Origin of the sequence: Xanthomonas sp. NCPPB 1128 (genome assembly GCF_001043115.1) — a bacterium.
GTDB lineage: Bacteria > Pseudomonadota > Gammaproteobacteria > Xanthomonadales > Xanthomonadaceae > Xanthomonas_A.
This window is the reverse complement of record NZ_LFME01000035.1, coordinates 1-50701: the sequence shown is the minus strand read 5'-3', so window position 1 is coordinate 50701 and position 50701 is coordinate 1. Positions and strand designations below refer to the sequence as shown.

General features: G+C 69.1%; 43 protein-coding genes and 1 pseudogene. 21 read left to right on the top strand and 23 right to left on the bottom strand.

Annotated features, from left to right (window positions below):
• Nucleotides 1–110: 110 nt before the first annotated feature.
• Nucleotides 111–1241: a pyridoxal phosphate-dependent aminotransferase gene (locus ACP93_RS17975; protein ID WP_048492027.1), complete on the top strand. Its 1131-nt coding sequence runs from the start codon at nt 111–113 to the stop codon at nt 1239–1241.
• Nucleotides 1242–1671: 430 nt separating this feature from the next.
• Here the strand turns inward: ACP93_RS17975 and zipA are convergent, their stop codons facing one another.
• The 7 genes from zipA to ACP93_RS17940 all read right to left on the bottom strand — a co-directional run bounded on the left by zipA (nt 1672) and on the right by ACP93_RS17940 (nt 8827).
• On the bottom strand, nt 1672–2409 hold the full coding sequence (zipA, locus tag ACP93_RS17970; protein WP_048492026.1) for a cell division protein ZipA: 738 nt from the start codon (nt 2407–2409) through the stop codon (nt 1672–1674).
• Between the two features lie 114 nt (nt 2410–2523).
• Complete coding sequence (gene smc / locus ACP93_RS17965) at nt 2524–6027, bottom strand: chromosome segregation protein SMC (protein WP_048492025.1); 3504 nt, start codon at nt 6025–6027, stop codon at nt 2524–2526.
• A gap of 328 nt (nt 6028–6355) precedes the next feature.
• A complete protein-coding gene (gene rplI, locus ACP93_RS17960; protein ID WP_048492024.1) occupies nt 6356–6805 on the bottom strand; it encodes a 50S ribosomal protein L9 in 450 nt (149 codons plus the stop codon).
• Between the two features lie 194 nt (nt 6806–6999).
• Entirely contained in the window at nt 7000–7230 is a 231-nt protein-coding gene (gene rpsR, locus ACP93_RS17955) for a 30S ribosomal protein S18 (RefSeq protein WP_002804494.1), read from the bottom strand.
• An 11-nt stretch (nt 7231–7241) separates the two neighbouring features.
• Nucleotides 7242–7676, bottom strand: coding sequence for a 30S ribosomal protein S6 (rpsF, locus tag ACP93_RS17950; protein WP_010342529.1), 435 nt, complete (start codon nt 7674–7676; stop codon nt 7242–7244).
• A gap of 194 nt (nt 7677–7870) precedes the next feature.
• The gene (locus ACP93_RS17945; RefSeq protein ID WP_048492023.1) at nt 7871–8416 is read right to left on the bottom strand and encodes a CbrC family protein; all 546 of its coding nucleotides are present in this window, start codon (nt 8414–8416) and stop codon (nt 7871–7873) included.
• A gap of 63 nt (nt 8417–8479) precedes the next feature.
• On the bottom strand, nt 8480–8827 hold the full coding sequence (locus tag ACP93_RS17940) for a HesB/IscA family protein (RefSeq protein WP_048492022.1): 348 nt from the start codon (nt 8825–8827) through the stop codon (nt 8480–8482).
• Nucleotides 8828–8963: 136 nt separating this feature from the next.
• Here ACP93_RS17940 and asnS point away from each other — a divergent pair, with 136 nt between their 5' ends.
• Genes asnS through ACP93_RS17920 form a run of 4 tightly spaced genes read left to right on the top strand, consistent with a single transcriptional unit; the run spans nt 8964 to nt 11628 of the window.
• Nucleotides 8964–10358 (top strand): asparagine--tRNA ligase, encoded by a 1395-nt coding sequence (asnS, locus tag ACP93_RS17935; RefSeq protein ID WP_048492021.1) that lies wholly within the window; start codon nt 8964–8966, stop codon nt 10356–10358.
• 22 nt (nt 10359–10380) lie between these two features.
• Nucleotides 10381–10686 (top strand): hypothetical protein, encoded by a 306-nt coding sequence (locus ACP93_RS17930; RefSeq protein ID WP_010342526.1) that lies wholly within the window; start codon nt 10381–10383, stop codon nt 10684–10686.
• Nucleotides 10683–10997, top strand: a complete 315-nt coding sequence (locus ACP93_RS17925) for a hypothetical protein (protein WP_048492020.1) — start codon at nt 10683–10685, stop codon at nt 10995–10997. The genes ACP93_RS17930 and ACP93_RS17925 overlap by 4 nt, the downstream gene beginning before the upstream one ends.
• A gap of 10 nt (nt 10998–11007) precedes the next feature.
• Entirely contained in the window at nt 11008–11628 is a 621-nt protein-coding gene (locus ACP93_RS17920; RefSeq protein WP_048492019.1) for an FMN-binding negative transcriptional regulator, read from the top strand.
• A 73-nt stretch (nt 11629–11701) separates the two neighbouring features.
• On the opposite strand, the gene ACP93_RS17915 is transcribed toward ACP93_RS17920, so the two are convergent.
• The 9 genes and pseudogenes from ACP93_RS17915 to ACP93_RS17875 all read right to left on the bottom strand — a co-directional run bounded on the left by ACP93_RS17915 (nt 11702) and on the right by ACP93_RS17875 (nt 17430).
• A complete protein-coding gene (locus tag ACP93_RS17915; RefSeq protein ID WP_048492018.1) occupies nt 11702–12412 on the bottom strand; it encodes a response regulator in 711 nt (236 codons plus the stop codon).
• Nucleotides 12413–12734: 322 nt separating this feature from the next.
• A complete protein-coding gene (locus ACP93_RS17910; RefSeq protein ID WP_048492017.1) occupies nt 12735–13781 on the bottom strand; it encodes a hypothetical protein in 1047 nt (348 codons plus the stop codon).
• 48 nt (nt 13782–13829) lie between these two features.
• Nucleotides 13830–14612: a hypothetical protein gene (locus ACP93_RS17905; RefSeq protein WP_048492016.1), complete on the bottom strand. Its 783-nt coding sequence runs from the start codon at nt 14610–14612 to the stop codon at nt 13830–13832.
• Between the two features lie 41 nt (nt 14613–14653).
• Nucleotides 14654–14842 carry a hypothetical protein gene (locus ACP93_RS17900; protein WP_048492015.1) on the bottom strand — a complete coding sequence of 63 codons (189 nt, stop codon included), beginning with the start codon at nt 14840–14842 and terminating at the stop codon, nt 14654–14656.
• Nucleotides 14835–15293, bottom strand: coding sequence for a hypothetical protein (locus tag ACP93_RS17895; protein WP_048492014.1), 459 nt, complete (start codon nt 15291–15293; stop codon nt 14835–14837). The genes ACP93_RS17900 and ACP93_RS17895 overlap by 8 nt, the downstream gene beginning before the upstream one ends.
• Nucleotides 15293–15553, bottom strand: a complete 261-nt coding sequence (locus tag ACP93_RS17890) for a hypothetical protein (protein WP_048492013.1) — start codon at nt 15551–15553, stop codon at nt 15293–15295. Before ACP93_RS17890 ends, ACP93_RS17895 begins: the two co-directional genes overlap by 1 nt.
• Before the next feature lie 46 nt (nt 15554–15599).
• Nucleotides 15600–16229, bottom strand: a complete 630-nt coding sequence (locus ACP93_RS17885; RefSeq protein ID WP_048492012.1) for a DUF2589 domain-containing protein — start codon at nt 16227–16229, stop codon at nt 15600–15602.
• 12 nt (nt 16230–16241) lie between these two features.
• Nucleotides 16242–16820 (bottom strand): DUF2589 domain-containing protein, encoded by a 579-nt coding sequence (locus ACP93_RS17880; protein ID WP_184452035.1) that lies wholly within the window; start codon nt 16818–16820, stop codon nt 16242–16244.
• Nucleotides 16799–17430, bottom strand: a pseudogene (locus ACP93_RS17875) (glycosyl hydrolase 108 family protein). Before ACP93_RS17875 ends, ACP93_RS17880 begins: the two are co-directional and overlap by 22 nt.
• A 168-nt stretch (nt 17431–17598) precedes the next feature.
• On the opposite strand from ACP93_RS17875, the gene can reads away from it, so the two are divergent.
• The 8 genes from can to ACP93_RS17835 all read left to right on the top strand — a co-directional run bounded on the left by can (nt 17599) and on the right by ACP93_RS17835 (nt 26730).
• Complete coding sequence (gene can, locus ACP93_RS17870; RefSeq protein ID WP_048492009.1) at nt 17599–18261, top strand: carbonate dehydratase; 663 nt, start codon at nt 17599–17601, stop codon at nt 18259–18261.
• A gap of 38 nt (nt 18262–18299) precedes the next feature.
• The gene (locus ACP93_RS17865; RefSeq protein ID WP_048492008.1) at nt 18300–18824 is read left to right on the top strand and encodes a 3-hydroxyanthranilate 3,4-dioxygenase; all 525 of its coding nucleotides are present in this window, start codon (nt 18300–18302) and stop codon (nt 18822–18824) included.
• 31 nt (nt 18825–18855) lie between these two features.
• Nucleotides 18856–21000 (top strand): FUSC family protein, encoded by a 2145-nt coding sequence (locus ACP93_RS17860; protein ID WP_048492007.1) that lies wholly within the window; start codon nt 18856–18858, stop codon nt 20998–21000.
• 130 nt (nt 21001–21130) lie between these two features.
• Complete coding sequence (kynU, locus tag ACP93_RS17855) at nt 21131–22402, top strand: kynureninase (RefSeq protein ID WP_048492006.1); 1272 nt, start codon at nt 21131–21133, stop codon at nt 22400–22402.
• Nucleotides 22403–22448: 46 nt separating this feature from the next.
• Nucleotides 22449–23813, top strand: coding sequence for an FAD-dependent oxidoreductase (locus tag ACP93_RS17850; protein WP_048492005.1), 1365 nt, complete (start codon nt 22449–22451; stop codon nt 23811–23813).
• Between the two features lie 156 nt (nt 23814–23969).
• On the top strand, nt 23970–25409 hold the full coding sequence (gene sbcB / locus ACP93_RS17845; RefSeq protein WP_048492004.1) for an exodeoxyribonuclease I: 1440 nt from the start codon (nt 23970–23972) through the stop codon (nt 25407–25409).
• The gene (locus ACP93_RS17840) at nt 25406–26092 is read left to right on the top strand and encodes a DUF2461 domain-containing protein (RefSeq protein WP_017912071.1); all 687 of its coding nucleotides are present in this window, start codon (nt 25406–25408) and stop codon (nt 26090–26092) included. The genes sbcB and ACP93_RS17840 overlap by 4 nt, the downstream gene beginning before the upstream one ends.
• A gap of 101 nt (nt 26093–26193) precedes the next feature.
• Nucleotides 26194–26730 (top strand): DUF2939 domain-containing protein, encoded by a 537-nt coding sequence (locus ACP93_RS17835; protein WP_048492003.1) that lies wholly within the window; start codon nt 26194–26196, stop codon nt 26728–26730.
• 236 nt (nt 26731–26966) lie between these two features.
• Here the strand turns inward: ACP93_RS17835 and ACP93_RS17830 are convergent, their stop codons facing one another.
• On the bottom strand, nt 26967–27899 hold the full coding sequence (locus tag ACP93_RS17830; RefSeq protein WP_048492002.1) for a YncE family protein: 933 nt from the start codon (nt 27897–27899) through the stop codon (nt 26967–26969).
• Between the two features lie 133 nt (nt 27900–28032).
• On the opposite strand from ACP93_RS17830, the gene ACP93_RS17825 reads away from it, so the two are divergent.
• Nucleotides 28033–28389, top strand: coding sequence for a hypothetical protein (locus ACP93_RS17825; RefSeq protein WP_048492001.1), 357 nt, complete (start codon nt 28033–28035; stop codon nt 28387–28389).
• 75 nt (nt 28390–28464) lie between these two features.
• On the opposite strand, the gene ACP93_RS17820 is transcribed toward ACP93_RS17825, so the two are convergent.
• From ACP93_RS17820 to ACP93_RS17800, 5 genes are all read right to left on the bottom strand, one after another.
• Nucleotides 28465–29271: a fused MFS/spermidine synthase gene (locus ACP93_RS17820; protein ID WP_228136083.1), complete on the bottom strand. Its 807-nt coding sequence runs from the start codon at nt 29269–29271 to the stop codon at nt 28465–28467.
• A 2-nt stretch (nt 29272–29273) separates the two neighbouring features.
• Complete coding sequence (locus ACP93_RS17815; RefSeq protein ID WP_048492000.1) at nt 29274–30239, bottom strand: 5'-nucleotidase; 966 nt, start codon at nt 30237–30239, stop codon at nt 29274–29276.
• Nucleotides 30240–30372: 133 nt separating this feature from the next.
• Nucleotides 30373–31143: an NAD kinase gene (locus ACP93_RS17810; protein ID WP_048492029.1), complete on the bottom strand. Its 771-nt coding sequence runs from the start codon at nt 31141–31143 to the stop codon at nt 30373–30375.
• A gap of 234 nt (nt 31144–31377) precedes the next feature.
• A complete protein-coding gene (locus tag ACP93_RS17805; protein WP_048491999.1) occupies nt 31378–32004 on the bottom strand; it encodes a hypothetical protein in 627 nt (208 codons plus the stop codon).
• 270 nt (nt 32005–32274) lie between these two features.
• Nucleotides 32275–37392, bottom strand: a complete 5118-nt coding sequence (locus ACP93_RS17800; RefSeq protein ID WP_048491998.1) for an NAD-glutamate dehydrogenase — start codon at nt 37390–37392, stop codon at nt 32275–32277.
• A 241-nt stretch (nt 37393–37633) separates the two neighbouring features.
• Between ACP93_RS17800 and ACP93_RS17795 the strand changes: the two genes are divergently transcribed.
• Genes ACP93_RS17795 through ACP93_RS17785 form a run of 3 tightly spaced genes read left to right on the top strand, consistent with a single transcriptional unit; the run spans nt 37634 to nt 42753 of the window.
• Nucleotides 37634–38287 carry a TetR/AcrR family transcriptional regulator gene (locus ACP93_RS17795; RefSeq protein WP_048491997.1) on the top strand — a complete coding sequence of 218 codons (654 nt, stop codon included), beginning with the start codon at nt 37634–37636 and terminating at the stop codon, nt 38285–38287.
• A complete protein-coding gene (locus ACP93_RS17790; RefSeq protein WP_048491996.1) occupies nt 38284–39567 on the top strand; it encodes an efflux RND transporter periplasmic adaptor subunit in 1284 nt (427 codons plus the stop codon). Before ACP93_RS17795 ends, ACP93_RS17790 begins: the two co-directional genes overlap by 4 nt.
• A 12-nt stretch (nt 39568–39579) precedes the next feature.
• The gene (locus ACP93_RS17785; protein ID WP_048491995.1) at nt 39580–42753 is read left to right on the top strand and encodes a multidrug efflux RND transporter permease subunit; all 3174 of its coding nucleotides are present in this window, start codon (nt 39580–39582) and stop codon (nt 42751–42753) included.
• Nucleotides 42754–43218: 465 nt separating this feature from the next.
• On the opposite strand, the gene ACP93_RS17780 is transcribed toward ACP93_RS17785, so the two are convergent.
• The gene (locus tag ACP93_RS17780) at nt 43219–44367 is read right to left on the bottom strand and encodes an acyl-CoA dehydrogenase family protein (protein WP_048491994.1); all 1149 of its coding nucleotides are present in this window, start codon (nt 44365–44367) and stop codon (nt 43219–43221) included.
• 126 nt (nt 44368–44493) lie between these two features.
• On the opposite strand from ACP93_RS17780, the gene ACP93_RS17775 reads away from it, so the two are divergent.
• The 4 genes from ACP93_RS17775 (at nt 44494) to ACP93_RS17760 (ending at nt 50485) form a co-directional block, all read left to right on the top strand.
• On the top strand, nt 44494–45483 hold the full coding sequence (locus ACP93_RS17775; RefSeq protein ID WP_048491993.1) for an ArsR/SmtB family transcription factor: 990 nt from the start codon (nt 44494–44496) through the stop codon (nt 45481–45483).
• Entirely contained in the window at nt 45480–46625 is a 1146-nt protein-coding gene (locus ACP93_RS17770; RefSeq protein ID WP_048491992.1) for a homocysteine S-methyltransferase family protein, read from the top strand. The genes ACP93_RS17775 and ACP93_RS17770 overlap by 4 nt, the downstream gene beginning before the upstream one ends.
• 103 nt (nt 46626–46728) lie before the next feature.
• The gene (gene metH, locus ACP93_RS17765; protein ID WP_048491991.1) at nt 46729–49494 is read left to right on the top strand and encodes a methionine synthase; all 2766 of its coding nucleotides are present in this window, start codon (nt 46729–46731) and stop codon (nt 49492–49494) included.
• Nucleotides 49495–49573: 79 nt separating this feature from the next.
• Nucleotides 49574–50485 carry an NAD-dependent epimerase/dehydratase family protein gene (locus ACP93_RS17760; RefSeq protein ID WP_106407137.1) on the top strand — a complete coding sequence of 304 codons (912 nt, stop codon included), beginning with the start codon at nt 49574–49576 and terminating at the stop codon, nt 50483–50485.
• Nucleotides 50486–50701 lie beyond the last annotated feature (216 nt).

Sequence of the window (50701 nt, the reverse complement as noted above, 5' to 3'; positions counted from 1 at the left end):
CCCTCAAGCCAACCCCAAATCCCAAATTCCGAATCCCGCCCCCCTCGCTCCCTTGCCCCGCCATTAACACCTCGTTAACGTTGCGATCCCCGCCCGCTCTGGAGAGCTCCGTGTCGCTACCGGTCTCGCGCCGTTCCTTCCTGTCCCTGGCCACCTCCGGTCTGGCGCTCGGCGCCGTGGGCCTGGCGCCCGTCGCCGAGGCGGCGCGGCGCAAGGCGGCCACCGCCGCAACCGCGACACCCAGCGTGGCGCCTGCGGCCGGCACCGTGTACCTGAACTTCAACGAATGCCCGCTGGGTCCTGCGCCTGCGGCATTGGCGGCAGCGCAGGCGATCCTGCCGCGCAGCGGCCGCTATCTGTTCGAGTTGTCGGACGAGCTGATCGCCGCCTTCGTCGGCCAGCAGCGCCTGCCGGCCGACCATGTCGCCGTGTATCCCGGCTCCAGCGAGCCGCTGGCCCGCGCGGCGCGCGCCTTCACCTCGGCGCGCGCCAGCGTGGTGGTAGCCGATCCGACCTTCGAGGCGGTGGCCGATGTGGCCGCCGCGCATGGCGCGCCGGTGCGACGGGTGCCGCTGCGCGCCGACGGCGCGCACGACGTCAAGGCCATGGCCAGCGCCGATCCGAATGCCGGCCTGATCTACCTGTGCAATCCGAACAACCCGACCGGGTCGGTCACCAAGCGCGCCGACATCGAATGGCTGCTGGCCAACAAGCCCGCCTCCAGCGTGCTGCTGGTCGACGAGGCCTACCTGCACTACAGCGAGGAGCCGTCGGTGATCGACCTGATCGGCCAGCGCCAGGACCTGCTGGTGCTGCGCACCTTCTCCAAGCTGTACGGCATGGCCGGGCTGCGCCTGGGCCTGGCGGTGGCCGCGCCGGGGCTGCAGACCAAGCTCGCCGCGTTCGGCCAGAATCCGGTGTCGGTGCCCGCCCTGGCCGCCGGCATCGCCAGCCTGCAGGACCTGCAACTGGTCCCGACCCGTCGCGCCGAGAACGCGCGCATCCGCAACGACACCATCGCCTGGCTGCAGAGCAAGGGCTACAAGTGCCTGCCGTCGCAGGCCAACTGCTTCATGGTCGACGTCAAGCGCGACGGCGCCGCCTTCGCCGCGGCGATGGCCAAGCAGGGCGTGATCGTCGGGCGCAGCTGGCCGATCTGGCCGAAGCTGGTGCGCGTCACCGTCGGCACCGAGGCGGAGATGCTGCGGTTTCGGGAGGCGTTTATGAAGGCGCGCAAATAGCGCGCCTCGGGATTGGGGATTGGGGATTGGGGATTCGTAAAAGCGGGGCTGCGGCGTTGCTGAGGCATGGCTGGTTTTGCTCCAGCGCTTCCTGTTCCCGAGGCACGATTCGCTAGTCCGGGCGCCCGCGCCAGGATGGCGAGCCGATTCGGGAGTGGGGATCAGGGATTCGCGAGAACCAAAGCCAGGGCTTCTGGCCTCGGCGGCGGTCGCACCCTCATCCGCCCCTTTGGGGCACCTTCTCCCGATGGGAGAAGGGAAGAGCGCGTCGGGCGATCAGCACTAGGGACCCGCTTTTACGAATCCCCAATCCCGACTCCCCAATCCCTGCCCTTAAGCGAATCCCCATTCCCGATTCCCCAATCCCGGCCCTTAAGCGAATCCCCAATCCCGACTCCCCAATCCCTGCGCCGCGCCGACGGCGCGGCGCTCACCAGCGCGGGGCCTTCGTCAACGGCGGGGCCTGGTGTTGGCGGTCGTAGGCGCGCAGGTCGTCGCGGATGTGGGCGATGCGCTGGCGACCCAGGGCGTTGCGGCTGTCGTCCAGGACTACGCCGTCGAGCAGTTCGCCCATGCGCTGCACGGTCGGCAGCATCTTCTCCCAGGCGTCGAGCGCGGTCAGCGGCGCCGGCAGGGTCAGGAAGAAGGCGATCGCCGGGGTCTCCATCTCGCGGATGTGCGCCATGTCGAAGCTGCCCGGCTTCATGATGCTGGCCATGCTGAAGATCGGGCCGCGTTCGGGATGCCCTTCCACCAGGCGGTGGAACACGTTCATGTGGCCGAAGGTCAGGCCGGTCTTCTCCGCGGCCACCACGATGTCCTCGCCGCGCAGCACCTGCCCGGCGCGGGCGGCGACGTACAGCGAGACGATCTTGTCGAAATCCTGGCTCGGCCGCTTGCCGAGGTCGGCGCCCGGTGCCTCCGCCGTGGGCAGGCCCAGGTCGGGCTGGTGCGCTTCGCCGTCCGCGCCGGACGCAACCAGCGCGTCATCGCCGGCGGCCGCGGCGGCGTCGCCCAGCGAGGGTTCGCGGCGCGGCGCGGCCGGATCGGCCGCCTCCACGCGCCGGCCCTGGCTCGGTTTCTTGGGGCGGCCGAACAGGAAGATCGCCGCAATCAACAGCAAGCCGGCGGCGAGGATGCCGATGCGTAGCATTGCCATGTCGGACATTCAGGGGTTACTCCGGCAAGGGTACACAGGGGGAAAACAACTGCTGGGTGCGCATCGGGTCCGCCAACACGGAAACCCGGCCTCGACGCGCATCACGTCCTTTAGCATGTCACGTCAGGCCGCGCCCGCCAAACGCGCGGCCTCCTCGAGATCCACGCTGACCAGACGGCTGACGCCGGGCTCGCGCATGGTGACGCCGCTGAGCTGGTGCGCCGCCTCCATCGTCGCCTTGTTGTGGCTGACGAACAGGAACTGCACTTTCTCGCTCATTTCCTTGACCATCGCCGCCAGGCGGCCGACGTTGGCTTCGTCCAGCGGCGCGTCCACCTCGTCGAGCAGGCAGAACGGCGCCGGGTTGAGCTGGAAGATCGCGAACACCAGCGCCACCGCGGTCATCGCCTTCTCGCCGCCGGACAGCAGCGAGATGCTGGACACGCGCTTGCCCGGGGGCCGCGCCATGATCGCCACGCCAGTGTCCAGCAGGTCCTCGCCGGTCAGCTCCAGGTAGGCGTGGCCGCCGCCGAACAGGCGCGGATACAGCGCCTGCACGCCGGAGTTGACCCGGTCGAAGGTGTCCTTGAAGCGGCCGCGGGTCTCGCGGTCGATCTTGCGGATGGCGTCTTCCAGGGTTTCCAGCGCGGTGTTCAGGTCGACGTCCTGCGCTTCCAGGTACTCGGCGCGCTGCGCGGCCTCGCCGTACTCGCTGATCGCCGCCAGGTTGACCGGCTCCAGCCGGCGCATGCGCGCATCGATCTGCTGTACCGCCTGCTCCCACTCCGCCGGATCGGCGTGCTCGGGCAGGCTGTTGATCACGTCCTCGAGCACGAAGCCGGCCTTGACCACCGCCGCCGACAGCTGCTCGGCGCTGAGCACCAGCGCCTGCTGGTCGAGCCGGCGCTGGGCGATGCGCTCGCGCTGCGCCAGCGCCTGTTCGTCGCGCTGCTGACGGGTCTGCTCCAGCGCGCGCAGTTCGTTGTCGATGCCGTCCAGCAGCGCGCGCGCCTCGCCGAGCGCGCGGTCGGTGCGCACGCGCTCGCTCAGCGCGGCCTGGTGCTCGGCCTCCAGGGCCAGCACCGGCGAGTCGCCCTCGTTCAACTGCGCGCTGAGTTCGCCCAGGCGCGCATCCAGTTGCCCGCGCTGGTTGCCCATGCGCTCCAGCGCCTGGCTCAGCGAGGCGATCTGGGTGCGCTGCGACTCCAGGGTCAGGGCCAATGCGTGCGAGGCCTCGCGCACCCGCCGTGCGGCGTCGCGGGCCAGGTCGCGGGCCTCGGTGAGCTGGCGGCGCTCGCTTTCCAGCGCATGCCGCACCGACTCCAGGTCGCCCATGCTGGTGACCGCGTCCTCCAGCTTGGAGCGTGCCTCGCGCGCCTGCTCGCGGCTGCTGTCCAGGGTTTCCAGCAGCTGCGCGACCTCCAGCTCGATGCGCTCGATGCGGCTGCGCGCGGCGTCGACCTTGCCCTGCTGGCTCTGCAACTGCCCGGCCAGTTCGGAGGCGCTGCGGTGCGCCTGGTACAACTGGCGTTGCGCGTCCTCGCGCTGCTGTTCGCCGGCCAGCAACTGCGCGCGCAGCTCGCCCAAGCGGTGTTCGAGGTCGGCCTCGCGTTCCTGCAGCGTCTCGATCTGGCCGCGCAGGCTCTGGATCTCGCGCTCGCGCAGCAGCGCGCCCTGCTTGGCCGCGCCCGAGCGCGACACCCGCAGCCAGCCCTGGCCCAGGCGCGCGCCATCGCGGGTGACGATGGAATCGCCCTCGCCCAACTGCGGCAGCAGCGCCCGCGCTGCGCTCAAATCCTCGGCCGCGTGCAGTCGCGCCAGCAGCCGGCGAATCGCAATCGGGCCCTGCACCTTGGCCGCGAGCGAGGTCGGCGCGAAGGTCTCGGCCGCCTCGGCGCCGCTGACCAGAGCGATGCGGCCTTCGCCGAGTTCGCCAAGGGCGTCGACCAGGGTTTCCGGCGCCTCCACCAGCACACCTTCGATCAACTGCCCGAGCGCACCTTCGACCGCGTTCTCCCAGCCGCTCTCCACGCTGAGCCGCTCGCCGACGCGCGCCGCCGAGTCCAGCCCGCGCGCCTGCAGCCAGGCCACCGCCGCACCCTGCTCCTGGCCGAGCGCGGCCTGCTGCAGGGTTTCCAGCGACGACAGCCGGCCGCGCGCGGCCTGCGCCTGCTTGCGCACGTCGGCCAGTTCGGCCTGCGCGCTGCGCTGCTGGTCCTGCAGCGCCGCCACCGCCTGCTTGCGCGCCTCGACCTGCTCGGTCAGTCCATCCAGCGCGGCGCGCTGGGTCTCGTGCTGCAGTTCCAGTTGCGCGAACGCCTCGGCCAGCGCGTCCAGGTCCAGCCCGGCGCGCTCGGCGACCAGCGCCTCGCGGCGGCGCTCGGCTTCCAGCGACTGCCGGTCCAGGTAATCGACGCGGGTCCGCTCCACTTCGCCGGCGCGCGAGGCTTCGGCAGTGTTGCGCTGATGCGATTCCCAGCGCTGCTGCCAGTCGGCCAGGCGGGCCTCGGCCTCGCGCAGCGCTTCCTGCTTGTATTCGTTGTCTTCCTGCAACTGCTCCAGCTGCGGGCCGGCCACGTCGACCGATTCGCGCAACAGCGCCAGCTTGGCCTCGTCGGTGCCGATATGCTGCCCGAGCTCGGCCAGTGCCAGCTGCGCCTCGTCGCGCGCCTTGTGCAGGCGCTGCGACAGATCGCGCTGGTGCTGGATCTGCTGTTCGATCCGGGCCAGGGTGCTGCCGACCTTGTAGACCTCGGCCTGCGCGGTGCTCAGCGCCTCGGCGGCCTCCTCGCGGCGCACGCGGCCGGTCTCGATGCGCGCCTCGGCATCGCGCTGCTCGGCGATCAGCTGCTGCAGGCGCGTCTCTTCCTGGCCCAGCGCCTCGCGCAGGCCCTGCAGGCGCCCGTCCAGGCCGCGGTACTCCAGCGCCTTCCACTGCGCGTCCTTGATCCGCCGCTCTTCCTGCAGCGCCTGGTACTGCTCGGCCTGGCGCGCCTGCCGCTTGAGGTGCTCGAGCTGCTTGCCGATCTCCTCGCGCAGGTCGCCCAGACGCTCCAGGTTCTCGCGGGTGTGGCGGATGCGGGTCTCGGTCTCCTTGCGCCGCTCCTTGTACTTGGAGATGCCGGCGGCCTCCTCCAGGTACACGCGCAGGTCCTCCGGGCGCGCTTCGATGATCTGGCTGATCATGCCCTGCTCGATGATCGAGTAGCTGCGCGGGCCCAGGCCGGTGCCCAGGAACAGGTCGGTGATGTCGCGGCGCCGGCACTTGGTGCCGTTGAGGTAGTAGCTGCTGCTGCCGTCGCGGCTGACCTGGCGCTTGACCGAGATCTCGTTGAACGAGGCGTACTCGCCGGCGATGGTGTGATCGGAGTTGTCGAAGATCAGTTCCACCGTGGCCTGCGACACCGGCTTGCGCGCCGAGGAGCCGGAGAAGATCACGTCGGTCAGCGAATCGCCGCGCAGCCGGCTGGCCGAACTTTCGCCCATCACCCAGCGCACCGCGTCGATGATGTTCGACTTGCCGCAGCCGTTCGGACCGACGATGCCGGTCATGTTGGTCGGCAGGTGCAGCGTGGTCGGATCGACGAAGGACTTGAAGCCGGACAGCTTGATGGTCGACAGGCGCATGGTGCGGGCAATCCATGGCAGGCGCCGCCGGCATTCCGAGCTGCGCTGCCGCTAATGAAGATCCAGGTGAGGTCCTGCTTCCAACCCATTGATGCGGCTACACCACCGGGTCGACATCGGACACGAGTCGCTGAGTATAGCGGCCCCCGAGTGGCGCCGGGGCTGCCTGCGCCGGGCGGCGGCGATGCGACGGCGGTCGCACATGCAGGCGACCGCCCCCGCCCGCCATGCCAGCCAGGGCCGCACGACCCGCCGATGGCGGCGCCGGTCGGCGAAAACGACACGGGCACCTTGCGGTGCCCGTGTCGGTACAGCGATGACGCAGGGATCAGGCGTCGGCTTCGACCACGACCTTGACCGTGGTTTCCACGTCGGCGTGCAGGCGCACCAGCACCTCGTACTCGCCGATGTTGCGGAACGCGCCCTCGCCCAGCACCACTTCGCCCTTCTCCAGCGGCAGGCCGGCGGCGGTGAAGGCCTCGGCGATGTCGCGCGGGCCGACCGAGCCGTACAGCTTGCCTTCGGTCGACGCGTTGGCCTTGACGGTCACGCTGGCGCCTTCCAGCTTGGCGGCACGGGCTTCGGCGTCGTCATGGATCGACTTGGCCTTGGCTTCGTACTCGGCGCGCTTGGCTTCGAACTCGGCGATGTTGGCGGCGGTGGCCGGCACGGCCTTGCCCTGCGGCACCAGGTAGTTGCGGCCGTAGCCCGGCTTGACGTCGACCTTGTCGCCGAGGCCGCCCAGGTTGGTCACTTTCTGCAGAAGAATCAGTTGCATGGTCTTGCTCCGTTATTCGTTAGCGCACGCCCCGAAGGCGCCCGCAACGCTTGCTGTCCGAATAGGAGAAGCCGGGATTGGGGATGGGGAATCGGGATGTGTCCCGATCGGCACCGCATTCTTTGATCGCCAGACTTCGGTTGAATGCCCGCACCGGGAGGTGCGGGCGGTGTTGCGTTCCGGGAAACCCGGAATCAAACGTCGTGGTTATCCGTGTACGGGATCAGCGCCAGGAAACGCGCGCGCTTGACCGCCGTGGCCAGCTGGCGCTGGTACTTGGACTTGGTGCCGGTCACGCGGCTCGGCACGATCTTGCCGTTCTCGGTGAGGTACTGGCGCAGGGTGTTGAGATCCTTGTAGTCGATCTCCTTGACGCCCTCGGCGGTGAACTTGCAGAACTTGCGACGACGGAAGAACTTGGACATGAGCGTGCTCCTTAGGCGGCTTCGGCGGCGTCGCCGTCGGTTTCGGTGGCGGCGGCGGGCGCATCGCCCTCTTCGTCGTCGCGACGACGGCGCTCACCGCGCTCGGGCTTGTCGGCCTTCTCGTCCTTGCTCTTCATGATCAGCGACTGCTCGGTGTCGGCGCCGTCGCGCTTGATCACCAGGTGGCGCAGCACCGCGTCGTTGAAGCGGAAGCTCTCGACCAGCTCGCTCAGCACGGCCTGGTCCACTTCGATGTTCAGCATGACGTAGTGGGCCTTCACCAGGTTCTGGATCGGATACGCCAGCTGGCGGCGGCCCCAGTCTTCCAGACGGTGGATGGTGCCCTTGCCGTTCTCGACCAGCGACTTGTAGCGCTCGATCATGGCCGGGACCTGCTCGCTCTGGTCCGGGTGGACCAGGAACACGATTTCGTAATGACGACTCATGGTGTTTACCTTTCGGATGTGGCCTTGCGGCCGGACAGCCCCCCGCGGTGGTGACGGCGGTGGGGCAAGGACTCCTGCCGGGAAGGCAGGAAGCCGCACATTATGGCGCAGAAGGGCCGCCGCAGACAAGCTGCCGGGGCGGCCGGCCGGGTGATGTCCTGACTCGATGAAGCCGGGTCCCGCGTCCCGGCTTCTCACCCCATATCGACATGCAGCCGATGCTGACCGCACTGCAGGCAACGGAACAGACAGCCGACCAGCATGCCGTCGCGGGACAGGCGCGCCAGCAGCCAGTCCGTGTCGCGCGGGGTGACCTCGGCGATGTCGGGCATGACCTCGTCCAGGATCGGGTCCAGATCGTCACGCCCGGCATAGCCCAGGAAGGCGCAGGGCCGGTCGCAATGGCTCAGCCACACCGGCTGCTGCCAGGCCGAATAGCCCGGGGTGCGCGTGCAGATCTCCTGCAGCAGCGCTGCATTGATCGCCGGCGGTGGGTCGCCCGGATCGGACGAGACGCCCTCGATCTCGGTCCAGCCGGTGAACTCGCCCTCGAAGCGGGCCGCGGCGCGGCCATCGGCGATGCACCAGGGACACAGGAACTGCGGGCCATCGCCAGCGCAGTAGAACGGCCCCCGGTAGCGCCATGCACGGGTTTCGCCGCAGCAGTCGCACACGCCGTCTTCCTGCGCGAAGCACAGCGCATAGGCGTTGGGGTGATGAAGGAACTGAGGCAGCTGCATGGAAACCGATGCCACGCTGCCCTGCGCCCTCGAGGAAGGCGCCGCCGGGCGGAGCGGCGACGCTCAGGGCGCGCCGGCGTGCGCGGCGTCGGTGGTGAAGCTCTCGCCGCAGCCGCACTCGGCGGTGGCATTCGGGTTGCGGAACACGAAGGTCTCGCCCAGGCCCTGCTTGGCGAAGTCGATCTCGGTGCCGTCCACCAGCGGCAGGCTGGTCGCATCGACATAGATGCGCACGCCGTCCTGCTCGAACACCGCGTCGTCCGGACGCGCCTCGCGCGCCAGGTCGGTGACGTGGCCCCAACCCGAACAGCCGGTGCGCTCGACGCCGAAACGCAAGCCCAGCGCGCCGGGAGTCTGCGCGACGAAGCGCTGCACGCGGGCGTGGGCGACGGGGGTGAGACGGATGGTCATGACGAACGACTCCGGCGACTGCGAGCGGACATTATAGGAAGGACGGCGACCGATCGCCGCATGCCTCGCAAGCGCTGCGCTCCAGCCAGTACACTTGCCCCTTCCATATCGAGTCGCTGCGGCGAGGATTCAAGTCATGACGGTGGTGAGCGTTGCACATGCGCTGGCGGGGAAGATCCCGGAAGGCGGCGAAGTCACGGTGCGGGGATGGGTGCGCACGCTGCGCGGATCTGCCGGACTGGCTTTCATCAATGTGAGCGACGGCTCCTGCTTCGCCCCGATCCAGGTGGTGGCCACCGAGGCACTGCCCAACTTCGACGAGGTCAAGCGGCTCACCGGCAGTTGCTCGCTGATCGCCAAGGGCGTGCTGGTGAAATCGCAGGGCAAGGGCCAGTCGTACGAGATCCAGGCCAGCGCGGTCGAGGTGGTGGGCTGGGTCGAGGATCCGCTGACCTACCCGATCCAGCCCAAGCCGATGTCGCCGGAATTCCTGCGCGAGGTCGCGCACCTGCGCCCGCGCACCAACCTGTTCGGCGCGGTGACGCGCATCCGCAACTGCCTGGCGCAGGCGGTGCACCGCTACTTCCACCAGAACGGCTACAACTGGATCAGCACGCCGATCATCACCACCTCCGACGCCGAAGGCGCCGGACAGATGTTCCGCGTCTCCACCCTGGACATGGCCAACCTGCCGCGCGACGCGCAGGGCCAGGTCGACTTCGGCCGCGACTTCTTCGGCAAGGAGACCTTCCTGACCGTGTCCGGCCAGCTCAACGTCGAGGCCTACTGCCTGGCGCTGAGCAAGGTCTACACCTTCGGCCCCACCTTCCGCGCCGAGAACAGCCACACCACCCGCCACCTGGCCGAGTTCTGGATGATCGAGCCGGAGATCGCCTTCGCCGACCTGGCCGAGGATGCGCGCGTGGCCGAGGACTTCCTCAAGTATCTGTTTCGTGCGGTGCTGGACGAGCGTGCCGACGACCTGGCGTTCATCGCCGAGCGCGTGGACAAGACCGCGATCAGCAAGCTGGAGACCTTCATCAACTCGCCGTTCGAGCGCATCGAGTACAGCGACGCGATCGGCCTGCTGCAGAAGTCGGGGCAGAAGTTCGAGTTCCCGGTGGAATGGGGCCTGGACCTGCAGACCGAGCACGAGCGCTGGCTGACCGAGCAGCACGTGGGCCGCCCGGTGGTGGTGACCAACTACCCCGAGCACATCAAGGCCTTCTACATGCGCCTGAACGACGACGGCAAGACCGTGGCGGCCATGGACGTGCTGGCCCCCGGCATTGGCGAGATCATCGGCGGCAGTCAGCGCGAGGAGCGCCTGGACGTGCTCGACGCGCGCATGCAGCAGTTCGGCCTGGATCCGCAGCACTACGGCTGGTACCGCGATTTCCGCCGCTACGGCACGGTGCCGCACGCCGGCTTCGGCCTGGGCTTCGAGCGGCTGGTGGTGTACGTGTGCGGGCTGAGCAACATCCGCGACGCCATCCCCTACCCGCGCGCGCCAGGCAGCGCCGAGTTCTGAGCATGGTCAGGGAGCGCGCGCCATGATCCTGTTCTTCGCGCTGTGCTTCGTCGGCGTGGCGATCGCCGGGGCCAGCGCGTTCCTGATCTTCTGGCCGCTGACCCTGGTGCACATCCGCGACCGCCATCCGCCGCTGGTGGCGGCGTTCGGGCCGGGCGCCTTCCTCAAGCCGGTCGCGCTCGGCTGGCTGCTGGCGCGGCGCTACCGCCCGCTGGGCGACCGCGGGCTCTCCGGGTTGGCGACGCCGGCCTGGCTGTCGCTGCTGACCATCTTCTTCGGCCTGGGCATGGCCGCCCTGCTCTGGCTGCTTTCCCTGGTGATTCCATGACTTCAGATTCTCCCGCCCACGATCAGTGGTACCTGGCCAGTCTCGGCCGCCTGCTGGTGTGGGCGCGCCTGCGCGTGCGCGCCGCCGGCACCGCCGAGGTGCTGGACAGCGACGGCAACACCCTCAGCTACGACAGCGAGGACACCGCCCGCGCGGCGCTGTTCGATGCCGAGTTCGTCGCCTTCGATGGCCTGGACGAGGACGATGCGCGGGCGCGCGGCTTCGCGTTGGGCGAGGTGTCGCCGCCGCAGGCCGACGACGACGCCGGCCTGCGCGGGCGCATGACCCAGACCCTGGGCGCGCGCGCCTGATCCTGCTGCGATGCATGTTCCGCCCGCCTTCGCCGAACACGACCTGGGCGCGCTCGACGTACTGATCGCAGACAACCCGTTCGCCACCCTGGTCACCGTCGCCGACGGCCTGCCCTGCGCCACGCCGTTGCCGGTGCTGTACCGGCGCGACGGTGAACGCATCCTGGTCGAAGGCCATTGGTCGCGGGCCAACCCGCAGGCGCGGCATGCCGGGCCGGCCTTGCTGATCGTGCACGGCCCGCACGCCTACGTCTCGCCGGGCTGGTATCCGGACAAGGAAGCGATGGCGCGGGTGCCGACCTGGAACTACGCCACCGCGCATCTGCACGGGCAGCTGCAGCCCAGCGACGACGAGGCCATGCTGGCCGATGTGGTGGCGCGGCTGAGCGAACGCCACGAGCGCGCATTGGGCAGCGACTGGCGCTACGAGCCGGACAACGACGCGCACCGGCGCCAGTTGCGCGGCATCGTCGGTTTCCGCTTCCAGGTCGAGCGGATCGAGCTGAAGTTCAAGCTCAGCCAGAACCATCCGCCGGCGAACCAGGCCGCGGTGCGCGAAGCGCTGCAGGCCCAGGCCGACGCAGGCGCGCAGGCCGTCGCGGCGCTGATGCGCGCCCGACGTCCGGACTGAAGCACGCCGCCACGCAACACGGCTGATGCGATGTCGTGCGTGGTCACACGACTGCACGCGGCGTCCCGCCGCCTCACCCGCAACGGCTGGCCGGTCCCTGCCGGTCGTGCTCGGCACGGCGCGCACTGGCTCGTCCCCCTTCCAGCGGCGACAGGCCTTCTCGGATCGCATAGCGGGTCAATTGCGCGATGCTCTGCATGCCCAGCTTGAGCATGATGTGCTCGCGATGGGTGCCGATGGTCTTGACGCTGATGTGCAGGCGCGCGGCGATCTCCTTGGTCGACAACCCCTCGGACAGCAACTGCACGATCTCACGTTCACGCGAGGTCAGCAGGGTGTAGGCGGAGACGGCGTCGCCGGGCGGACAGCGGTACTCGCTGACCAGGGACTGCGACAGTTGCGGGCTGATGTACAGCTGGTCGTTGCCGACCTGCTGGATCGCGCGCAGCAATTCATGGAAGGTGCTGTTGCGCGCCAGGTAGCCCTTGGCGCCGGCGTCGATGGCCGCGCGCACATTGGCCGCGGCATCGGACGCGGCGATGCAGATCGCCTTACTGCGCGGGCTGCGCTGCAGCAGCCGGCGGGTGGCCTCGATGCCGTTGAGGCCAGGCAGCATCACGTCCATCAGCACGACGTCCGGCTGCCGTCGGGTCACCAGTTGCACGCACTCCAGTCCATCGACCGCATGGCCGACCACGTCGATGTCCGGCGTGTTGTTCAACAGGGCCACCATGCCCTCCAGCACGATGCTGCGTTCGGCGGCAATCACGATACGTGTGTTCATTCTCTACCTGTGTTGGCAATGGAACTCCCAACGCGCGACCGCGCGGCAACCCGCGTCCGCTGCAGTGCGACGCGCCCCTTTTTTCAACCGATACGACAGCGCTGAACCTGCGCTTGCGTTACGTCCTCAGCTTGTCACGCCGTGCCATGGCGGCCATCGGCTTCAGGCTGATATGGATGGCGACGACGGCTGAACTTGTGCGGATTGCCGCATTAGTCTCGGTTTGTAGACAGAATCCCGTGCTAGGGCGCACACGCTGTGACGCAGAACGAAGTCCTGCGCCGACGAACGATGGTGGGACGCCGGCGTTGCGCCGGCATGCTCATTCCGCAGCAGCGGTTGGCGGCGGTGGTGGTGGCAACCGGGCGGCCTCCACCTGCAGCATCGCGCGGGCGAACTCGGCGAGCCGCTGCTGGATCGCGGCCGGCGGCGTGCCGGCCTCGATGGACTGTTGCAAGGTCATCAACTGCGCGGCCAGTTCGCCCTGCCAGCGCATGCGCTCGGTGTCGTTGCTGGCGCGCTGCACTTCCAGCGATGCCTGCGCCTGCGCCGAGGTGTCGCCACGCACCAGTGTCTCCATCAAATCGACCAGGCGTTGCAGCAGACGGTACACCGCGGTGGCCGAGAAGCCCCCCAGCATCGCCAGGGTCGGCTTGCCGAAACTGCGCATGCTGCCGCTTTCGAACAGATCCGGCGGCAGCACTTCGACCAGGATCAGCCCGGCGATCAGGCCCAGGATCATGCGCGCGCCGTAGGACGCGTCGTACTTGGGGTCGTAGCTGGCGTCGGCGACATAGCGGTGCACCTGGAACAGCGAGGAGAACGAGGCCCCCAGGCCGGCGCAGAACAGCAGGAACAGCGCGTTCCACAGCAGCACGCTGCCCGAGGAATCCAGGAACCCCAGGCGCACGTTGTCCGCGCTGACCTTGCTGGACAGGGCCGTCGCCACCACCGCGAACAAGAACAGCAGCGAGGTCGTGGTCAGTGCGCGCACCAGCGGCAGCGGGCCGAGCAGTGTCGCCCAGTGCGGGCGGCGACGTTCGGCATCGAGCAGGAACACCGCCTGCGGCGTCGCCGGGCGGATCAGTTGCGCCAGTCGCCGGTGGGTGACCGCCAGTTCGTGCGAGTGCACCTCGATCTCGCCGCCATCGGCGTCCGGCACGCGGGCGCCCAACAGCGCCGACAGGCGGGCGATCAACTCCGGCGGCACTGCCATGCCGTGTTCCAGCGCATAGCGCGCCATCGCTTCGCACTCGGCGCGCAACTGCGGCAGGATGGGCGGCGGCGGCAGCCGCGGCCCGGCCCGGCGGGCCGCGATCAGCCGGCGCCACGCGGCGCCGGCCAGCGTCTTGATCCAGACGAAGTTCATCGCACGACTCCTGGATGGAAACGAGGGCCGGCGCGTCCGCGCGGCGGATTACGGGCTGGCGGGGACGCGTTCCAACAGCGCGCTTTCCCGCCCCTTCCCGCCGCCGTCAACGGTCTGCAGTTCGAGCTCGCCGTCCGGCCTTGCGCGCAGTGTCAGCTGGCCGTCGCTCAAACGCGTGCAGACACCCTGATCGTTCATGTCCAACGCGTACAGCGCGTCTCCTTCGCGCATGCCGAGGTAGCGACCCTGCACCCTGCACTCGCGCGGCGCGCCGTAGCGCAGCTGCACCGTGGCGCTACCGGGGGCCTGAGGGGTCGCCGCGACACTCAGTTGCACAGCGACGCCCCTATTGCTGTAGTCGGGACGCGTCACCCCGCGCCACGTGCCCTGCAGCGGGCTAGGCTGGCCCGGATCGCTGTGCAGCACCACCGGCAAATCCTTGCCGTCGACGTTCAAGCGCAGGTCGTCGCCGCTGCGCTGCACGCGCAGCGGCTTGCCCATCAGCTTGTCGCAGTAGGCGCCGCCATTGATCGACTCCAGTGCGAAACCGGCACCCGGTTGCGGCTTGACCAGCAAGGCGCAGTTCAACGGCGAGCCGAACATCAGCCTGGCCTTGCCGTCGCGCTGGACCAGGCGCACGGCGGCCAGGCGCTGCGCATCCAGCGCCAGGGTGCCGCTCCATTCGCCGGGCGGCAACGCGTCTGCGTTGGCCGCTGCGGCCGGTGCAGCAGGCGTCGGCGCCTGCGGTGCGGCACCGGCGGCGAACGGCGTGGCCAGGCACAGCGCCAGCCAGAACGGGAAACGCGCAACACCACGCGAACGGATACGCATGCGACTCTCCTGTTGGATACGAAGGAAAACGATGTGCACGGTCAGGACAGACCGAACCGGATCAGCGCCAGGACGGCCGCCACCAGGCACAGTACGGCAAGCAGCCACAGCGCCCGGCGTCGACGCCGGCGCAGCCGTTGCGCGCGGGCCAGCGAGCGCAGGTCGATGTGCAGTTCTCGGCACCACAGGTCGGTGTCGTGCCGGGACAGGATGAAGCCGTGTCTACGCATGTGCGGTCTCCTCGGCGGGATCGTGCGGAGCGGGCGCATCGGACAGGTGCCACAGCTTCAGCCGCTGGCCATCGAACAGCACCTCGCCGACCGGGGTGTGGGTGCCGCGGAACAGGATCTGCAAGCGGTGGCCGGGCCGCCGTGGCCGGCGCGGCTGCACCTGCAGCAGCAGGCGCGGCGCCTCGTTCGGTGCGTCCACCACGTCCAGTTCGACGTCGAAGGCCAGGGCCAGTTCGCCGATCTGCGGCAACTGCCATGCACGCAGCTCCCACAACGGGATTTGCAGCGACGGCGGCTCGGCCGCGTCCGTCTCCACCTGCAACGTCTCGCCCGCGCCGAAACACGCGCGCAATGCCTGTGCGTGACGCGCGCGGCAGCGCCGCTGCGCATCCAGCAAGGCCGCCGACAGCCCCTGCAGGAACAGGTCGAACTCGCAACGCAGCCTGGCCATCAGTCGTCCTTCAGCCAGCCGGGCTTGCGCGGGAAGCCCACGTGGTAGCACAGCCACTGCATCACCACCTGGTGCTCGCCGATCTGCAGCACGGCGAAATTCTTTTCGGTGCCGATGATCGCGCCCTTCGGCGAATCGCTCAGGCAGCGGTTGAGCAAGGCCCGTGCCGCCTCGATCTGCTCGGGCGACTGCATCTGCGTCGGGTTGTCGCTACCGACCACGACCCGCTTGACGAACTTGACTTCGGTAAGGTCGAACATCGTTGACGAGTCCCCCGACGAGATGGTTCAACAGGCCGCTACGGACTTACGCGGCGACCGGCACCGGCGCGCCGACCTTGCGCGGCGCCACCGAGCTCTGCAGGATGTCCATCACCCGCGCCAGCCCTTCCGGCATGCCCTTGTCGGCGGCGTGCACGGCGACGTGGTACTTGGCCGAGTTGTCGGAGCTGCGCGTGTTTTCCTTGTGCGTGGCGACCGAACCCTGGATGTGCACCTTGGCCTTGAACATGCCCCAGCCGAATTCCATGTCCGCCGACAGCGACGCCGAGGCATCGGTGGAGGACTTCTCGGAGAAGGACGACTTCACTTCCATGTCGAAGGTGATGTCCACGGTCTGGATGCTCAGGCTGGGCACGTTGACGATGGCCAGCAGCGGCACTTCCAGTTCGACCTCCTCCTCGGCGATGCCGCCGGCGGTGGTCGGGTCGTCGACCGGCCGCTTGAAGCGGAAGCTGGCGGTGCGGGTGGCGCCGGTCGCCTGCGGATCGTTGCCGCCGGCATCGGGCGGCAGGAAGCCGATGACGCGGATGAAATCGGCGGTGGCGCGGGCCAGCTTGACCTGCGCGTCGCAGGCCGCATCCAGCGGGCCGCCGATCAGGTCGCCCATCGGCAGACCCTTGAATTGACTTGACATGTTGACGAGTTCGTCAGCCATTGCAGTGACTCCTTAGTTGGTGGGATTGGTTACATCGTCCGTGCCCGCGACGTCCGGCTTGTCGGCCGTGACCGTCTTGAACACGCCCTGCGTCTGCGCCAGATGGTTGAGCAATCTGGCCGCTCCGTCAGTCGGTTCGGTCCCCTCCACGCGCAGCACGACGTGGACGGCACTCTGGCGCTGGCTCCGCGCGCTGGCGCTGGTATCCACACGCACGCTGGAACGGGTGGCGGTGCGCTTGGCCTGCCAGGCCGCTTTCGGGCCGGGCGGCTCCGGCGCGAAGAAGCCGTCGGCCGACTGCAGGCCGCCGAGGTCGCCGAGCTGCGCATCGAAGCTGATCTCCACATCCTTGATCCGCAGCACGTTGGTCGAGACCAGCGGCAACAGCGGCGCGCGGTAGTAGTCCTCGTCGCCTTCGGCGGCCTGCGGATGCTGCGACGGCAGGCGGATGATCACGCTCTTGGGCCGGTGGAACTCGTCGAAGTAGTCGCCGAGGTTGGCCATCTGGTGCTGCTCGATGCGGTCCTGCGCCTCGATCACCGCGCCGGCCAGCGCCTCGATCAGGTCGTTCAATGCGGTCGGTCCAGCCATGGTCGCTCCTGGGGAAAGAAGGCCGCCGTCGGCGACGGCGGCGGATCGGCGGCATGCGCCGCACGCGCGCTCAGCTCAGGTCGGGAAAGGAATCGGTGCGCGCCAGCCAGCCCTTGAGGAACTTGGCCAGCGGCGGCCTGGCCGCGACCAGGCGCTGGTAGTAATCGCGCCGGCCCTGCTTGTAGCGCGCGTACAGATCGCGCTGGTCCGCCGCCTTCAGCGCGGCCAGGGTGGCCGGGCCGAGCTTGCCCTCCTCCGGCAGCTTCAGCGTCGCGGTCTGCGCGTTGAGCACGCGCTGCAGCAGCTTGATGGCGTTGTTGCCGGCATTGACCTGGAAGTCGAACAGGATGTTGGCCAGCGGCTGCAGCGCGATCTCGTCGCCGTGCACCGCATTCCAGTAGCAGGTCTTGTAGATCACCACCGCCTGCGCGTCGGTGAGCGCACGCAGGTTGTCCAGGGTCGGCTCCAGTTGCAGCAGGCTCTTGGCGTAAATGCGGAACGTCGCCAGGGTGATGCCCTTGTTGGTGGCGCCGCCCGGGTCCACCGGATCGTTGACGAAGCCGCCCTCGTGCTTGAGCAGGGTCGGAAAGAATGCGTTGAAGTCGGCCATGGGATCCTCCGCTGGTGCCCGTGGTGGGCGTGGAGGAAGTCTGCGCAGCGGGCCGCACCGGCGGGATCGGCAAAAGCCCGATCCAGCGGCGCCTGCGCACTGAGCCGCCGCGGTCGTCGTGAGCGCCGGCTGCGCGCGGGCGGCGGGGTTCTGGAATAATGCCGGGCTATGAGCAAAATCGCGCAACTCCTGGACAACAACCGCTCCTGGTCCGAACGCATCAATCGCGAGGATCCCGAGTTCTTCAGCCGCCTGTCCACGCAACAGACCCCCGAATACCTATGGATCGGGTGTTCCGATTCGCGGGTGCCGGCGAACCAGATCATCGACATGGCGCCGGGCGAGGTGTTCGTCCACCGCAACATCGCCAACGTGGTCGTGCACACCGACCTCAACTGCCTGTCGGTGATCCAGTTCGCGGTCGAGGTGCTGAAGGTGCGGCACATCCTGGTGGTCGGCCACTACGGCTGCGGCGGCGTGCACGCCGGCCTGACCCGCGCGCGGCTGGGTCTGGTCGACAACTGGATCCGCCACGTCACCGACGTGGCCGAGAAGCACGAGCACTGCCTGCAGCAGGCCGGCGAGCTCAACGTGCAGCATGCGCGCCTGTGCGAGCTCAACGTCCTCGAGCAGGTGGTCAACGTCAGCCGCACTTCGATCGTGCTCGACGCCTGGGCGCGCGGCCAGGAACTGACCGTGCACGGCTGGGTCTACAGCCTGCGCGACGGCCGCGTGCACGACCTGGGCATGGAACTGGACCGCATCGACGACCTGGCGCCGCGCTACGATGCGGCCCTGGCGCGCATCAGCCAGGACCGCGAGGACCGCTGAGCGGCGCGCCGCCCAGCCCTCTCCGTCAAGGATCGCGCATGCTCCCCGGCCCGCTCAACCTGCACGCCTGGATCGACGCCCACCGGCACCTGCTGAAGCCGCCGGTGGGCAACAAGTGCATCCACGCCGGCGACTTCATCGTGATGGTGGTCGGCGGGCCAAACGCGCGCAGTGACTACCACTACGACGAAGGCCCGGAGTGGTTCTACCAGCTCGAAGGCGAGATGGTGCTGAAGATCCAGGAGGACGGCGCGGTGCGCGAGATCCCGATCCGCGCCGGCGAGACCTTCCTGCTGCCGCCCAAGGTGCCGCACTCGCCGCAGCGCGGTGCCGACTCGGTGGGCCTGGTGATCGAGCGGCGCCGCCTGCCGCACGAACAGGACGGCCTGCTGTGGTTCTGCGAACGCTGCAACCATCTGCTGTACGAAGCCTACTTCCCGCTGCAGAACATCGAGACCGACTTCCCGCCAGTGTTCGCGCACTTCTACGCGTCCGAATCGCTGCGCACCTGCGCGCGCTGCGGCCACGTGCATCCGTTACCGGCGGCTGCCGCCGCGCCGTGACCGCCCTGCGCCCGCGCCGTTCCCCATCGCGATGCTGCGCAGCCTGATCGCGCTCAAACCGCGCGACGTGCCGGTGCGCGTGGCCCTGCGCAACACCGCCGCGGTGGTCGCGCCGCTGGCGCTGGGCGTGGCCACCGGCCATGCCGAACTGGGCCTGGCGGTGTCCACCGGCGCGCTCAACACCATGTTCTCCGACCAGCCCGGCCCGTACCGGGCGCGGATGCAGCGCATGCTGATGGCGGCGCTGGCGGCCGGCGTCGCCGCGCTGCTCGGCATGCTGATCGGCGCGCATACCGTGGCGCTGGCGCTGTGTGCGCTGCTGCTTGGCCTGGGCGGCGGCCTGCTGGTGGCGCTGGGCCCGGTGGCGGCGCGGGTCGGGCTGACCAGCATGATCCTGCTGGTGGTCAGCGCCGACGTGGGCCTGCCGCCGCTGCAGAGCGTGGGCGTCGCCGCGCTGATCTTCGCCGGCGGCGTGCTGCAGATGCTGATGGCGCTGGCAGCGTGGCCGCTGCAGCGTTACCGCCCGGAGCGCTTCGCCCTGGCCGACCTGATGCGGCAACTGGCCGGCCTCGCCCGGCAGCGGCCAAGCGCGACCGCGGCGCCGCCGGCCACCGAGGCGGTGCTGGAGGCCATGGTGATGCTGCACGGCGAACACCGCTCGCGCGGGCGTGCGGTGCAGGCGTTCCGGGTCATCGCCGAACTGTGCGAACGCGCGCGGCTGGAATTGCTGACCCTGGCCGACCTGCACGGGCGCCTGGAGGCCGCATCGCCCGCGCGGCTGCCGATCGAACGCGTGCTCGAACGCAGCGCGGTGGTGCTGGACCAGCTCGCGCATGCGCTGGACAGCGCCGAGGACCCCGATGCCGCCAATGCCTCGATGACCGGGTTCGACGATCTCATCGACGCCCTGGCGCAGGTGCAGGCGCAGGCCGAGGACACCCGCGAACGTCGCCTGCTGCGCATCGCCGTGGCGCGCGCGCAGGGCCTGGGCGGCCAGCTGCGTGCGCTGGTGCGCAACGGCCGCTGGGCCAGCAGCCGCGGCGAGATCCAGGCCGAACTGGCCGAAGCGCGGCTGCCGGCGGCACTGCGCCCCCTGGCCCCGCTGCAGACCTTGCGGGCGAACCTGAACCTGTCTTCGGTCGCGTTCCGCCACGCCTTGCGCTGCGGCGTGTGCCTGGCGCTGGCGGTGCTGTTCGCCCGCTGGCAGGCGATCCCGCACGGCTACTGGATCCCGATGACCACCGCGATCGTGCTCAAGCCGGATTTCGGCGGCACCCTCAGCTTCGGCGCGCTGCGCGTGGCCGGCACCTTGGCCGGGCTGCTGCTGGCCACCGTGCTGGCGCACTTCGTGATGGACGGGGCGGTGGTGCGGCTGCTGTTGCTGACCGTGTTCTGCCTGGGTTTCCGCCTGCTGACCCAGGTCAACTACGGGCTCGGCGTGGCCTGCCTGACCGGCATGCTGGTGCTGTTGCTGTCGTTCGAGGGCATGGCGCCGGGCGAGGCGATCGGCGAGCGCATCCAGGCCACCCTGCTCGGCAGCGCACTGGCACTGGCCGCCTACGCGCTGTGGCCGACCTGGGAACGCAAGCACATCCGCGCCATCCTGGCGCAGTTGCTGCTCGCCCACCGCGACCATCTGGATGCGGTCCTGGCCGGGCGCCTGCAGACGCTGCCGGAGACCCGCGCGGCCTCGCGTACCGCCCGCACCAACGCGCAGGCCTCGATCGAACGCCTGCGTGGCGAGCCGCGGCGCAAGCGCAACCTGCGCGAACTGACCCTGGCCGAATCGGTGCTGGCCAACGGCAACCGGCTGATCCGCGCCTCGCTGGCACTGGAGGCGGTGCTGCGCGATGCGCCGCCGCTGCCGCCACTGCCGGAACTGCAGCAGTTCCGGGAGCAGGCGCATGCCGCGCTGACCGAACTGGCCGAGAGCCTGCGCACCGGCACGGCGCCCCCGCAGGCCAGCCTGCGCGCGGACGAGCGGCGCCTGGCCGAGGCGTTGGCCGCACAGCCGCAGGAGGGCAGCGACGGCGGCGCCCTGGCCGCGCTGGCCGACACCAGCGACCGTGTCGCCGACAGCATCGGCACCCTTGCCCACCTGATCCGTAGTGCACTGGTGCCGGCTGCGGCCGCCGCGAAGGAACAGCCGCCGGTGGGCGTGCAGCGCAGCGGGTGAAGGCGCAAGCATGTACTGCCCGCGGCACCGGAAGCGCCGGCAGTACACGCCAGCGCCACGCCGCCGCACAGTCACCTCACGTCGTCCCACACCCTCTAGACTCTCGCCCTGCTTTCAGGAACCCACGCCGATGAACGAGATCCTGTCCCGCCAGCACGCCATCGCCCTCGACGCCGCCGATCCGCTGCGCGCCCTGCGCCAGGAGTTCCTGTTCCCGCAGCACCAGGGCGCCGACCAAGCCTACTTCGTCGGCAACTCGCTGGGCCTGCAGCCGCGCGGCGCGCGCGCCGCGGTGCAGGAGGTACTGGACAAGTGGTCGTCGCTGGCGGTGGAAGGCCATTTCAACGGCGACACCCAGTGGATGACCTACCACGAGCTGCTGGCCGCGCCGCTGGCGCGGCTGGTCGGCGCGCATCCGCACGAAGTGGTGGCGATGAACACGCTGACGGTGAACCTGCACCTGCTCATGGTCAGCTTCTACCGGCCCACCCGCGAGCGCCCGGCGATCCTGATCGAGGCCGGCGCGTTCCCCTCCGACCAGCACGCGGTGGCCTCGCAGATCCGCTTCCACGGTTTCGACCCGGCCACCGACCTGATCGAAGTGCAGCCCGATGGCGTCGATGGCACCGTGTCGCTGGCGGCGATCGAGCGCGCCATCGCCGAACACGGCCCGCGCCTGGCGCTGGTGCTGTGGCCGGGCGTGCAGTACCGCACCGGCCAGGCCTTCGACCTGGCCGCCGTAGCACGGCTGGCGCGCGCGGCCGGCGCCGCGGTCGGCTTCGACCTGGCCCATGCCATCGGCAACGTGCCACTGCACCTGCACGATGCCGCCCCGGACTTCGCGGTGTGGTGCCACTACAAGTACCTCAACGCCGGCCCCGGCGCGGTCGCAGGCGCCTTCGTGCACGAGCGCCACGGCCACGGCGACACCCCGCGCTTCGCCGGCTGGTGGGGCCACGACAAGCGCACCCGTTTCCGCATGGCGCCCGAGTTCGTCGCCGCGCCCGGCGCCGACGGCTGGCAGCTGAGCAATCCGCCGATCCTGAGCATGGCCCCGCTGCGCGCCTCACTGGACCTGTTCGAGCGGGCGGGGCTGGATGCGCTGCGGCAGAAATCGCAGCAGCTCACCGGCTACCTGGAGACGCTGATCCGCGCTCGCCTGGCCGACACCCTGCAGATCATCACCCCGTCCGACCCGGCGCAACGCGGCTGCCAGCTGTCGCTGCGCGTGGCCGGCGGGCGGGAGCGCGGTCGCGCCCTGTTCGAGTACCTGCAATCGGTCGGCGTGCTCGGCGACTGGCGCGAGCCGGACGTGATCCGGATCAGCCCGGTGCCGCTGTACAACCGCTACCGCGACGTCTACCGCTTCGTCGAGGAAGTGGAAACCTGGGCAGGGGTCTGACCCGCCTTTTTCGCGTGGCGGCCCGCCGCGCTTTCCGGACACCGCATTGAACGCATCCCCCCGCAGCATCACCCTGATCGGCGCCGGCCTGGCCGGCTCCCTGCTCGCCATCCTGCTCTCGCGCCAGGGCTGGGAGGTCACCGTCTACGAGCGTCGTGGCGACCCGCGCGTGCACGATTACGAGCGCGGCCGCTCGATCAACCTGGCCCTGGCCGAACGCGCCCTGCACGTGCTGCGCCAGGCCGGCGCCGATGCCGCGGTGATGGCCAAGGCGGTGATGATGCGCGGGCGCATGGTGCATTTCGCCGACGGCCACCAGCAGTTGCAGCGCTATGGACGCGACGACAGCGAGGTGATCTGGTCGGTACACCGCAACGACCTCAACATCACCCTGCTGCAGCTGGCCGAGCAGGCCGGCGCGCGCATCCACTTCTACCGGCGCCTGCACACCGTGGATTTCGACGCCGGCTACGCGCGCTTCATCGACGACCGCGACGACCAGCCGCACGACATCCGCTTCGACAGCATGATCGGCGCCGACGGCGCCGGCTCGGCGCTGCGCGCGGCGATGCAGCGCAAGGCGCCGATGGCCGAGCACATCGAGTTCCTCGACCATTCCTACAAGGAGCTGGAGATCCCGCCCGGCGCCAACGGCGGCTTCCGCATCGAAGCCAACGCGCTGCACATCTGGCCGCGCGGGCACTACATGTGCATCGCCCTGCCCAACCACGAAGGCACCTTCACCGTCACCCTGTTCCTGCCCAACAAGGGCGAGCCCAGTTTCGCCACCGTGCGCAGCGGCGAAGAGGCGCTGGCGCTGTTCGCGCGCGATTTCGCCGATGCGCTGCCGCTGATGCCGCAACTGGCCGAGCATTGGGAGCAGCACCCGCCGGGCCTGCTCGGCACGCTGCGCCTGGAGCGCTGGCACCTGGACGGCCGCGCGGTGCTGCTGGGCGACGCCGCGCACGCGATGGTGCCGTTCCACGGGCAAGGCATGAACTGCGCGTTCGAGGATTGCGCGGCGCTGGCCGCGCACCTGCAGCGCGAGCCGGACCTGGCGCGCGCCTATGCCGCCTTCGAGGCCGAGCGCAAGCCCAACGCCGGCGCGATCCAGCAGATGGCGCTGGAGAACTACGTGGAAATGCGCGACCGCGTCGGCGACGCCGGCTTCCTGCTGCAACGCGAACTCGGCCAGGCCCTGCAGGCGCGGCACCCCACCCGCTTCGTGCCGCACTACACCATGGTCACCTTCCTGCGCACGCCATACGCGCAGGCGCTGGAACGCAGCGAGGTGCAGCGCGACATCCTGGTCCAGGCCACGCAGGGCCACAGCGATCTGTCGCGGATCGACTGGAACTGGCTGGAGCGCATCGTGCACGCACGGCTGGCGCCGCTGGAGGGGGCGCATTGAACCGGCGTACCCTGTCACGGTGTCTGCATTGTCGTAGGAGCGGCTCTACGTGGCCTAGGGCCATCAGCCGCGACAGCATTACCGGTAACGCCCGTCGCGGCTGAAGCCGCTCCTACAAGCATTCCCACGCTCCGCGCCCCGCGCCATTCGACCCACATGCCCGACAGCTTCCTCTTCTACGACCTGGAAACCTTCGGCGCCGATCCGCGGCGCACGCGCATCGCCCAGTTCGCCGCGGTGCGCACCGATGCCGAACTGAACGTGATCGAGGAGCCGATCAGTTTCTTCGTCAAGCCGGCCGACGACCTGCTGCCCTCGCCGGTCGCCACCCTGATCACCGGCATCACTCCGCAGCAGGCCTTGCGCGAGGGCATCAGCGAAGCCGAGGCGTTCGCGCGCATCGCCGAGCAGATGGCGCGGCCGCAGACCTGCACGCTGGGCTACAACTCGCTGCGCTTCGACGACGAGTTCGTACGCCACGGCCTGTTCCGCAACTTCTACGACCCCTACGAACGCGAGTGGCGCAATGGCAACTCGCGCTGGGACCTGCTGGACATGCTGCGGCTGATGCACGCGCTGCGCCCGGAGGGCATCGTCTGGCCGCAGCGCGAGGACGGCGCCACCTCGTTCAAGCTGGAGCAACTGGCTCTGGCCAACGGCGTGCGCGACGGCGATGCGCACGAGGCGCTGTCGGACGTCTACGCCACCATCGGCATGGCCCGGCACTTCCGCCGCAGCCAACCGCGGCTGTGGGAGTACGCGCTGAAACTGCGCGACAAGCGCTTCTGCGGCGGCCTGCTCGACGCAGTGGCGATGCAGCCGGTGCTGCACGTGTCGATGCGCTATCCGGCCGCGCGCCTGTGCGCGGCGCCGGTGCTGCCGCTGGCGCGGCATCCGCGCATCGACAGCCGGGTGCTGGTGTTCGACCTGGAAGGCGACATCGAGCCGCTGCTGCGCTATTCGCCGGAACAGATCGCCGACCGCCTGTACACCCCGCAGGCCGACCTGCCCGAGGGCGAACAGCGCATTCCGCTCAAGGAAGTGCATCTGAACAAGGCGCCGGCGCTGGTCGCCTGGGCGCACCTGCGCGAGGCGGATTTCGCCCGGCTGCGGCTGGACCCGGCGCAGCTCCTGGCCAAGGCCGCACGCCTGCGCGAGGCCGGCCCGGCGCTGGCGGAGAAAGTGCGGCGGGTGTTCGCCAGCGAGCGCGCCGCGGTACCGGCCGATGTCGACGCCTCGCTCTACGACGGCTTCCTCGCCGATGGCGACAAGCGCGCGATGGCGCAGGTCCGCGCCACCCCGCCGACGCAGCTGGCCGCACTGGAGAGCCAGTTCCGCGACCCGCGCCTGCCCGAGCTGCTGTTCCGCTACCGTGCGCGCAATTGGCCGCAGAGTCTGTCCATCGCCGAGCAGGCGCGCTGGGACGACTACCGGCGGCAACGTCTGCAGCAGGACAGCGGCCTGTCCGAGCTGAACTTCGACGGCTTCCATGCGGAGTTGGCCGGTTTACGCCTGGCTCACCCGCAGGATGCTACCAAGCAAGCCCTGCTCGACCAGTTGGCCGCCTGGGGCCACGACCTGCAACGCAGCCTATGACCAGCTATTTCAGCGACGCCAGCTTCAAGTTCCTGCGTGCCCTGGCGCGGCACAACGACAAGGCCTGGTTCAACGACAACCGGCACAAGTACGAAGAACATGTGCGCCAGCCGTTTCTGCGCCTGATCACCGATCTGCAGCCGGACCTGGCCCAGGTCAGCGAGCACTTCCGCGCCGATCCGCGTGGCGTCGGCGGCTCGCTGTTCCGCATCCATCGCGACGCGCGCTTCTCCCACGACAAATCGCCGTACAAGACTTGGCAGGGGGCACGCCTGTTCCATGAACGGCGCAAGCAGGTGCCGGCGCCCTCGTTCTACATCCACCTGCAGCCAGGCGAGAGCTTCGTCGGCGCCGGGCTGTGGCATCCGGAACCGGACACCCAGCGCAAGGTGCGCCAGTTCATCTTCGACAACCCCGGCAGCTGGAAGGCCGCGGCGCACGCGCCGGCGCTGCGTCGCCGCTTCGACTTCGAGGAAAGCGAGATGCTGGTGCGGCCGCCGCGCGGCTTCCCGGCCGATTTCGACTACATCGACGACCTCAAGCACAAGAACTGGGTGTTCTGGCGCCAGCTCGACGACGCGACCATGACCGGCCCGCGGCTGCGCACGCAGGTCGCCGCGGACCTGCAGACGCTCGGTCCGTTCGTGGACTATCTGTGCGCGGCGCTGGACCTGGAATTCTAGAAAGGCGGTGGTTTTCCGTAGGAGCGGCTTCAGCCGCGACCGGCATTCCCGTTGACGCCCGTCGCGGCTGAAGCCGCTCTTACGCAACCCGAGAACATCCCATGAAGAAATGGCTGGCCTTGCTGTTCCTCGCCTTGCTCGCCCTCGGCGGCTATGTCGTCGCCGGGCCGTACCTGGCGATCCGCGGCATCGACCAGGCGCTGCGCGAGCGCGATGCCGCGGCGCTGGAACGCTACGTCGACTTCCCCACCCTGCGGGTCAACCTCAAGGCCCAGGTGGACGATGCACTGGTGCGCCGCGCCGGCCCCGACCTGCAATCCAGCCTGTTCGGCGGCGCACTGCTGTCGCTGGCCGGCGGCCTCGGCGGGATGAGCGTGGATGCGATGGTCACCCCGGCCGGCATCGGCGCGCTGATGCAGGGCGATGCGTTGTGGAAACGCGCCAGCGGCGACACCATCGGTGGCGACACCTATGCCGCACCGCGTCCGCCACAACCGCTGCGCCAGGCCGAACACCGCTTCGAATCGACCACGCGCTTCGTCGCCACGGTGCACACCGCCGACGGCACCGCGGTGCCCTTCGTGTTCACCCGCGACGGCCTGCACTGGAAGCTCAGCAACATTCTGCTGCCGTTGTAGGCGATGGTGCGCGGGGCAAGGCGTCTCGGCTGAGCACCCAAGGTCACGTCAGGTTGCGAGCAGGCGACGCCTCCTTTAGAAACAACATTCAGAGCACCTCCAACCCCCCGTTTCTGCCAAGCATCGCCCTGTCTCGTAGGAGCGGCTTCAGCCGCGACGAGGCCTTGCCGGGAAAGCTGTCGCGGCTGAAGCCGCTCCTACGGGTGTGCCTTTCCGTGTTCGGCACGGGAGAGTCGCTACAGCTGCAGGCAGATCAGTTCGGACACTTCCGGATCCCCTGCGCTGCGCCACAGGTTTCGGGTGGCGAACGCGCACCCGGCGTCCGGGCACATCAGGACGATCTCGAACTCCGGCGGCGCCTGCACCCAACGGTGTGGTTCGCACTCGTCGGTGCGAAAGGACGCAACACTGGTCTGAACATGCCGCGGCTGCTCGCCCGTCGTCATCGTGGTGGCGGCCACCGACAGCATGCGACCGTCCCGGGTGGCCGCGATGTTCCAGAAGTCTGTGCCGAGATCGATCTCCGTCACCGACACGTACGGCGGGTCCATGAAGCCGGCAGCCGCGGTCGGCGCCGCCCAGGACACGCGGTTGCCGTCGACGATGCGACCGGGTCCCAGCGAGAGCCATAAGCGGCCCTGTGCGTCCATCGCCGATTGGCAGATCGGCGGCGTCCGCGCGATGCGTTTGGGCGGCTGCGCCAGGCCCAGCTCCGCGAGCCAGAGGCTGCCTTCGGCCGCCACCGCCAGGATCTTTCCATCGGGCGTGGCGTGCAGCTGCAATTCCTCCGCCAGCGTTCTGCGCCGCACGGCGCCGTCCGCCAGCGCAATGGCGCTGAGCTGTGCAGAGCGCGCATTGACCGCATGCACATGGCCGCCCAGCGGCAGCAGGCGATCGATATAACGCGGAATGCGTGAGGTCCATTTTTCCAGGACGCGCAGTGTGCCGGCCTCGAGCCGGAACAGCTTGGTATCGGTGGCTACCAGCACGCCGCCCTCGCCGTCGCCGGCGAACGCCCGAGCCTGGTTGCCGAGGGCGACGGATGCCAGTTCGGCGCCCGTCGCCATGGCCAACGCGCGCACCCGCAACGCGCCGAAGCTGACGCCCCATCCATCCGCGACCAGCACCCGCTCGGCCTGGTCGTCCAGCCAGAGCCGGTGGGCGGCCACGCCCGGAACGGTGGTCCGCCAAAGAATCGTCGCAGGCTGGGGATGTGCGCTCGCGTGCGCAGGCGGGGATGCGGCTGAATCATGTTGCGGACGCATCGATGTGCGGCCTCTTCGATCAAACGAGCGGGAATTCTTGCAGATCGCAGCTGAGCGCGACATGTTGCCAACGATGGCGGACGACGGCCGGACCATCGCCGCGCGCCGTTCGATGCAGATGCTGCGCGAGGACCTGTGGACGCGCGCGAGCTGGCACGCGCATCAGGCGCGCGACTCGCAACCGCGCATTCGCTTGCAACGAAGCGCAGCGCGGACCACAGCGACCGTGGGTCAAGGCGCGATAGCGCGTGGGACGGCACGAGGGAGAGCACGCGCGCAGCACATCGTGCCGGCGCACCGCGCATCCATCCCGATGGTTCTGAAAGACGCGTGCCGTTCCTGGCTGCTGCGCCAGAGGAACTCGGTTCTGGCGCGGCTGGTGCTCTCGGCCTAACGGCGCGTCCACTGCGGCTCCTCGGAAAGCGCAGCCAGCGGGTGCCGGCCTGCGGCACGACGACGCAAAGCCCGCCTAGCGCGGCGCGTCCCGTCCGGTTCTGCCCGCCATCGCCTGTTGCAGGCGCCGGAACGGCGTGCGCAGTTGCCAGCGCGCCGACCACGGCAGACGCGCCAGCGCTGCATGCGCGTCCAGCGCCGGCAGCGCGCCGGTCCAGGCGAACACCACGTGGTTGTCCATGGCCGGTTCGTCCAGGCGCAGCACGCGGCCGCCGAATAGCGCGCGCAGATGCGCCAGGTGGCGGCGGGTGTCGGTGTCGTACAGGTTCACCGCCAGCACCCCGCCCGGCACCAGCGCGGCATGGCAGTCCTCGTAGAAGCCGCGGCTGAGCAGCGCCGCCGGGATGCCCTCGGCGTCGTAGGCGTCGAGCAGCAGCAGGTCGTAGCGGTCGCGCCGCTGCGGCAGCAACCGCGCACCGTCGCCGTGCACGGCCTCGAAGCGCGCGTCATCGTCCGGAATGCGGAAGGCCGCGCGCAGGGCCAGCACGTCGGCGTCGGCCTCGATCGCCTCGATCCGCGCCTGCGGCAAGTGCCGGTAGCAGAACTTGGCCTGGGAGCCGCCGCCGAGCCCGACGATCCCGATCCGCCGCGGGTCCGGGCGCAGCAGCAGCGCGCCGAGCATGCTGCGCGTGTAGCCGACCTGCAGCACGTCCGGCCACCAGGTGAACATGCGGCTCTGGGTCACCTCGCCCTTGAACTGCAGGCTGGTGTAGCGCCAGCCATGGCGCACGTAAGGCCGCCCGGGACGCAGGTCGGCGGGCGCGTCCGCTCCCTGCCGCAACAGGCGGCGCAGCGCAGCCCAGCGGCCGCCGCCGGGCGCCATGCTCACGGCGGGGCGATGTCGTTGGCGACCCCGTGCGGCACATGCCCCGCGGCGACGCGCTCGCGGGCGGCGCTGTCGATGTTGTGCTGCGAATCGTCGAAGAAGATGTCCGCGCCGAAGGCCTGCAGGAACGGTCCCTTGTGGCGACCGCCGAGGAACAGCGCCTCGTCCAGGCGCACGCCCCATTCGCGCAGCGTGCGGATCACCCGCTCATGGGCAGGCGCCGAGCGCGCGGTGACCAGCGCGGTGCGGATCGGCGAGGCCTCGCCCGCCGGGAACGCGGACTGCAGCGCGTGCAGCGCCGACAAGAAGTTGCGGAACGGCCCGCCGGTCAGCGGCTCGCGTGCGTTCTCGCGCTCGTAGCGGCCGAACGCTTCCACGCCCTGCTCGCGCGAGAAGCGCTCGCCCTCGTCGCCGAAGATCACCGCATCGCCGTCGAAGGCGATGCGCAGCTGCGTGGACAGACGATCGGCATCGATCGCCGCGGCCGCCGCGGCCGCCTCCTGCGCGTGCTCGCCGGGCGGCTTGGGCAGGATGGTCGCCGCGGCGATGCCGTGGCTGAGCGCACGCCGCACCGACTCCGGGTTGGCGGAGAGGAACAGGTCGGTGCCGAACGGCTTGACGTAGGGCCAGGTCGCCTCGCCGGAGGTGAAGGTGGCACGGACGATGCCCAGGCCGTAGTGCTGGATCGAATTGAAGATGCGCAGGCCGGTGTCGGCGGAATTGCGCGACAGCAGGATCACCTCCACCGGCGGCGTCTCCGGCGGCGTGCCCTGGTTCAGCGCCAGCAGCTTGCGCACCACCGGGAACGCCACCCCGGGCGCCAGCACGTCGTCCTCGCGCTCGCGCTGGTACGCGCTGTACGCCTCCACCCCGTCCCGCTCGAACAGGGCATGGCCCTCTTCCAGATCGAACAAGGCGCGCGAGGTGACCGCGACGGTGAGCAGACGGGGGGAGTTGTCGGACATTGGGCGGGGATTCGGCAGTGGGGATTGGAGATTTGCAGAAGCAGGCAAAGGTGTCGGAACGTAGGTCGGGAATTGGCGGACAAAGCAGATGCGCTGTTACGAATCCCTAATCCCCACTCCCGAATCCCCGCCCCTACACCATAAATTGCTCGCTCAGGATCCGCTCCTCCAGGTTGTGCTCGGGATCGAACAGCAGGGTGACCAGGCGGTCGCGGGATTCGCGGATGGTGACTTCGACCACGTCGCGGGTCTCGTGCGAGTCGGCGGTGACGCTGACCGGGCGCTTGTACGGGTCCAGCACGCGGAAGCGCACCTCGATGTCGGCCTTGAGGATCGCGCCGCGCCAGCGCCGCGGCCGGTACGGCGCGATCGGGGTCAGCGCCAGGGTGTGCGACCCCAGCGGCAGGATCGGGCCGTGCGCGGAGGAGTTGTAGGCGGTACTGCCGGCCGGGGTGGACACCAGCACGCCGTCGCAGATCAGTTCGTCGACGCGGGTCTGGCCGTTGAGATCGATGCTCACGTGCGCGGCCTGGCGGGTCTGCCGCAGCAGCGAGACCTCGTTGTAGGCCAGCGAACCGGTGGTGGCGCCGGATTCGGTCTGCGCCAGCATTTCCAGCGGACGCAGCTTGGCCGGCTCGGCCAGGGCCAGCCGCGCGACCAGGTCGTCGTCGCGGAACTGGTTCATCAGGAAGCCGACCGTGCCCAGCTTCATGCCGAACACCGGCTTGCCCAGACTGCCGTGGCGATGCAGGGTCTGCAGCATGAAGCCGTCGCCACCGAGCGCGCACAGCACGTCGGCGTCGGCCGGCTCGCAATCGCCGTAGCGCGTCACCAGGTGGTCGCGCGCCCGCTGCGCCTCCGGCGCGACGCTGGCGAGGAAACAGATGCGGGGCGAGGACGGCAGGACGGAAGCATTCATGGCCCCGATCATACCCGGGGCGCCATGACCGGCGCGCGGTGATGAACCAGCGACGCCCATACACGAAGAATTTCAGACACGGCGGTGGCCGTTGCAGTCGCCACGTGCAGCACATGCAATGCGATGCGATGGCGTTCAAGGCTTGTCCCAGAACAGTTTCGGCGCTCCCGTGATTGCCGGCACAGCGCCCGGTGGCTGGGCCGTATCGCACCGACCGCCTTATCTGCCGGACAGGTAATCGTCGTGCGCAGTCTGCGCCGCCTGCTCCTGCATCGCCTGACGCACCGAGGCCGGCACCAGAGGACGCAGATACTCGCGCACCTGCTGCGCCAGTTCCACCGACCTGATCTCGCCCATGCCCTCCTGCTTGCGCGCATCGGCCAGGTACAGCCAGTACCAGGCGCGCGCCACATCCCTGCACCCCTCCGGGCCGCAACCCTGGATCCAGGCCAGTTTGGGCTCCCAGCCAGCGCCCGAGCACCAGCCGGGACGGCTCCACTCCGCCAGCAGCGCGGCATGGTCCGGCGTGGCGCCCACACCCAGAAAGCGACGGCGGCCGTACTCGCGCATCGCCACGCTGCAGCCACGGATGTCCAGCCAGGTGCGGGCATGGACCGCACGCTTCAGTGCCACCAGCGCCGCGGCCTGCTCGCCATTGGCGTCCAGCTGCAGAAACAGCGCATAGGCGGCATCGCCAATCGATTTCCTGGAGAGTGCGCGCAAGCGTCGCAGGTCGCCCTGCCGCGCCTGCTGCACTGCCAGCACCAGCCGCACCTCCAGTGGGGGCTGCCGTGCCTGGATGACGATCAGCAACAGGATCACCGCGGGGATGGCCAGGTACAGCATGGTGCGTCTCGAGATGAAGGCTGCAGGCGCGTGCACGGACGGCACGGATCGGATCGGCGAGGGCGTGCAGAATCCCAGGGGCTTGCACGGCGCGGTCGACAGCTGCAGCGGCGCGCCACCGACCTGACAATGCGGGCGGACAGCCAAGCGCCAATCCAGCCAAAGGCGCGTTGCAGCGATCGCTGCAACGCGCCAGGCAGTACCACGGGTTGACGCGGTACTGCTATGGGCCAGGCCCGCAAGCGCGGGCCTGGCCATCGGCGCGAGACCTCAGACGCCGTGCGCCGCCAACTGGCCAAGCCGCTGCACCGCCACCGACACGGTCGGGTAGTCCAGCGTCTTCTGTGCCGCCAGTTCCTGCAGCATGCTCAGGGTGAAGCGCAGGCTGCTGTCGTCGCGCTGCAGCCAGTGCTGCACCTTGGCCTCGGCGGTGCCGCCCGGCAGGCTCAGCGCCTGGCCGGCCAACACACCGTGGTGCTTGGCCAGTTCATCGCGCAGCACGCCGCGGGCCACCGCATGCCAGCGGCCGTTGACCTCCAGCGCGTCGATCTGCTCGAACAGCCACGGCAACTGCAGCGCCTCGCCGAGGCGGAAGTGCACCTTCGACACCTCCACCGGCTTGAGCTTGCGGGTGCGCGCCATTTCGATGATGTCGAACGCCGGCTCCAGGAAGCGCAGTTCCGACAGCTGCTGGGCGAGCGCCGGCGGCAGGCCCTTGTCCTGCCACTCCTGCACCAGCGCTTCATAGCGCGGACGCTGCGAGTCGGGCAGCACGCCGGAGGCGACGCGGATGTCGTTGAACGGCTCGTAGTAGCGCTCCACCGCCGCGGTGATGCCCGGCATCGGGCCCGGGCGGAACAGCAGCCAGCGCACGAAGGCGCGCTGCAGCGTCCAGATCACCTCCAGCGCGTCGATCTGCACCGACTCGGGCACCTTGCCGTCCAGCGCGTCGATCTGCGTCCACAGCGCGCGCGCGTCCAGCGTCTCGCGGCTGATGGTGTAGGCCTTGGCGACCTCGGCGATGCTGCGACCGGTGTCCTCCTGCATGCGCATCAGGAAGGTGGCGCCCATGCGGTTGATGGTGGTGTTGGTCACCGCGGTGGCGATGATCTCGCGCTTGAGGCGGTGCCGCTCCATCGCATCGGCGTATTTCTTCTGCAGCGGCTGCGGGAAGTAGCGCTGCAGCTCCTTGGACAGGTACGGGTCCTCGGGGATGTCCGATTCCAGCAGTTGCTGGAACGCCACCAGCTTGGAGTAGGACAGCAGCACCGCCAGCTCCGGCCGGGTCAGGCCCTGGCCACGCGCCTTGCGCGCGGAGATCTCCGCGTCCGAGGGCAGGTATTCGATCTGCCGGTCGAGCAGGCCCTGCGCTTCCAGGGTGCGGATGAAGTGCTGCTTGGAGCCCAGGCGCTTGACGCTCATCCGCTCCATCAGGCTCAGCGCCTGGTTCTGGCGGATGTTGTCCCACAGCACCAGCTCGGCCACTTCGTCGGTCATCGACGCCAGCAGCTTGTTGCGCGCCTCCAGGGTCAGCTTCTTGGCCTGCACGACGTCGTTGAGCAGGATCTTGATGTTGACCTCGTGGTCGGACGTATCCACGCCGGCCGAGTTGTCGATGAAGTCGGTGTTGAGCAGCACGCCGACCTGCGCGGCCTCAATGCGGCCGAGCTGGGTCAGGCCGAGGTTGCCGCCCTCGCCCACGACCTTGCAGCGCAGCTCGCCGCCGTTGACGCGCACGCCGTTGTTGGCGCGATCGCCCACGTCGCCATGGGTCTCGCTGGCGGCCTTGACGTAGGTGCCGATGCCGCCGTTCCAGAACAGGTCCACCGGCGCCTTGAGGATGGCGTTCATCAGGTCGTTCGGCGAGAGCTGCTTGACGCCCGGCTCCAGGCCCAGCGCGTCGCGTACCGGCGCGCTGATCTCGATCGACTTGAGCGTGCGCGGGTAGATGCCGCCGCCGGCGCTGATCAGCTTGGCGTCGTAGTCGGCCCAGCTGGAGCGCGGCAGCTTGAACAGGCGCTCGCGCTCGGCGAAGGACGCCGCCGCATCCGGGTTCGGGTCGAGGAAGATGTGGCGGTGGTCGAACGCGGCCAGCAGGCGGATGTGGCGCGACAGCAGCATGCCGTTGCCGAACACGTCGCCGGACATGTCGCCGATGCCCACGCAGGTGAAGTCCTCGCTCTGGCAGTCGCGGCCCAGCGCGCGGAAGTGGCGCTTGACCGACTCCCAGGCGCCGCGCGCGGTGATGCCCATGCCCTTGTGGTCGTAGCCGACCGAGCCGCCGGAGGCGAACGCATCGCCCAGCCAGAAGCCGTGGTCCAGCGCCAGACCATTGGCGATGTCGGAGAAGGTGGCGGTGCCCTTGTCGGCGGCGACCACCAGGTACGGATCGTCCTGATCGTGGCGCACCACCTGCGGCGGCGGCACGATCTTGCCGCCGACGATATTGTCGGTGATGTCCAGCAGGCCCTGGATGAACAGCTTGTAGCAGGCGATGCCTTCGGCCAGCACCGCATCGCGGTCGCCACCGACCGGCGGGCGCTTGCAGAAGAAGCCGCCCTTGGCGCCGACCGGCACGATCACCGTGTTCTTGACCATCTGCGCCTTGACCAGGCCCAGCACCTCGGTGCGGAAGTCCTCGCGCCGGTCGGACCAGCGCAGGCCGCCGCGCGCCACCGCGCCGAAGCGCAGGTGCACGCCCTCCACGCGCGGGCCGTACACGAAGATCTCGCGGTACGGACGCGGCTTGGGCAGGTCCGGCACCTTGGCCGAATCCAGCTTGAAGCTGATGCAGTGGCCCAGCCCGCCATCGGCGTTGCGCTGGTAGTGACTGGTGCGCAGGGTCGCCTCGATCACGCCCTTGAAGCTGCGCAGGATGCGGTCCTCGTCCAGGCTCGCCACCTGGTCGAACAGCTTCAGCAGCGCGGCCGAGACCGCCTCCAGCTGTGCCTCTCGATTGCCGCTGCGCGCGTCGATCACCGGCTGCAGCGCCTTCAGCGCGGCCTCGTCGCCGCTGGCCAGCAGGCGCAGCTGCGCGGATAGCGCGGCCTGGCCCTCGGCGATCTGCGCCTTGCTCTCGCTGCCGGTGGCCGGATCGAAGCGCGCCTCGAACAGTTCCACCAGCAAGCGCGCCAGCAACGGATAGCGGTTGCAGGTCTCTTCCACGTAGGCCTGCGAGAACGGCACGCCGGTCTGCAGCAGGTACTTGCAGTAGCCGCGCAGCACCGCGACCTGGCGCCAGCTCAGGCTGGCGCCGACGATCAGGCGGTTGAAGCCGTCATTCTCGGCATCGCCGCGCCAGATCCGCACGAACGCCTCGCACAGCGGCGCGTCGGCGGCTTCCACGTCGATGCTGCCGGCCAGCGGCTCGACCTCGAAGTCCTGGATCGACAGCGCGGTGCCGTCGACCACCAGCCGGTACGGGCGCTCGGAGATCACCCGCAGGCCCAGGTTCTCCATCATCGGCAGCACGTCGGAGAGCGGCAGGTCGTCGTGCTGGCGGTACAGCTTCAGGCGCAGGCTGTCGGTGCCGTCACGGCGCAGCGCCTGCAGGCTCAGGTGCAGGTCTTCCGGGCCGCGCAGCGCGGCCAGGCGCTCGACGTCGCGCGCGGCGATCTGCGCGGTCGACTCCTCGATGTAGCCGGCCGGCAGCGCGCGGCCGTAGCCGGCGGCCAGGCGCAGGCCATCGCGCTCGCCGCAGCTGGCCACCAGCGCCTCGCGCAGGTCGTCGTGCCAGTTGCGCAGCAGGTGCGCCAGGCGCGATTCCAGCTCGGTGGTGTCGAACTCCAGCGCCTCGCCCGGCTTCGGCCGCACGATCATGTGCAACTGCGCCAGCGGCGATTCGCCCAGGACCACGTTGGAATCGATGTACTCGCCGTGCAGCGCGTCCTTCAGCAACGCCTCGATGCGCAGGCGCACGTCGGTGTTGAAGCGCTCGCGCGGGATGTACACCAGCGCGGAAATGAACCGGCCGTACTTGTCGCGGCGCAGGAACAGGCGGCTGCGCACCCGCTCCTGCAGGCCGAGGATGCCCATCGCGGTGCGGTACAGCTCTTCCTCGTTGGACTGGAACAGTTCCTCGCGCGGCAGCGTCTCCAGGATGTGGCGCAACGCCTTGCCGCTGTGGCTGCTCGGGGTCAGCTCGGACTTGCGCATGACCGAGTCGAAGCGCTCGCGCACCAGCGGGATCTCCCACGGGCGGCGGTTGTAGGCGCTGGAGGTGAACAGGCCAAGGAAGCGCTGCTCGGCGATGATGCGGCCCTTGGCGTCAAACTCCAGCACGCCGATGTAGTCCATGTAGCCGCTGCGGTGCACCCGCGAGCGCGCATTGGTCTTGGTCAGGATCAGCGCTTCCTTGGTGCCGGACTCGCTGAGGCCGTGTGCGGCCAGCGTGCGCACCGGCCGCGCCGGCGACTTGTCCTGCCCGCGCAGCAGGCCCAGGCCGCTGTCCTCCAGCGGCGCCAGCACGTCTTCGCCGCCCTGCTTCTCGACGCGGTATTCGCGGTAGCCGAAGAAGGTGAAGTGGTCGGCGGCGGCCCAGCGCAGGAATTCCTGCGCCTCGCGCCGGCCCTTGTCGTCCACGGGCAGGCGCCGCGTGGTCAGGTCGTCGGCCAGCGCCAGCATCTTCTCGCGCATGCCGCCCCAGTCGCGCACGATGTTGCGCACTTCGCCGAGGATGCGCCGGATCGCCGCTTCCACCTGCGCCATGTCTTCCGGCGGCTGGCGGTCGATCTCCAGCGCCATTAGCGATTCCGCCTTGCCCTCGCCCACGTGCTCCAGCGTGCCGCTCTTGTCGCGCTGCATGCGCAGCACCGGATGGCCCAGCACGTGCACGCCGATGCCCAGTTCCGCCAGCGCCATGCTTACCGAATCGACCAGGAACGGCATGTCGTCGTTGACGATCTGCAGCACCGTGTGCGACGACTCCCAGCCGTCGTCCTTCAGGTTCGGGTTGAAGACCCGCACGTTGACCGTGCCCGGCTTGCGCTTGCGCGCGAACTCCAGCATCGACGCGGCCAGCGCCGCCCATTCCTGCGCGCTGTGGTGGGGGAACTCGTCCTCCTCCATGCGCTTGTAGAACTCCTCGGCGAAGGTCTGCGCCTCCTCCTGGCGCGCGGCCGGGTAGCGCTTGCGCAGCGCCGCGAACACCGATGCCAGGCTGAAACCGCTGGCGGCAGGCGCCGCATCGATCACCTTGGCGGTCGCCGGAACGGTCGCAGCCAGCTTGGGCGGCGGCGCGGCCTTGCGCGGGGCGGCCGGCTTGGCCGGCGTCTTGGCCTTGGCAGGCGCCTTCGCAGGTGCCTTGGCCGACTTGGCGGCGGACGCGGTCGCGGACTTGGTGGTGGCGGCCGAAGATTTGGAACGGGAAGCGGCGTGTTTGGGTTTCATGACGGAGAGCAGCAACGATGCTCGATGGGAAAGGCGGAATTGTACCGGTGCTCCGTTCAACTACCTTGCTGCATCGCAAACCGACGGCGTGGCGGAGACGACACGCCAGATCGCGCAAAGCGGCCGCAACACCATCATCACGCAGCGGTCACCATGCTTTGCCGGGCACGTTGTTGTCAGCAAGAACACCGCGGTGTCAAGGCTGTTCTAATTCTAAACTGGACGGTATAGTCCACAATCAATGAGCACCCCCCTCGCCTCTGCCGCACAGCGCCAGGCGCGCGACCAGCGCGTGTACGCTGCCGTGCGCGAACTGCTGGCGGAGGAAGGCATGGGCCTGAGCATGGACGCCGTGGCGGCCCGTGCCGGCTGTTCCAAGCAGACCCTGTACAGCCGCTACCGCAGCAAGCAGGGCTTGTTGCAGCGGGCGATGCAGGATCACCTCGATCTGGCCACCGCACAGCTGGAGCCGGTCCAGGACGACCTGCGCGGCGGCCTGCTGCGTTTCGCCTGCGAGTACCTGGAACAGCTGTCGGAACCGCGCGTGCTGCAGAGTTGCCAGCTGATCGCCGCCGAGTCGCGGCATTTCCCCGAAGAAGCGCGCGCCCTGTTCCGCGACAGCGCCGGTGCGTTGATGCAACGCCTGAGCGAGCGCCTACGCGGGGCCACGGCGCGCGGCCAGCTCCGGCATGACGATCCGCACTTCATGGCTGAGTTGCTGTTGAGCATGATCGTCGGCATGGATTTCGAGCGTCAGCGCTTCCACAGCGCGCACCGCGGCGACGCTGCCGCGCAGCGCGCCTGGGCCGAGTTCGCCGTGGACGGCTTTTTGCGCGCGTTCGCCGCCGCCCCTTCCCTTCCTTTTACAAAACCAGACCGGAGTACCACCCGATGACCTCCCCGTTGCGTTCTCTCGCCCTGGCCTGCGCCGTCGTGGTGGTGTTGGCGTCCTGCAAGAAACAGGAGCAGCAGCAGGCCATGCCGCCGCCGGAAGTCGGCGTGCTGCAGGCGCAGCCGCAGACCGTGCCGCTTGAGCGCGAACTGGTCGGCCGCCTGTCCGCGTTCCGCAGCGCCGATGTGCGCGCCCGCGTCCCCGGCGTGCTGGAAAAGCGCCTGTACACCGAAGGCACCGACGTCAAGGAAGGCCAGCCGCTGTTCCAGATCGACCCGGCGCCGCTGCGTGCGACCCTGGCCTCGGCGCAGGGCCAGCTGGCCGCGGCCGAAGCCACCTACGCCAACGCCAAGGCCGCCGCCGCCCGCGCGCGCAGCCTGGCGCCGCAGGCCTACGTGTCCAAGTCCGACCTGGACAACGCCGAGGCCACCGAACGCAGCTCCGCTGCGTCGGTGCAGCAGGCCCGTGCGGCAGTCGAAACCGCACGCATCAACCTCGGCTACGCCACCGTCACCGCGCCGATCGCCGGCCGCGCCGGCAAGCAGCAGGTCACCGAGGGCGCGCTGGTCGGCCAGGGCGACAGCACGCTGCTGACCACGATCGACCAGTTGGACCCGCTGTACGTCAACTTCTCGATGAGTTCCGACGAACTGGCGCAGCTGCGCCAGGCGCAGACCGAAGGCAACGTCGCCCTCAACGCCGAGGACAAGTCCACCGTGCAGATCAAGCTCGGCGACGGCAGCACCTATGCGCATGCCGGCACCCTGGACTTCTCCGGCGCGGCGGTCGACCCGAGCACCGGCTCGGTGACCCTGCGCGCGCTGCTGCCCAATCCGGACCGGGTGCTGCTGCCCGGCGCCTTCGTCAGCTTCTCGGCCAACCTGGGCCAGCGCAAGGACGTGTACCTGATCCCGCAGGCGGCCGTGCTGCGCGACGCCAAGGGCGCCTATGCGCTGGTCGTCGGCAAGGACAGCAAGGTGGTGCGCAAGGATCTGACTACGGTCGGCCAGCAGGGCGACAAGTGGATCGTCAGCAGCGGCCTGCAGAACGGCGACCAGGTCGTGGTCAGCGGCCTGCCCAAGGTCAAGGAAGGCGCACCGGCCGTGGCCAAGCCGTGGGATCCGAACGCCGCCGCCCAGGGCCAGGGTCCGGGTGCCGGCGCGGCGCCCAGCCAGGGCGCGCAGGGCGCCGCGGCGCCGGCCAAGGGTGCCGCCCCGGCGCAGGGCGCAGCGCACGGCGATTCGCCGGACGCCGCCTCGCATTCCGACCAGCCGAAGCAGTAACGGACTCCCCCCATGCCTAAGTTCTTCATCGAACACCCGGTCTTCGCCTGGGTGGTGGCGATCCTGATCTCGCTCAGCGGCGTGATCGCCATCCTCAATCTCGGCGTCGAGTCGTATCCCTCGATCGCCCCGCCCCAGGTCACCGTCACCGCCACCTATCCCGGCGCCAGCGCCAGCACCACCGAACGTTCGGTCACCCAGGTGATCGAGCAGCAGCTGACCGGCATCGACCACCTGCTGTACTTCAGCTCCTCGTCGTCCTCCAGCGGCAGCGCCACCATCACCCTGACCTTCGAGACCGGCACCGACGCGGACATCGCCCAGGTGCAGGTGCAGAACAAGGTGTCGCTGGCCACGCCGCGCCTGCCCTCGGAAGTGACCGCGCAGGGCGTGGTGGTGGCCAAGGCCAACGCCGGCTTCCTCAGCGTGATCGCGCTGCGTTCGGACAACCCGTCGATCGACCGCGACGCGCTCAACGACATCGTCGGTTCGCGCGTGCTGGAGCAGATCTCGCGCGTGCCCGGCGTCGGCAGCACCCAGCAGTTCGGCGCCGAGTACGCCATGGACATCTGGCTCAACCCGGAGAAGCTGCAGGGTTACCACATGTCCGCCAACGACGTGTACACCGCGATCCGCGCGCAGAACGTGCAGTTCGCCGCCGGTTCGCTGGGTTCGGATCCGGCGCCGCAGGGCCAGTCGTTCACCGCCACGGTCAGCGCCGAGGGCCGCTTCACCTCGCCCGAGCAGTTCGAGAACATCATCCTGCGCGCCGACGGCAACGGCACCGTGGTGCGGCTGAAGGACGTGGCCCGGGTCGCGTTCGGCCCGACCAACTTCGGCTTCGACACCCAGTACAACGGCAAGCCGACCGGTGCCTTCGCCATCCAGCTGCTGCCGGGCGCCAATGCGCTGAACGTGTCCGCGGCGGTCAAGGCCAAGATGGACGAGCTGCAGCCCAGCTTCCCGCAGGGCGTCACCTGGTTCACGCCGTACGAGAGCACCACCTTCGTCAAGATCTCGATCGAGGAAGTGGTCAAGACCCTGGCCGAGGCGATCGTGCTGGTGTTCCTGGTGATGCTGGTGTTCCTGCAGAACTTCCGCGCCACCATCATCCCCACCCTGGTCATCCCGGTGGCGTTGCTGGGCACCTTCCTGGGCATGTGGGCGATCGGCTTCACCATCAACCAGCTGACCCTGTTCGCGATGGTGCTGGCGATCGGCATCGTGGTCGACGACGCGATCGTGGTGATCGAGAACGTCGAACGCATCATGTCCGAGGAGCACCTGGCGCCGAAGGCGGCCACGCACAAGGCGATGACCCAGATCACCGGCGCGGTGGTGGCGATCACCGTGGTGCTGGCGGCGGTGTTCATCCCGTCGGCGATGCAGCCCGGCGCGGCCGGCGCGATCTACAAGCAGTTCGCGATCACCATCGCCATGTCGATGGCGTTCTCGGCGTTCCTTGCGCTGAGCTTCACCCCGGCGCTGTGTGCGGCGTTCCTCAAGCCCACCCACAACGACAACCCGAACTGGGTCTACCGCACCTTCAACAAGTACTACGACAAGCTGTCGCACCGCTACGTCGGCGCGGTGGGCAACACCATCCGCCGCGCGCCGCGCTGGATGGCGGTGTTCGCGCTGCTGGTGGTGCTGTGCGGCTTCCTGTTCACGCGCATGCCGGGCAGCTTCCTGCCGGAAGAGGACCAGGGCTTCGCGCTGGCGATCGTGCAGCTGCCGCCGGGTGCGACCAAGGCCCGCACCAACGAGGTGTTCGCGCAGATGCGTGGCGTGCTGCAGCAGCAGAAGGCGGTCGAAGGCATGCTGCAGGTGGCCGGCTTCAGCTTCCTGGGCCGCGGCGAGAACGTGGGCATGGGCTTCATCCGGCTCAAGCCCTGGGACGAGCGCGACATCGCCGCAGGCGACCTGATCCAGCAGTTGAACGGGATGTTCTACGGGATCAAGGATGCGCAGATCTTCGTGGTCAACCTGCCCACGGTGAACGGCCTGGGCCAGTTCGGCGGCTTCGACATGTGGCTGCAGGACCGCAGCGGCCAGGGCGAGGAAGCCCTGCTGCAGGCGCGCAACATCGTGCTCGGCAAGGCCGCGCAGCGCCAGGACGCCCTGGCCGGCGTGCGCCCGAACGGCCTGGAGAACTCGCCGCAACTGCAGTTGAAGGTGGACCGCGTGCAGGCGCAGTCGATGGGCCTGTCGGTCAGCGACATCTACCAGTCGATCCAGCTGATGCTGGCGCCGGTGTACGTCAACGACTTCTTCTACGAAGGCCGCATCAAGCGCGTCAACATGCAGGCCGATGCGCCGTTCCGCACCGGTCCGGAGTCGCTGCGCAACTTCTACGTGCCCAGCAGCACCGCCACCGACAGCAGCGGCCTGCCGCAGATGATCCCGCTGAGCACAGTGGTGAGCTCGGACTGGATCTACAGCTCGCCGTCGCTGAGCCGCTACAACGGCTACTCGGCGGTCAACATCGTCGGCAACCCGGCGCCGGGCGGCAGCTCCGGCCAGGCGATGAGCGCGATGGAGGACATCGTCAACAACGATCTGCCGCCGGGCTTCGGTTTCGACTGGAGCGGCATGTCGTACCAGGAAATCATCGCCGGCAACACCGCCACGCTGCTGTTGGTGCTGTCGATCGTGGTGGTGTTCCTGTGCTTGGCGGCGTTGTACGAGAGCTGGTCGATCCCGGTGTCGGTGCTGCTGGTGGTGCCGATCGGCGTGCTCGGCGCGGTGGCGTTCTCGCTGCTGCGCGGCCTGCCCAACGACATCTACTTCAAGATCGGCCTGATCACGGTGATCGGCCTGGCCGCCAAGAACGCGATCCTGATCGTCGAGTTCGCAGTGGAGCAGCGGGCGATGGGCAAGACCCTGCGCGAGGCCGCGGCCGAGGCGGCGCACCTGCGCTTCCGCCCGATCCTGATGACCTCGTTCGCGTTCATCCTCGGCGTGCTGCCGATGGCGATCTCCACCGGCGCCGGCGCCAACGCCCGCCACGCCATCGGTACCGGCGTGATCGGCGGCATGCTGTTCGCCACCGTGCTGGGCGTGCTGTTCATCCCGCTGTTCTTCGTGATGGTGCGGCGCATGCTCGGCGACAAGCTGGACGAGCCGTCGAAGGAGTTCACGCAGATGCAGGAAGCCGGACTGGCGCGGCATCAGCCGGATCGCTGAGGGCCGGGATTGGGGATTCGGGAGTTGGGATTCGTAAGCCGAGTCTCGCTCCCCGCCTTGATCCTTCCGTGTAGAAACAAACAAAAAGCGGCCGCAAGGCCGCTTTTTGTTGTCTGGGAATCTCGTCAGGCAGGAAGCGCCGGCCCGACGCCCAGAACAAAGCTGAGCGCTCCTTGTGGGAGGGACTTCAGTCCCGACGCACTTCGGCCAGCCGCCGCGCATCCCTTTTCCCCGGCGAAGAAAAAAGGCCCCGCGGCCGCTTCTCCCCGATTCCTCAAGCGACTCGGGAACCGGCCAATCCCGAATCCCGAATCCCGGCATCAGGGGGACTTCAGTCCCGAAGCGCTTCGGCTAGCAGCCGCACATCTCTTTTCCCACACAAAGAAAAAGCGGCCTTGCGGCCGCTTTTCCCTAGATCCTCAGCCGACTTCGGGAACCGCGAATCTCCAATCCCGACTCCCGGCCTCAGCGAATGCCCGTCTCGTTGCGCGCGATCACCAGCCGCTGGATCTCCGAGGTGCCCTCATAGATCTCGGTGATCTTCGCATCGCGGAAGTAGCGCTCCAGCGGCATCTCCTTGGAGTAGCCCATGCCGCCGTGGATCTGCACCGCCTGATGGGTGATCCACATCGCCGCCTCGGAAGCGGTGAGCTTGGCCACCGAGGCCTCGGTGGTGAAGCGCTGGCCCTGCCCCTTCAGCCAGGCCGCGCGCAAGGTCAGCAGCAGCGCCGCGTCCAGCTTGCACTTCATGTCGGCGATCTTGGCCTGGGTCATCTGGAACGCGCCGATCGGCGAGCCGAACGCCTTGCGCTCCTTCACGTACTCCAGGGTCGCCTCGTAGGCGGCGCGGGCCAGGCCGATCGCCTGCGAGGCGATGCCGATGCGGCCGGCGTCGAGCACGCTCATCGCGATCTTGAAGCCTTCGCCCGGCGTGCCCAGCACCTCGTCGGCGCTGGCCACGTAGTCCTGGAACTCGATCTCGCAGGTGGCCGAGGCGCGGATGCCCAGCTTGGGCTCGGTCTTGCCGCGGTGGAAGCCGGGCTTGTCGGTATCGACGACGAAGGCGGTGATGCCGCGCGCGCCCTTGTCCGGCTCGCTCATCGCGAACAGCACGATGTACTTGGCGACCGGGCCGGAGGTGATCCAGCTCTTCTTGCCGTTGATGACGAAGCTGCCGTCGTCCTGGCGCACCGCCCGGCACCGCATCGCGGTGGCGTCGGAACCGGACTGCGGCTCGGTCAGCGCGAAGGCGCCGATCTCGCGGCCTTCGGCGATGGCGCGCACGTACTTCTGCTTCTGCTCCTCGTTGCCGTTCTTGAGGATGCCGGCGCAGAACAGCGAGTTGTTGACCGACATGATGGTGGAATGCGCCGCATCGCCGGCGGCGATCTCGACCATCGCCAGCACGTAGGCGACCGGGTCCATGCCGGCGCCGCCGTATTCGGCCGGTACCTCGATGCCCATCAGCCCGTTCTCGCCCAGCAGGCGGATGTTCTCCAGCGGGAATTCGCCGGCACGGTCGTGGTGCTCGGCGCTGGGGGCGATCCGCTCCTGGGCGATGCGCCGCGCCACGTCCTGGATCATCAATTGCTCTTCGGTAAAGCTGAAATCCACGTCGAACCCCTCCCGGGCGTATTGGTCCGGCCATTGTAGCCGTGCCGACCATACGGCGGCGTGTGCAACTTGACCGCAACCGCCGCGCGGACCAAAATATCTCTATATCGCGATAGGAAGATATTTATGGATCTGGAGGACTGGTCGTCCCGGCTGAAGGTCTTCGCCGACGCCACCCGCGTGCGCCTGCTGGCGCTGCTGGAACAGGAGGAACTGACCGTGGCCGAGCTGTCGGCGATCACCCGCCTGGCGCAGCCGCGGGTCTCGACCCACCTGGCCAAGCTCAAGGAGGCCGGGCTGGTGCGCGACCGCCGTGCCGGCGTCTCGGCCTATTATCGCTTCGACGAGACCCTGCTGGACCCGGCCCAGCGTGCGCTGTGGCTGGCGCTGAGCACCGGCAGCGACGACCCGCTGCTGCGCCAGGACGCCGAGCGCGTGGCCGCGGTGCTGGCCAACCGCGCCGCCGACCAGAACTGGGCCGACTCGGTGGCCGGCGACATGGAACGCCACTATTCGCCCGGCCGCACCTGGGAAGCGCTGGCGCGCACCGCCCTGCCGCTGCTGGAGACCGGCGACGTGCTCGACATCGCCTCCGGCGACGGCGTGCTGGCCGAACTGGTGGCGCCGCACGCGCGCCGCTATGTCTGCATCGACACCAGCGCACGGGTGGTGGCCGCGGCCAGCGAGCGCCTGCGCCGGCTCGGCAACGTGGAAGTGCGCGAGGGCGACATGCATGCCCTGCCCTTCCCGGACGCCAGCTTCGACCTGGTGGTGATGATGCATGCGCTGACCTATGCGACCAAGCCGGCGCAGGCGGTGTGCGAATCGGCGCGGGTGCTGCGCCCGGGTGGGCGCCTGCTGCTGTGCAGCCTGGCGCGCCACGAACACAAGGCCGCGGTCCAGGCCTACGGCCACGTCAACCTCGGCTTCGCCGCCAAGGAACTGCGCAAGTTCGTCGGCAAGGCCGGGCTCGAGGTCTCCAGCCTGGAAACCGTGACCCGCGAGAAGCGCCCGCCGCACTTCGAAGTGATCTCGTTGATTGCTGGGAAGCCGGGATTGGGGAATGGGGATTCGGGAGTGGAGAAGGCAAAGGCCAAAGCGGGAGTCGAAGCATGAGTGGCGGCGTTGTTTCCCCAATCCCCAATGCCCAATCCCCACTCCCGGGCCTGCCCTGGCTAAACCCGGAGCGCACGCAGAAACTGCTGCAGGCCCTGTCCGAACGCATCCTGATCATCGATGGGGCGATGGGCACGATGATCCAGCGTCATGGGCTGCAGGAGGCCGATTACCGCGGCGAGCGCTTCGCCGAGGGCTACGACGCGCAGGCCGGGCACGTGCACGGCCCCGGCTGCGACCACGCGCCGCAGGGCCACGACCTGAAGGGCAACAACGACCTGTTGCTGCTGACCCGGCCGGAGGTGATCGCCGAGATCCACCGGGCCTATCTCGACGCCGGCGCCGACCTGCTCGAAACCAACACCTTCAACGCGACGTCGATCAGCCAGGCCGACTACCACCTGGAGCACCTGGTCTACGAACTCAACAAGGCCGGTGCGCAGGTCGCGCGCGCCTGCTGCGACGCGGTCGAGGCGCTCACTCCCGACAAACCGCGCTTCGTGATCGGTGTGCTCGGCCCGACCAGCCGCACCGCCTCGATCAGCCCGGACGTCAACGACCCCGGCTTCCGCAACACCAGCTTCGACGAACTGCGCGCCACCTACCGCGAGGCGATCGACGGCCTGATCGACGGCGGCGCCGACACGCTGATGGTCGAGACCATCTTCGACACGCTCAACGCCAAGGCCGCGCTGTATGCGATCGAAGAGGTGTTCGACGCGCGCGGCGGGCGCCTGCCGGTGATGATCTCCGGCACCATCACCGATGCCTCCGGCCGTACCCTGTCCGGGCAGACCGCCGAAGCGTTCTACGCCTCGGTCGCGCACGGGCGGCCGCTGTCGGTCGGGCTGAACTGCGCGCTCGGCGCCAAGGACCTGCGGCCGCACGTGGAGACGCTGGCACGGATCGCCGACGGCTATGTCAGCGCGCATCCCAACGCCGGCCTGCCCAACGCCTTCGGCGAGTACGACGAGACGCCCGAGGAAATGGCGGCGACACTGCGCGAGTTCGCCGAGTCCGGGCTGCTGAACCTGGTCGGCGGCTGCTGCGGCACCACCCCGGCGCACATCCGCGCCATCGCCGAGGCGGTGCGCGGTCTGCCGCCGCGCCTGCCGCTGGCGGCCCAGGCGCAGGCCGCCTGATGTCCGCCGCGCGCACGCCCGCCGTCCCCGCCTGCGCATTCCCGCGTCGGTACGGCGCCGCCTGCGTGCGCGCCTGCACCTCCCCGTTTCCGGAACGCTGACCATGTCCTCCGCCCGCCACACCCGCCTGTCCGGCCTGGAGCCGTTGCTGCTGACCCCGGACCTGCTGTTCGTCAACGTCGGCGAGCGCACCAACGTCACCGGCAGCGCGCAATTCCGCAAGCTGATCAAGGAAGAGCGCTACGAGGAAGCGGTGGAGGTGGCACGCCAGCAGGTCGCCAACGGCGCGCAGATCCTCGACGTCAACATGGACGAGGGCCTGATCGACTCGGAGAAGGCGATGGTGCGCTTTCTCAACCTGATCATGTCCGAGCCGGACATCGCGCGCATCCCGGTGATGGTCGACTCCTCCAAGTGGAGCGTGATCGAGGCCGGGCTGAAGTGCCTGCAGGGCAAGAGCGTGGTCAACTCGATCTCGCTCAAGGAGGGCGAGGCGCCGTTCGTCGAACACGCGCGCAAGGTGCTGCGCTACGGCGCCGCGGCGGTGGTGATGGCCTTCGACGAGGTCGGCCAGGCCGACACCTGCGCGCGCAAGGTGGAGATCTGCACCCGCGCCTACCGCATCCTCACCGAGCAGGTCGGGTTCCCGCCGGAAGACATCATCTTCGATCCGAACATCTTCGCCGTGGCCACCGGCATCGAGGAACACGACAACTACGCGGTCGATTTCATCGAGGCCACCCGCGAGATCAAGCGCACCCTGCCGCACTGCCACGTCTCCGGTGGCGTGTCCAACGTGTCGTTTTCGTTCCGTGGCAACGAGACCGTGCGCCAGGCGATCCATTCGGTGTTCCTGTACCACGCCATCGCCGCGGGCATGGACATGGGCATCGTCAACGCCGGCGGCATGCCGATCTACGACGAGCTGGATGCGGAACTGCGCGAGCTCGTGGAGGACGTGATCCTCAACCGCCGCCGCGACGCCACCGAACGCCTGCTGGAGATCGCCGAGCGTTACAAAAAGGCGGGGAATCGGGATCCGGGAATCGGGAATCGCGAGAAGCTGGCGTGGCGCGAGAAGACGGTGCGCGAGCGGTTGAGCCACGCGCTGGTGCATGGCATCGACGAGTTCGTCGAGGTCGATACGGAAGAGGCGCGGCAGCAGTCGGCGCGGCCGCTGGACGTGATTGAAGGCCCGCTGATGGACGGCATGAACGTGGTCGGCGACCTGTTCGGCGCCGGCAAGATGTTCCTGCCACAGGTGGTGAAATCGGCGCGGGTGATGAAGAAGGCGGTGGCCTATCTGCTGCCCTACATCGAGGCGGAGAAGCTGCGCAGCGGCGACACCGGCAAGTCCAACGGCAAGATCGTCATGGCCACGGTCAAGGGCGACGTGCACGACATCGGCAAGAACATCGTCGGCGTGGTCCTGGCCTGCAACAACTTCGACGTGATCGACCTGGGGGTGATGGTGCCGACCCAGACCATCCTCGACCGCGCCCGCGCCGAGAACGCCGACATCATCGGCCTGTCCGGGCTGATCACCCCGTCGCTGGAGGAGATGACCCACGTTGCCCGCGAGATGCAGCGGCAGGGCTTTTCGATGCCGCTGCTGATCGGCGGCGCCACCACCTCGCGCGCACACACCGCGCTGAAGATCGATCCGCACTATGCGGCGCCGACGGTGTGGGTCAAGGACGCCTCGCGCGCGGTCGGCGTGGCGCAGTCGCTGATCTCGCGCGAACTGCGCGCGGCCTTCGTCGCCGCCAACGATGCCGACTACGCCGAGATCCGACAGCGCCACAAGAACCGCGGCGACGCCAAGCGCCTGGTGTCGCTCGCACATGCGCGCGGGCAGCACTTCGACGGCGGCTGGGACGCCTACACCCCGCCGGCGCCCAGGCAGCCCGGCCTGCACGTGTTCGACGACTACCCGCTGGACGACCTGGTCCCGCTGATCGACTGGACCCCGTTCTTCCAGGCCTGGGAACTGGCCGGCAAGTTCCCGGCGATCCTCACCGACGAGATCGTCGGCCAGCAGGCCAGCGAGCTGTACCAAGACGCGCGCGCGATGCTGCAGCGGATCGTCGCCGAGAAATGGCTGACCGCCAAGGCCGTGTTCGGGCTGTGGCCGGCGCAGTCGGTGGGCGACGATGTCGAGGTGGTCCTGGCGGACCACCGGGAATCGGGAATCGGGATTCGGGATTCGCAGGAGCAAAGCCAATCCCCACTCCCGAATCCCGAATCCCGGCACCTCCTGCACTTCTTGCGGCAACAGGTCGACAAGCCCGCCGAACGCCCGGACTTCTGCCTGGCCGACTTCATCGCACCGCGCGACAGCGGCAAGCAGGATTGGATCGGTGCGTTCGCGGTCACCGCCGGCATCGGCATCGAGCCGCACGTGGCGCGCTTCGAAGCGGCGCACGACGACTACAACGCGATCCTGCTCAAGGCCCTGGCCGACCGCCTGGCCGAGGCGCTGGCCGAGCGCCTGCACCAGCGCGTGCGCACCGAGTTCTGGGGCTATGCCGACGACGAGGCGCTGGACAACGAGGCGCTGATCGCCGAGCGCTACCGCGGCATCCGTCCAGCGCCCGGCTATCCGGCCTGCCCCGATCACAGCGAGAAGCAGACCCTGTTCGCGCTGCTCGACGCCGGTCGCAACGCCGGCATGTCGCTGACCGAGAGCTTTGCGATGCTGCCGACCGCCGCGGTGTCCGGCTACTACTTCAGCCACCCGCAGAGCCAGTACTTCGTGGTCGGCCGCCTGGGCAAGGACCAGCTCGCCGACTACGCGCGGCGCAAGGGCGTCTCGCTGCAACAGGCCGAGCGCTGGCTGGCCTCGAACCTGGACTACGATCCGGAGTGAGCCGGGGCCGGCCGCCGGTGCGCGCACCATCGCCTGCATCGGCACTCCCCACCCGCCTTCGAGCCCATCGCCGATGCCCATGCCCACCCCGCCCCCACTGAAGATCGTGGTCACCGGCAGTGCCGGCCGGGTCGGCCGCGCGATCCACATCCGGCTCGCGCGCGAGCACCGCGTCAGCGGCTTAGACCGCACGCCCTGCTCCACCGCCGACTGGGTTGGCGATCTCGACGATGCCGCGCTGCTGGCGCGGGCGCTGCAGGGCGCGGACGCGGTGATCCACACCGCCGCGCTGCACGCCCCGCACGTCGCGCATGTGCCGGCGGCGCGCTTCCGCCAGGTCAATGTCGACGGCACGCGCCGCGTCCTGGATGCCGCGGCGGCGGCCGGCGTGCGCCGCATCGTGTTCACCAGCACCACCGCGTTGTACGGCAGCGCCGCCACGCCCGACGGCAGCGCCGGCTGGGTCGACGAGACGCTGACGCCACAGCCGCAGACCATCTACCACCACACCAAGCTGGAGGCCGAGGTGCTGCTGCGCGCCGCCGCCGACCAGGGCGGGCCGAGCGTGCGCATCCTGCGCATGTCGCGCTGCTTCCCCGAGCCGATCAACGTGATGGCGGCGCTTCGCCTGCATCGCGGCATCGACGCGCGCGACGTCGCCGAGGCCCATGCCGCGGCGTTGCGGCATGCCGGGCCGGCGGCCGCGACGTTCGTGATTTCCGGCGCCACACCGTTCCTGCGCGAGGATTGCGCCGACCTGCACAGTGCGGCGCCGGCGGTCCTACGACGACGCGCACCCGAGTTGGTGGATGCATTCAAGCAACGCGGCTGGGCACTGCCGGACCGGATCGACCGCGTCTACTCGGCGCAGCAAGCGATGCAGGGACTGGACTGGCGACCTCGCTACGGTTTCGAGGAGGTGCTGGCGCAGTACGACCAGCACGTCCCGGAGATCCTGCCGCCCGCCGACGGCGAGGCCGCGCGCGAGTAAGCGTGCGGCGGTAGGGGCGAAAATCTCGCGCACCCAGCTCCGCGAGACGCTTCGCCCCGACCCTCACCCCAACCCCTCTCCCGACGGGAGAGGGGCATGCGCACCACCGCTGTTCCCTTCTCCCCTCGGGAGAAGGTGCCCCGAAGGGGCGGATGAGGGTACGGGCGCAGCTACGTCAACCCAAACACCACGAGACGCTTCGCGCCGCCCCTCACC

Coding starts and splice junctions, on each gene's coding strand:
- zipA (WP_048492026.1), bottom strand. CDS start 2,409: ATGTCCGACATGGCAATGCTACGCATCGGCATCCTCGCCGCCGGCTTG.
- smc (WP_048492025.1), bottom strand. CDS start 6,027: ATGCGCCTGTCGACCATCAAGCTGTCCGGCTTCAAGTCCTTCGTCGAT.
- rplI (WP_048492024.1), bottom strand. CDS start 6,805: ATGCAACTGATTCTTCTGCAGAAAGTGACCAACCTGGGCGGCCTCGGC.
- rpsR (WP_002804494.1), bottom strand. CDS start 7,230: ATGTCCAAGTTCTTCCGTCGTCGCAAGTTCTGCAAGTTCACCGCCGAG.
- rpsF (WP_010342529.1), bottom strand. CDS start 7,676: ATGAGTCGTCATTACGAAATCGTGTTCCTGGTCCACCCGGACCAGAGC.
- ACP93_RS17945 (WP_048492023.1), bottom strand. CDS start 8,416: ATGCAGCTGCCTCAGTTCCTTCATCACCCCAACGCCTATGCGCTGTGC.
- ACP93_RS17940 (WP_048492022.1), bottom strand. CDS start 8,827: ATGACCATCCGTCTCACCCCCGTCGCCCACGCCCGCGTGCAGCGCTTC.
- asnS (WP_048492021.1), top strand. CDS start 8,964: ATGACGGTGGTGAGCGTTGCACATGCGCTGGCGGGGAAGATCCCGGAA.
- ACP93_RS17930 (WP_010342526.1), top strand. CDS start 10,381: ATGATCCTGTTCTTCGCGCTGTGCTTCGTCGGCGTGGCGATCGCCGGG.
- ACP93_RS17925 (WP_048492020.1), top strand. CDS start 10,683: ATGACTTCAGATTCTCCCGCCCACGATCAGTGGTACCTGGCCAGTCTC.
- ACP93_RS17920 (WP_048492019.1), top strand. CDS start 11,008: ATGCATGTTCCGCCCGCCTTCGCCGAACACGACCTGGGCGCGCTCGAC.
- ACP93_RS17915 (WP_048492018.1), bottom strand. CDS start 12,412: ATGAACACACGTATCGTGATTGCCGCCGAACGCAGCATCGTGCTGGAG.
- ACP93_RS17910 (WP_048492017.1), bottom strand. CDS start 13,781: ATGAACTTCGTCTGGATCAAGACGCTGGCCGGCGCCGCGTGGCGCCGG.
- ACP93_RS17905 (WP_048492016.1), bottom strand. CDS start 14,612: ATGCGTATCCGTTCGCGTGGTGTTGCGCGTTTCCCGTTCTGGCTGGCG.
- ACP93_RS17900 (WP_048492015.1), bottom strand. CDS start 14,842: ATGCGTAGACACGGCTTCATCCTGTCCCGGCACGACACCGACCTGTGG.
- ACP93_RS17895 (WP_048492014.1), bottom strand. CDS start 15,293: ATGGCCAGGCTGCGTTGCGAGTTCGACCTGTTCCTGCAGGGGCTGTCG.
- ACP93_RS17890 (WP_048492013.1), bottom strand. CDS start 15,553: ATGTTCGACCTTACCGAAGTCAAGTTCGTCAAGCGGGTCGTGGTCGGT.
- ACP93_RS17885 (WP_048492012.1), bottom strand. CDS start 16,229: ATGGCTGACGAACTCGTCAACATGTCAAGTCAATTCAAGGGTCTGCCG.
- ACP93_RS17880 (WP_184452035.1), bottom strand. CDS start 16,820: ATGGCTGGACCGACCGCATTGAACGACCTGATCGAGGCGCTGGCCGGC.
- can (WP_048492009.1), top strand. CDS start 17,599: ATGAGCAAAATCGCGCAACTCCTGGACAACAACCGCTCCTGGTCCGAA.
- ACP93_RS17865 (WP_048492008.1), top strand. CDS start 18,300: ATGCTCCCCGGCCCGCTCAACCTGCACGCCTGGATCGACGCCCACCGG.
- ACP93_RS17860 (WP_048492007.1), top strand. CDS start 18,856: ATGCTGCGCAGCCTGATCGCGCTCAAACCGCGCGACGTGCCGGTGCGC.
- kynU (WP_048492006.1), top strand. CDS start 21,131: ATGAACGAGATCCTGTCCCGCCAGCACGCCATCGCCCTCGACGCCGCC.
- sbcB (WP_048492004.1), top strand. CDS start 23,970: ATGCCCGACAGCTTCCTCTTCTACGACCTGGAAACCTTCGGCGCCGAT.
- ACP93_RS17840 (WP_017912071.1), top strand. CDS start 25,406: ATGACCAGCTATTTCAGCGACGCCAGCTTCAAGTTCCTGCGTGCCCTG.
- ACP93_RS17835 (WP_048492003.1), top strand. CDS start 26,194: ATGAAGAAATGGCTGGCCTTGCTGTTCCTCGCCTTGCTCGCCCTCGGC.
- ACP93_RS17820 (WP_228136083.1), bottom strand. CDS start 29,271: ATGGCGCCCGGCGGCGGCCGCTGGGCTGCGCTGCGCCGCCTGTTGCGG.
- ACP93_RS17815 (WP_048492000.1), bottom strand. CDS start 30,239: ATGTCCGACAACTCCCCCCGTCTGCTCACCGTCGCGGTCACCTCGCGC.
- ACP93_RS17805 (WP_048491999.1), bottom strand. CDS start 32,004: ATGCTGTACCTGGCCATCCCCGCGGTGATCCTGTTGCTGATCGTCATC.
- ACP93_RS17800 (WP_048491998.1), bottom strand. CDS start 37,392: ATGAAACCCAAACACGCCGCTTCCCGTTCCAAATCTTCGGCCGCCACC.
- ACP93_RS17795 (WP_048491997.1), top strand. CDS start 37,634: ATGAGCACCCCCCTCGCCTCTGCCGCACAGCGCCAGGCGCGCGACCAG.
- ACP93_RS17790 (WP_048491996.1), top strand. CDS start 38,284: ATGACCTCCCCGTTGCGTTCTCTCGCCCTGGCCTGCGCCGTCGTGGTG.
- ACP93_RS17785 (WP_048491995.1), top strand. CDS start 39,580: ATGCCTAAGTTCTTCATCGAACACCCGGTCTTCGCCTGGGTGGTGGCG.
- ACP93_RS17775 (WP_048491993.1), top strand. CDS start 44,494: ATGGATCTGGAGGACTGGTCGTCCCGGCTGAAGGTCTTCGCCGACGCC.
- ACP93_RS17770 (WP_048491992.1), top strand. CDS start 45,480: ATGAGTGGCGGCGTTGTTTCCCCAATCCCCAATGCCCAATCCCCACTC.
- metH (WP_048491991.1), top strand. CDS start 46,729: ATGTCCTCCGCCCGCCACACCCGCCTGTCCGGCCTGGAGCCGTTGCTG.
- ACP93_RS17760 (WP_106407137.1), top strand. CDS start 49,574: ATGCCCACCCCGCCCCCACTGAAGATCGTGGTCACCGGCAGTGCCGGC.